Below are 57,671 nucleotides of genomic sequence, written 5' to 3' on the forward strand. Positions count from 1 at the left end.
ACTATGTAGGCAGTCAATTTATCAAAGACGATGACAGCCTTGATATGCACCAAGTGCTGCGCAAGTTTCAGTCTTTTATGAAAGAGCAGTACAGCAAGCGCGATAAAGATTTCAAAGAGCGGGAATGGCGGCTGATATTTCTTTCCTACCTCAAACCGATTATCAACGGGCGGGGCTATGAATTTAAAGAAGTAGAAACTTCGGAAGAAAAGCGGATGGATATTGTCGTTACCTACATGCAATGGCGATACATCATTGAATTGAAGCGTTGGAGCGGGGAAAAATCGCATGAAAGGGGCTTAGACCAGTTGGCGAACTATTTGGAGATTCACGGGGTAAATGAAGGCTGGCTGTTGATATTTGACGACCGCAACAATCCGACATGGCGCGAAGAGCTGATTCATCACAAAGGCAAAGAGATTTTTGCGGTGTGGATATAGTGTGATACAAAAACACAAGTGATTTGCGAAAAATGCTTTGTATAAATTAATGAAACACAGGTATTTAAACCTGTCAGGTTTGTGTATATCCATGTAGCTGATAAACTTACCGCTCAAAAAAGCCGATTGTACCGCCTACCCAAGTCATGCCTTTGTTGAAATCCACGCCCATCATTTTGCCTTTGCTGAGGCGTACCAAATTGGTCAGCAATTCCATTTGACCGTTTACATTGACAAACAGTAAACGCAATTCGGCTTTGGCGGGGTAGTCTAAGGTTTCTATCACCGGCTCGTATGTTACCTTGCGCATCAGCACGTAGTTGCTGCGCTCACTGTCAGGAATGGCATCCACATCGGCACGGGTTACGTCAAATTTTACGCCCGCTCCTGCAAAAGAAAACAGCGGTTTGAGTACGTAATTTTCTAAATCCTCAGGAATGGCAGTCAGTTTATGCAGGAAATAGGTTTTCGGTACGTAGGGGCTGTCTAAAAACGGTAGCGTAAACTTGCTCATCTTGAAAAACCAGTTCGGATGCCCTGCCCATTGTACGTCCAACGCATCGGTAAAACTGAAATGCAGCGGCAAATCGGTGCGCTGGCTCAACTCATCAAAAATTACGCGATTGTAGATGCGGTCAATCCAAATTTTTTTACCGTCTTGTTCGTAGTACAATTTTTTGCCGTCCTTGCGCACTGCCGTAATACACACGGGTTTTACGCCCAGAAACCGCTCCGTACAGGCAAAATCAATGCGGGTTTTCTGCTTTTCGGGCATAATTTCCAACAGGATGGTGTTTTCGGGTGCGGCATCTGCTACAATGGCTTTGCGCAACTTTCCCAAATACAGACCTTCATTTTGCTGCAATTCGGCAGGGAAAAAATGCGTCAGATTATCGGGCAGCCCGTAATGTTTTTTGAACATGCCCGCAATAAAATGCTGAAAGGCAAACAGCGAAGGAAAACCTTGTAATTCAATGAGTTGTGGTATCAATTCGCCGTTTTCGTCTTTGCCAATCGCAAAATCAATGGCGGCAAAAACGGGCATATCGGTATCGTTGGGTACGACCAAGTGCGGCGGAATGGCACGGTGCATTTCGCGGCGGTAATGCTCGCTGTTCACCTGCTGCCAAATGGCGTATCCGGCCTCTTCCAACCTTGCTTTGAGCGCAGGCGGAATAAAAATGGGCGTTTCACAGATTTTAAAAGCTACCTCAAAGCCAAACTGCGCGTTGATATCGGCAAGCATGGCATTGTAGCGGGCTTCGGTAAAGTTTTGGTTGAATGTTTGGCGATATTTGGAAAACATGATGGGGTCAGGTTACTCGTTATTTATTTCGTTGATGATTTGCTCAATATCTTTTGCAAACGCAGGTGACGGTTGCCAAAAATGTCTTTTCGTCTGCGATGAAGGATTGAAAGGTATAGCCGTTGATGAATCTTTGTGCCCCTGCGATTGCGTCTCGGATATGCAGCAGCCTTATGTAATCGTCGGGCTTTTCTTTTTTCATAAATCAATATTTTATCCCGATTGACAAATTCCCTGACATATGGCGAAAGTGCGTTTACGCTCACAAAATCTACTTTTTTGCCCGTCATTTTTTCAAGCTCGTCCCACATACTGAAAAACTCCAGTCCGGTGCGTATTTGTGAATAATCTAATCTGACCAATAAGTCAATATCAGAGTTTTCATCTGCCTCGCCGCGGGCATATGAACCAAACAGATAAACCTCTTTTACAGGCTTATCCTTAAAGTAGCTCCTAAAAGCGGGTATAAAGAATGGCTCATTGGCGAATGTCACGAACCAAATTTAAGAATTGCACATAAAAAACCCGACAGGTTTCAGAATCCTGTCGGGTTTTATTTTATCACGTTGATTAACTACGCCGCCTGTTTGGTCAGCACGCCGCTCAGCACTTCGGTGAGCTTATTGCACAGGGCGTTGAGTTCCTCCTCTGTCCAAGTGATGCGCACCACCATAGAAATCAGGCGCTGCATAATCGCGTCGGTTGCAGGGAACTGCACCGTAGCATAGTCTTGCGGGCATTCCATGGTTTGTGCAGGGATGGTGAACAGGGTCTTCATACCGCGCAGGTGCTCCCAGTTGCGGATATAGTGGAAATGGTTGTCGTACCAATATTGAATACCTCCGATACCGTTTTCGGCAAAAGCCTTCACCACGCGGCGGGCAGTTTCCTCATCGGGCAGGAAAAACGAGAGGAACGTTGCCGAATCTCCCTCAGGGTCAGGCAGATAGCGGAAGGTAATTTCAGGGAATTGCGCCAGCGTTTCTTTCAGGCGCTTTTTGTGCTTGCGCTGTTGAGCAAGGATGTAATCAATTTTGCGAAGTTGTGCGAGTGCAACCGCTGCGTGCAGTTCGCTGGTGCGGAAGTTGGTACCCAGCACAGGGTGGCCTTCCATGCCGCGGTTATTGCCGATGTGGTCGTGGCCGTGGTCGCTGAACATGTCGGCATTCAGGTACATCTGCTTGTCGTTCGTAACTATTGCGCCGCCTTCGCCTGCGGTGATGATTTTAAAGAAGTCAAAGGAATATGCGCCCACTTTACCGAAAGTACCCAGCATTTTTCCTTTGAAAGAAGCTCCTAATGCCTGTGCCGTATCTTCAATCAGGATGAGGTTGTGCTCGTTGCAAATCTGAACGATTTCGTCAATTTGTGCCATTGCACCGCACATGTGCACCAATACAACGGCTTTGGTTTTAGGCGTAATGGCCGCACGGATAGCCGCAGGGCTAAGGCACAGCGTTTCGTCAATATCTACAAACTTGGGTATTGCACCGCCCAGCAATACGCCCTCAATGGTTGCAATGTAGGTAAAGGGCGGCACCAGCACTTCATCGCCCATGCCAAGGCCGCAGGCAGCCATACAAAGCGCTACGGCGGTTGTACCGCTGGAACACATCAGTGCGTGCTCTGCGCCCGTAAATTTTGCCAGTTCCTGTTCAAAAGTTTTGGCTTTCCAGTGGCCTTTGCGTTGTTCGTCGTGGTTATAGCGGAACAGAATACCTGTCTCCAATACGTCGTTAATCTCTTTGCGCTCTTCTGCGCCAATCAGTTCTGAGCCCGGCATGGTTTCAATGGGATTAAATACACAATTTTTGCCTGCAAAATTACAGTTTTGCGTGCAGAACTACGCTATTTTCTGCCCGTTTGCGGCGGGTGCATCGGGGCGTAACAGAATCACATCGCCGCTGCCGTCCACCACACCCAGCACAAGGCATTCCGACATAAAATCCGCTACCTGTTTGGGCGGAAAATTCACCACGGCAACTACCTGCCTGCCTATGAGTTCCTCTTTCGTGTAGCGTTTGGTAATTTGTGCCGAACTTTTGCGAATACCCAATTCGCCAAAGTCTATTTGCAGCTTGTAGGCAGGTTTTCGCGCCTTCGGAAAATCATCAGCCGCTATGATGGTGCCTACGCGCAGGTCAATTTTTTCAAAGTCTTCCCAAGTAATCATCGGATATTTTTTTGATTGCAGATGAACCGCAAACCATTTTTAGCCTAATTTCGGCTCGTTTTTTCAAAGGTAATGGAAGTTAAAATCATCAATCGTTCAGGGCATCCGCTGCCGCACTACCAAACCGAACTTTCGGCGGGAATGGATATTTGCGCACATTTGGAGCAGCCCGTTGTGCTGGCTCCGTTGCAACGCGCACTGATTCCCACAGGTTTATTCATGGAACTGCCCGCAGGCTTTGAGGCACAAATCCGCCCGCGCAGCGGTTTGGCATTGAAACACGGCATCAGTATTGTCAATTCGCCCGGCACTATTGACGCCGACTATCGCGGCGAAATCAAGGTCTTGCTCATCAATTTGGGGCAGGAAGATTTTGTAGTTGAAAACGGTGCGCGCATCGCCCAAATGGTCATTTCACGCCATGAACGCATCATTTGGCAGCCCGTTGAAAGCCTTTCAGATACCGAACGCGGCGCGGGTGGCTACGGAAGCACAGGGGTTTGATAAAAGGTATTGAAACATCGGCCGGATGTTTAGCATCAAACCGATGTTTCCGATACGCTCATTTTGTCATCTAACCATTTGACTATCAGCGCCAATACCTGTTCTTTTTCTGTTTCGTTGTGCAGTTCGTGGCGCATGTTTTCCCAATAATGAGCCGTTAGCAGCTCAGGTTGCATGCGCTGCGCAAACTCGCGAGTTGCATCGGCACTGGTAATTTTATCGTCTAATCCATGCATCAGCAGCACAGGCAGCGTTATTTTATCGGCCTGACGGATAGCCAGCAGCCCCGCCTTGCTGACAACGGTAAACATACCTGCCGATATTTTACGCAGAATCATCGGGTCAGCCCCGTAAGCCTGTTGCACGGTGGTGTCCTTGCTCAGGTGCTCCAATTTCAGGTTGGCAGGGTTCATCAGTTGCGGGAAAATGAGGTAGGCAACTTTGGCAAGTATTTTCAGCGGCAGAGGCGGCTCTTGCGTCAGTCGCAGCCACGGGCTTGTTATCACTGCCCCTTTGAGGTAGTTGGGTTGGTGGCGAATCAGGTAGTTAGCTGCCAGATTGCCACCCATGCTGTGGCCATACAGAAACAGCGGCAAGCCTTCAAATTTTTCGGCAGCCAGCGCCATCATTTCGCGGATATTTTCCAACAAGTCTTCATAAGTTGGCGTATGTCCGCGCCGCCCGCCCGATTGACCATGTCCGCGGAGGTCAAAGCCCATCAGGCCGTACCCCTGTGCATTGAGATATGCGGCTACGTGTACGTAGCGCCCTATGTGCTCGGCAAAGCCATGCACCAAGCAAACGAGGGCTTTGGGCTGCTCAGGCAACCAGCAGCGCCCTTTCAGCATGACTTGGTCTTGCGTTTGCCATTCAAAAGAAAAATCGTGTGCCGTCATACAGCAAACCGTTAAGCCTCGCCCATAGTGCCCCCGAAGTTCATCGGGAAGCGAATAGGCTCTTCTGCCAATTTAATTTTGCCGAAAGTTTCTTCGTATTTGTCAATATTGTCTTTCAATGCCATTAATAATCTTTTGGCATGTTCGGGAGTGGTAATTACGCGCGAGCGCACTTTGGCTTTAGGCATCGCGGGCAACATGCTGATAAAATCAATGACAAATTCGGTGTGAGAATGTGCAATCATTGCTAAGTTGGTGTACACGCCGTCAGCAATTTCTTCGGGCAACTCTATGTTCAGCGGCTGGTCGCCTTCCAGTTCTTCGTGTTGCATGGTTACATGAATATTAACTTACGTTTTGCAAAATAATCGTTTTTTACATTGTTTGAAAAAATGATGCACAAATGCACAAAAAACCCGAGAAGCCTTTGAAGGCCTCGCGGGTTTTTTGCTGAATTTATAATGATGTGTATTTGTTTATCCCAAATAAGTTTTCAGTGCTTTGCTGCGTGAGGTATGGCGTAAGCGACGGATGGCCTTTTCTTTAATTTGGCGGACGCGCTCACGAGTAAGGTCAAATTTTTCACCAATTTCTTCTAATGTCAGAGCACTTTCACCGTTCAAGCCGAAGTAAAGCGTAACCACGTCTGCTTCGCGTGGCGTAAGTGTGGAAAGTGCACGTTGTACTTCGCGGCGCAATGAGTCATCCATCAGCGTAACATCGGGGCGATGCGCATCACCGCCTTCAATTACGTCAAGCAAGGTGTTTTCTTCGTCTTGCTTAAAGGGTGCATCTACCGACACGTGTCTGCCTGAAATTTTGATGGTTTCATTCACTTCGCCAAGAGGCATATCCATTACCTCTGCCAATTCTTCGGGAGAGGGTTCGCGTTCGTATTTCTGCTCTAACTCGGAAAATGTTTTGGCAATTTTGTTAAGTGAGCCTACGCGGTTCAAAGGCAGGCGAACAATGCGCGACTGCTCGGCCAGTGCTTGCAGAATAGACTGACGAATCCACCAAACGGCATAGGAGATAAACTTGAATCCGCGAGTTTCATCAAAGCGCTGAGCGGCCTTAATTAAGCCCAGATTGCCCTCATTAATCAGGTCGCCTAATGACAAGCCTTGATTTTGGTACTGTTTGGCGACCGAAACAACGAATCGCAAATTGGCCTTAGTGAGTCTTTCAAGAGCTTGTGCATCGTTGTCTTTGATGCGTTTGGCAAGTTCTACTTCCTCGTCGGGGTTCAGCAAATCTACTTTGCCGATTTCTTGCAGATACTTGTCCAAAGACTGACTTTCGCGATTAGTAATCTGCTTGCTAATCTTTAGCTGCCTCATGGTTGATGTTTAAGTTGTGTAAAGTAAATCTGTTAGTAGAGTTTTATCGGATAGCATCAAAATTGTAAATTATGCAAACAAAGTGCAAAACTTACCCCATTCTTACGCTTTGTACGATATTCCCGAAATTAAAGTTTCGGTTTCACTTTTCAAATAGTTGTAAGTAAAAAATTTGTGGGTAGGTAATAAGCACAAAAAAGCCTTGCCGTTTTACTAATGCGGCAAGGCTTTTATTAAGAACCGTTCAAAATTATTGCTTATCGCGAGCGCTTGTTGTCGGGTTTGCGGTTTTTATCGCCGCCTCTGCGCTCGCCGCTGCCGTTGGCATATCCTTCGGGTTTGGGCAGCAATACTTTACGCGACAGGCGATATTTGCCCGTTTTCTTGTCAATTTCGGTAAGCTGAACCTGTATTTCTTCACCGATTTCCAGCACGCCGTCCATTGATTCCAAACGTTCCCACTTAATTTCGGAAATATGCAGCAGGCCGTCTTTGCCTTTCATGAACTCAACGAAAGCACCGAAAGGCTGGATGGAGCGTACTATGCCTGTGTAAACTTCTCCGACTTCGGGCGTTGCCACTATTGCTTTTACTTCGCGCAGCGCGATGTCAAGCGAATCTTTATTGGCCGAGAAGATGGTTACAACGCCTTCATTGCCAACTTCTTCTATGTTGATGGTCGCACCGGAAGTACGTTGCATTTCCTGAATAATTTTGCCGCCCGGGCCGATAACCGCGCCAATCATATCTCCCGGAATGCGAAGCGTTACACAACGCGGTGCATGTGGTTTGAGGTCTTCGCGTGGTTGGCTGATGGCTTTTGCCATTTCTCCCAGAATGTGCAAGCGGCCTTTGCGTGCTTGTTCAAGCGCTTCGGCGAGGACTTCATACGACAGCCCGTCCACTTTGATATCCATCTGGCAAGCCGTGATGCCCTTAGCCGTGCCGGTTACTTTGAAGTCCATATCGCCCAAATGGTCTTCGTCGCCGAGGATATCGGAAAGGATGGCATATTTTCCGGTTTTACTGTCCGAAATCATACCCATGGCAATGCCTGAAACAGGCGCTTTGATTTTGATACCGGCATCCATAAGTGCAAGCGAACCTGCGCATACGGTTGCCATAGATGAAGAGCCGTTTGATTCCAGAATATCGGAAACTACGCGGATGGTATATGGGTTTTCTTCTTCGGGAGGCATTACTTTTTTAATGGCACGACTGGCCAAATTGCCGTGGCCTACCTCGCGACGGCCGGGTGCGCGGTTGGGCTTCACCTCACCCGTAGAGAAGGCCGGAAAGTTGTAGTGCAACATGAATTTGCTCATACCGCCAATCATAGCCCCGTCAATAATTTGTTCGTCCAACTTTGTACCCAGCGTAACAGTGGTCAGCGATTGGGTTTCGCCGCGGGTAAACAGCGCCGAGCCGTGCGGCGAAGGCAGAAAGTCCACTTCGCAGGCAATCGGGCGAATTTCGTCTAACTTACGGCCATCAAGGCGTATGTTGTACTCTAATACCAAATTGCGGGCAGCCAGCCATTTAATGTTGTCCAGATAGCGCGCAGCCATCTTCTTATCAATGGTTGTGTCTTCGGGAAGGCTGTTCAAATATTCTTCTTTGATTGCCTTGAAAGCAGCGCTGCGCTCCTGTTTAGGGGCAGGGGTACGGGCTACGTTCAGGTAGGCATCGTAGTAGCGTTCAAACAGTTCTTTTTCCAGTTCAGGGTCGTGTTTTACGTGGCTGTAGGCGCGTTTTTCGGTTTTGCCGACCATTTCGGTCAGTTCGCGCTGTGCCTGCACCTGAATCTTGATGGCTTCATGTGCGGTTTTTAAAGCCTGCAACAGGTCTTCTTCCGAACATTCATTGGCTTCGCCTTCTACCATCACAATATTGTCGTAAGAAGCCGCCACAATCAGGTCTAAGTCGGCATCTTTCAACAAATCGGCTTTGGGATTAATCAAAAATTGCCCTTGGTGTTTGATAACGCGCACTTCGGAAATAGGCCCGTTGAAAGGGATATCCGAGACGGCAAGGGCAGCCGACGCTGCCAGTGCGGCGTAGCTGTCGGGCATTACTTCGGGGTCGCCCGAAATTAAAATCACGTTAATTTGCGTATCGGCGAGGTAGTCTTCCGGAAACAGCGGGCGGATGGCTCTGTCCACCAATCGGCTGATGAGCACTTCATAGTCGGACAGCTTGCTTTCACGGCGCTGAAAACTGCCGGGAATTTTGCCCATAGCTGCAAATTTTTCCTGATAATCAACCGAAAGCGGGAAAAAGTCTTGGTCTTCTTTGGCTTCCGGTACGGAAACAACGGTTGCCAGCAACATCATATTGCCCGTGCGTACTACTACTGCGCCATCTGCCTGACGCGCAAGTTTACCTGTTTCAATAGTGATTTGTCTGCCGTCGGGCATGACAATCGTTTTTGTAACTGCGTTGAATTGCATTGTTTAATTTAAGTGAATTTTTTACACAAGATACAGTCTGCTTGCTGATGTTCCGCGGGGAATCTTTGGTCGGTGGGAACAGAAGAAGGTCTTGGCTGATTGATAAAGACCGTACTGTGCTTAACCGCTTCGTTACCTTATCGGATTGGCCGCTTTGAAATCCGGGGCAACATCATCTACAGAAGGTTTGCAGCTATGTTAAGTAATCAAGCAAAACAGACCGATATTTCGGGGCTCGGATTCGGCGTTTCGGATTTAAAAAATCAGCGAAAAACCGTGTTGTCCGCAAAATCCCGTGGGCTTGTCTAAGATGCTTGCATTTGCTTAATCGTTTTTGCCGAAAACCTCGGAAACAAAATTAACTAAAAAAAGGGAACTTGTAAACAAGCTCCCTTTAATCTGTTATTTTCTGATATTCAGCTCGGCAATAATTGCACGATAACGCATGATATCGGTGCGCTGAAGGTAGTTCAGCAGGCTGCGACGCTTACCTACCAGCTTGAGCAGACCTAAACGGCTGCCGTTGTCTTTTTTGTGAACTTTCAGGTGCTCGGTCAGGTGGTTGATGCGGTGCGTGAACAACGCAATTTGAGACTCTGGAGAACCTGTGTCTTTTGCAGATTTTGCAAAACCGTGCTTTGCAAAAATCTCTTCTTTGGTTTCTTTATCTAAATACATGACTTTGAAGAGTTTACGATTTAAAACCGGCCTTTACCTTGCGTTGAAAGCCTGTAATAAATCAAAGGTTTAAAAACAGGCTGCAAATATAGGCGAAAAAATCGGAAAAACTATTGTCCTTGTTTGGTGCGAGGTATAAAAATATAACGCATTCGTTTGTTGCGCAAGGGGCGATAGCCTTCTTCTATGTCAAAGAGTACGGGGTCGTGGTGGCGCGGCATGGTGAGCAGAGGGGCGGCCATATTGCGGTAGTGCCAAGCAAGAAACGCCCCGACGAGTGCTCCCAGCAGGTGCGATTCCCAAGAAACATTCAATTGCCCCACTTGCGGGAATACGCCTTGCAACATCCCGCCGTACAGGGCACCTACGCCCAAAGCAATCATCAGCGAGGCGCGGTTGCGGCGAAATACGCCCGAAAAAAACAGGAATGAGGCCAGCGCATAAACCTGTCCGCTTACGCCGATATGATAGGAGGGTCGTGCCAGCAGCCAAACGCCAATGCCGGTGCCGAAATAGGCCACCGTTAGCACAGAGCGGCTCTCGCGCGGATAGAACAGGAATGTAGCCGTGCAAAGAATCAGCAAAGGAAACAGATTGGAAACGAGATGCAGCCAATCGCCATGCACCAGCGGGGCAGTCAAGATGCCGACGGCACCCAACAACGAACGCGGGAAAATGCCCAAACGCGCCCAGTTGTACCCTGAAAGCCATTGCAGCAGCCCGAATAGTACAAAAGGAGCAGTCAGCAGCAGGCTCAGCAGGAAACTTCGGGAAAGGCGCATCAGTTTTGTTTTTTGAAGAACGAGTCTACAAATTCATCGCGGTTGAAAATTTGCAGGTCTTCAATTTTTTCGCCTACGCCAATGTATTTCACCGGAATTTTAAATTGGTCGGAGATACCGATAACAACACCGCCTTTGGCAGAGCCGTCTAATTTGGTGATAGCCAGTGAGTTTACCTCGGTGGCTTTGGTGAACTCAACGGCTTGCAGAAATGCATTTTGTCCGGTGCTGCCGTCCAGTACAAGCATGACTTCATGGGGCGCATCGGGAATGAACTTCTGTTGTACGCGCTTGATTTTTGCCAACTCGTTCATCAAATTGACTTTGGTGTGCAAGCGGCCTGCCGTGTCTATGATGATAATGTCTGCGCCCATTTCCGTGCCTTTTTTAACGGCATCAAAGGCTACGGCAGAAGGGTCTGTATTCATGCCGTGGTCTATAACGGGCACGCCTACGCGCTCGCCCCAAAGTTTGATTTGGTCTACCGCTGCGGCGCGGAACGTATCGGCTGCACCGATAACCACGCTGTAACCTTGTTTTTTGAATTGGGCAGCCAGTTTGCCAATAGTGGTGGTTTTGCCTACACCGTTTACGCCAACCACCATAAGTACGTAGGGGCGTTTGTTTTCGGGGATGCGAAAACCGTCGAGTGTGTCTTGTGGGTTTTTGGCCAGCAAGGCTTTTATTTCATCGCGGATGATGCTGTCCAACTCGGAGGTGCTGACATATTTGTCGCGCTTTACGCGCTCTTCTATGCTGCGAATAACTTTGATGGTAGTTGCTGCACCTACATCTGAGGCAATCAGAATGTTCTCCAATTCGTCAAGCACTTCTTCGTCTACCTGCGATTTGCCGGCAACGGCTTTGGTCAGCATGGAAAAGAAGCCTTTGCTGCTTTTTTCAAGTCCTTTATCGAGCGATTCTTTTTGCTCCTTAGAAAAAAATCCGAATAAACCCATTGTAATGCGGTTGCGTTGAAATTAGCCCTTAAAATTGCGAAGTTTAATGATAAAAACCCTAAGGATTGGGAAAATCCTTAGGGTTTAAGGCAGCAACAGTTCTGTCGGCAACTGACTGACTGAATGCCGGAATTACTTTGCGTTGAGGAATTCTTTTACCTGGTCTTCAGGCATAATCTCCTCTTTAAAAATATACGCACCTGTCTTAGGCGACTTAACGGCCTTTACAACGCGGGTATATTTAACGCCGCCTTCTTTTTTCAGGGTAGCAACTACTTTCTTAGCCATGACAATTACTTAATTTCTCTGTGAAGGGTGTAGCGTTTCAGAATTGGGTTGTATTTTTTCAATTCCAAGCGCTCAGGAGTATTTTTACGGTTTTTGGTCGTAATGTAACGCGACATGCCGCCCATACCTGAATTTTTATGCTCGGTGCATTCCAGAATTACCTGGATGCGATTGCCTTTCTTTGCCATTGTATATGTTCCGGTTTGATTATTTCAACTTCACTTTAGATGACAGCGTGCCTTTGGCAGCAGCTTCTTTCAGGACATTGCCCAGACCATTTTTAGTAATGGTACGCATAGCGGAAGTAGATACTTTCAAAGTTACCCAGCGGTCTTCTTCAGGCAGGTAGAATTTCTTTTTCTGCAAGTTGGGAGCGAAAGTACGCTTCGTTTTATTGTTAGCGTGCGATACGTTATTTCCAATACGAACACGCTTGCCGGTGATATCGCAAATTTTAGACATGGTGATACCTTTTTTGAACAGGACTGCAAAATTAGTGTAAGGGCAATAAAAAACCAACAGACTATCAAATATTTAATTTGACTTTCCCATAACTGTCTCGCTAATGCCCATGCTGCTGAACCCGCCGTCATGGAAAAGGTTTTGCATGGTTACTTTGCGTGTCAGGTCTGAAAACAGGGTGATGACGTAATCGGCGCAATCGTCGGCAGTGGCATTGCCCAGCGGCGACATATCATCGGCATATTTAAGGAATGCGTCAAAGCCGCCTACGCCTGTGCCTGCGGTGGTTGGTGTCGGTGATTGGGAAATGGTATTGACGCGGATTTTTTGCGATTTGCCAAGGCGGTAGCCGTAGCTGCGGGCGATAGATTCCAGCAAGGCTTTGGCCTGTGCCATATCGCCGTAGTCGGGGAATACGCGCTGTGCAGCGATGTAGGTAAGCCCTACGATGGAGGCATAATCGTTAAAGGCTGCCAGTTTTTCACCGGTTTGCATCATTTTGTGGAAAGAAATGGCAGAAATATCCAATGTTTTCATGAACCACTCGTAGTTCAAATCGCCGTATTCTTTCTTTTTGCGCACGTTGGGGCTCATGCCTATGGAGTGCAACACGAAGTCTATTTTACCGCCCAAATGCTCCATTGATTGGCGGTACAGGTTTTCCAAATCTTCTACCGAAGTAGCATCTGCCGGAATGACGATGGTTTGGCACTCTTCTGCCAATTTATTGATTTCACCCATGCGCAGGGCAATCGGCGCGTTGGTCAGTGTGAAAGAAGCGCCTTCCTGTTTGGCACGCAGCGCCACACGCCATGCGATTGAGTTGCTGTCAAGTGCGCCCGTAATAATGCCTCTTTTGCCTTTTAACAGATTATACATTGCTAAATCGTTGAATTAAAGTGGAAAAAATCGGGTGCAAATTAACAAACCTGCGTAACTACGCAAAAAAGCGGGGGGAGTTGGCGCAATTTATCGGTTGCCGCGGAAGGAAAAAGTGATATGCGGATTGCGGTCAATCCATTGGCTGATACTGTCTGCCCAGATGGCGGCGGATTTTTCGGTGGGGTGTGCACCGTCTTTGCGGCGCTCGAAGGTCAATTGGCGTGAATCGAAGAATCGTTCGCGGCCTACATATTTGATTATCAGATTGTTAATTCCGGTGTCTTCTTTCCAGTTGGGCGGCCCTATCCAAATAAATTCTGCATCGCTCATTTGCCTGACTATCTCGCGGATGTGGTCTTCTTTGGCTGCAATTTTATGGTCGTTAATCTGATTGGCACCAAGCGAAAAAATTACTAATGTAGGCCGATAACTTTTAATCATGTTTTCCAGCTTATCGGTTTTTGCCCAACTGTCGGTAGTAGAGCCGTACCAAGGCTGATAACGGATGTCAAAGTTGCCCTGTTTGCGGAGTTTGCGCCAAGCAAGAAACAGCCCGTCGCCCATGGAGTCGCCTGTTAATAGGATGCGGTGGCGGCTGCCGTCATTTTTTTCATGGAAAACCAATTCTTTTCCTTTTTTTACTTTGCCTTTGGCTACGATGCGCTGATTGCGACGGAGAGAGTCGCTGATATGCGCGATGCTGTCCTGAACGGCGGCCTCGCGGCGTGCTTGTTGCAGTTCGGCATTGATTTGGAACTGTGCTGCCCAGCGGAGCAATAATGCAACGGCAATCAGGGCAAAGATGCCCAAGCTGATATTGCGTTGTAATCGTTCCATAGTGTTATATCAGGCAGCTTTTTTGTTGATAGTTTTTCTGTTACAATTTGCTTAAACACGCAAACACAGGGCAAAAGTTCCGGTTAGGGCGTTGTTCGGCAAATAAAATAACGCTTCAATAGCGGCAATTTTCGTGTTAATAAACAATTATTGCGGTAATAAACCCCGATTTTTGCAGATATTCCTAAAAAAGTACAACATCTTCTATGAAACTGCTAAATGAATTGTTAAAAACATATGTTGTTCCGGCGGTCGTTGCTTTGGTGTGCGGGCTGTCGTTGCCGGATGCTTGGGCACAAAAGCCGGGGAGCAACCCCAAGCCTGCTACAAAAAAACCGACTACAACGGTTAAGAAGCCGGCCGCTGCGCAGACCAAACCACCTGCCACGCAGCCCGCAACAGCGGTTGCCAAACGCGAGTTGGGAGCTTTGGAGCCTTATTATCAAACGCAGGTTTATCAGATTATTGAGTTTTTAGAACTGATTTTCAATGAATTAGGGGCAGAAGATACACCTTTGCAGGATAAAGAGGAAATCGTTAAAACCAGTTATCTGAAAGTATTTCGCGACAGCAAAGTTCAGATAGAAGATGACCTTGATACGCGGCGCACAACGCCTACCAACAAAGATGTACAGGCATATTTGAAAGATATTGACTTCTTTTTTAAGCGGGCAGAATTTAAGCTCACACACAAACGCACCGAGCAACTCCTCTCGGAGCAGGGCACACGCGTGGTGAAAGTTACCCTCAATCGCGAGTTGAATGCAGTACTGCTGGACGGAACGCCCATTACGCACAACCAGTTGCGCTATGTGGAAATGAACATTGACACGGTGCGTCGGGAAATGAAAATTGCCAGCATCTATACCAACCGTTTGGACGAAGCGCAGGAATTGCAGCAATGGTGGGCGGGGCTTTCGCCTGAATGGAAAAATTTGGTAGCGCCGCAGTTTGCCAATCAGGCAGAGGTTGGGTTGGAACAACTGCGGGCTGTTACGCAAATAGAGGCATTGGATTTGAGCAATGCGGTACGTTCGGGGCTGATTACTTCATTTGACCCGCTGTCTGAACTGACGGGGCTGCGCTCGCTGAAACTTGCACAAACGGGCATCGCCGATTTGTGGCCGCTGCGCAACCTTGCCCGTTTGGAAAATCTGGATATTTCGGGAACGCCCGTTACTTCTTTAGACCCGCTCAAATACCTTTCGGCGCTGCAACAACTGAACCTCGCGGGAGTGCCTGTTGCCGACCTTTCGCCTATCGGCAATTTATTGCAATTGCAGCAACTCAATATTTCCAATACGCAAGTCAGCAGTTGGGAGGCACTTGCCGACCTGAGCCGTTTGCAAACGCTTCAAGCAACCAATTTGCCTGCCACCAATCTGAACGGCATTGAAAAACTGAAAAGTTTGCAATTTTTGGATGTTTCGGACTTGAAAATCAGCAACATTGCGCCGTTGGCGGCACTGCCTGCATTAGAAAGACTCTATTTAGACAACACGCTTATCAACTCTGTGGGGGCGCTGCGCGGTAAAAGCAGTTTGCAGTTACTTTCCATCAACAATACCCGCGTCAGCAGCCTGACGGAGTTAAGCGGTATGGCTTCTTTGGAGCGCATCTATGCCGACGGGACGCCACTCAGTCGGGAAGAAATTAACCGTTTCATCGCTGCCAACCCCAAATGCTTGGTGATGAACAACAGCGATGCTATGGCGAGTTGGTGGGAAAAATTGCCGCGCCGTTGGCGCAATGTCATTATTACCTATGTGCGCATTTCGGGGTCTAATCCAAGCCGTGAGCAGTTAGCACAAATTGCCCGCCTGACCGAGATAGATATTACGGGGAAGGCCGATATCACTACTTTGGAACCGCTCAAAGCCTTGCGTGAACTGAAAAAGCTCAAATGCAGCAGCACAAGCGTTATCGACCTCTCACCGTTGCAGTTTTTGGACGATTTGGAACACATTGAGTGTCGCAGCACGCGCATCAGCGACCTTGCACCGCTTGGCGGATTGAAACAGTTGAGTTATTTGGATATTTCGGGCACGCAGGTTTCCTCTTTGGCTGCCATTCAGAACCTGCCCGCGCTTACTACGCTGTATGCCGACAATACTTCCGTCAATCAAGAACAATTTGCTGCTTACATCAATGCCAAACCCGACCGCACGGTGGTCTTCATGTCGCGGGCATTGGAAAGTTGGTGGTCATTGCTGGCTCCGGAGTGGAAACAAGTTTTCAGACAAGCAACCGGCATTCGCGAAGAGAATCCGTCGTCGGAAGGGCTGCACCAGATTGCTAAGTTACACATGCTTAACATTCCTTCCGGTACGCGAATAACCACGCTTACACCTGTTGAAATGCTGTTCCGTTTGCATGAATTCAATTTCAGCAATACAATGGTGCAAGACCTTTCGCCACTTGCTAAGGTACAGTCGCTGCGCATTTTGCGCCTGCCAAGCAACCCCATTCGCAGCTTGGCAGCCATTCATGGCCTGAGCAATCTGGAAGTACTGGACATCCAAAGCACGCCTATTGAGAAAATAGAAGAAGTGCTGCCGTTTGTCAATCTGAAAGAGTTGAATATTTCCGGTACGCCCATTAAACGGCTGAAAGGCATTGAAGGGCTTCAGCAGTTGGAAAGATTGAGTTTTTACAGCACAACCATCGGCAGCATCAAGCCGTTGGAGAGTCTGCCCAATCTGAAAAAAGTGCAATGCTACCGCACTAAACTTTCGCCGCGGGAAGTGGCCAATTTCCGCCGCATCAAACCCGATTGTGAGATAGAATATTACTAATTGAATCGTTTTCGCAATGGAAAGGAGGCTTGCTGTGCGGCCTCCTTTTTTTTGTTACCTGTTGAAATCTTCCTACTGAAAATAACAATTACTGCCGCTGTACTTACACGCTCCGATAATTTAAATTCTTGCCTGTATACAACTTTTGCCTGCTTCTTCGTTTATAGAAATGTACCCCATGTTCCAACAACTCCTTTTAACTTACTGCTTTTACCCGAAGCATACGCGAGAAACAGTATGATTACTTTGATGCGATATTGTTTAATAATTTGGCTAATAACTTTTACATGGGCTGCCGTTGCTGACAATCGCATAGAACAACTGATGCAAATTGTCAGTCAGGACAGAAAAGATGCACGCCAAGTAGATGCAATGAACGAACTGGCTGAGAATGTGGCATCTACCGAGGTGGAAAAAGCATTGGACTATGCACGTAAAGCGGAAAAACTTGCCCGGCAAATCGGCTATGTGCAGGGGCAGGCCAAAGCGCTCGAGGTTTTGGGCACTATACATGCTTTTCAGCAACAGAAACACGACGATGCGGCCGAGTATTTCACGGATGCCTATAAGATATACTACAAGGCTTATCAGGAAGGAAAATTGAATAAGTCGGTTTTGTATGACTTTATAACCAAAAAGATAATACCGGCTTTTCAACTCATCACAGGCAAAGAAGAAGACCTCCCACGCCGTGCCAAAAGAGCTGTAAAGATATACAAAACCTTACAGGGTGAGTTTACGCCTGTTCTTGCAGAAATAGCAGCCCTACGCGAACAGGAAATACGTAAGCGCGATTCTAAGCTCGATTCTGCCAAAAATGCGCTGGACAGCAAGAAAAACGAGCTTCTTTCCAAAGAAGAAGAACTCAAACGCAAGGAAGCCGAAATACAAAACAAAAATCAGCAACTGAACAGCAATAAGCAGCGGCAATTTCAGTTGGCACGCCTGAACGTGAAGTTGGGAGATAGCCTGCGTCGTTCGTCGGACAGCCTCAAAACTACAATGGACAGCCTTGCACAGATGGCTGCGCACCTGAAAGTAACCACTGAAACGCTCATGCTGCACGAGATACGCCTGCAACAGGCCGCCGTAAAAGCGCTCGAGGAAGAAAACCGCAACCTGTTGCTGCAAGAGGAAAAGAAAAAGCAGCAACGCATTATTTACCTCTCGCTGGCAGCCTTGGGGGCAGCAGCCATTATCGGATTCCTGATTTTTCAGAACTACCGCTCGCAAAAGAAACTGAATGCCGAGCTAACCATTCAACGCAACGAGCTGGCACAAAAAAATATTGAGATTGAAATGCAGAAGGAGGAAATTCTGACGCAGAATCAAAATATTATGCAGCAGAATGCGCAGATAGAAGCCCAGCGCGATAAAATACACGCCAAGAATCAGCAAATCATTGCGGGGCTGAACTATGCCAGCCGCATTCAGTCGTTCATGCTGCCATCCATTGAGCACATTCAACAATCCATCCCTGAGTTTTTTGCCTTCTATAAGCCGCGGGACGTAGTCAGCGGAGACTTCTACTGGTTTGGTAAGGTTGGCGAAGGTGCTGCTACGCAACTGATTGTGGCAGCTGCCGATTGTACGGGTCATGGTGTGCCGGGCGGTTTTATGAGCATGATTGGCAACAAACTGCTCGATGAAATTGTCTATATCCGAAATATCCATTCGCCGGAGCAAATACTCAACGAATTGCACAAAGGCATCATCAAATCGCTCCGGCAAAATGAAACTCGCAACAACGACGGCATGGATATAGCCATTTGTGTGGTGCATCCGGCAAAACAGAAAGTAACGCTTGCCAGTGCTAAAAATCCGGTCATTTACATCCAAAATGAATCGCTTTGCGAAATTAAAGGCGATAAATTACCGATTGGCGGCGTGGTAACAGAGCAACGGGACTATACGCTGCATGAAATTGACATCAGCCAGCCGACGATGATTTACATGTTCTCCGATGGTTTGCAAGACCAGTTTGGCGGGCCGGAAGGCAAGAAATTCATGCTTCGCAACCTCCGCAATAAGTTGGCTGCCATTTGCGATAAACGCATAGAAGAACAACAGGAGGCCATCGTTCAAACCATGAAAAAGTGGATGGAAGGGTATGGCACTGTTCATAAGCAATTGGACGATATGATGTTGTTAGGTTTTAGGGTAGGGGGCGCGCCAACGGCTACTGCTTGATATCACGGTGTTTGTTATTGATTGCTTGTCATGCTGCGGAATTACTTATCGTGGCATGACTTGTTTTATGTGCAATCGGTAGTCTGCTGTTTGTCGGAAAACCGTTTTTTCAAGAAAAACTTGAATTTGTATAATAAAATATTGTTTAGGTGCAATATTGTTTTGCTTATTGCGTTAATTTCGCAGGACAGATAAGTGCAAAAAAATATTTATAAAATGCAAAATCTAAAACTTCTCTTCGGGTGTATGCTGGCTCTGCTGTTGTCTTGGCAGGCCTACGCACAGGAAACCGCGCTGTTTTCACTCTACCAGCAAAATCGGTATTTCTACAATCCGTCTTTTGCCGGTACCGATGGCAATGTACTGCACGTTTTGTACCGCAACCAATGGTCGGGTATTCAGGGCGCACCTGAGAACATGATGTTTACCTATCAGAATGCCATTAACAAAAACATGGGCATTGGCGGCAGGCTCTACCGCGACAATGCGGGCGTTTTAAGCCGCACCGGCGCACAGATGAGCTATGCCTACGGGGTAGATTTCAGTCGTTTCAGCAGGCTGACATTCGGCATGTCGCTGGGGGCAATGCTCAACAACGTCCGCTGGGATAACCTCGAGGGGAATGATGCCATAGACCCTGCACTTTATCGCATTACCAACACAGCCGTGCTCGACGGTGCTTTCGGTTTCAACTTTGCTTGGCGCAACCTGAATGTCGGTTTTGCTTTCCCTCAATTGTTTAACCGCAGTTTCAGGCAAGGCATAGGCAGCGATGTTATCCGCTATGCCAACCATTCGGTAGCAACGGTTTCTTACCGAATTTTTGTGGGAGAAGGCAAATTTGCCATTACACCGTTGGTTTTATATCGCATCGGCGACAATTATCTGAAAAATGCCGGACAATTTGACCTTAACTTGAAAGCAGAGTGGAACAATCAGTTGTGGGTCGGTGTGTTGCATCGCACCAACTACGGCAATGCACTGAGTGCCGGCCTGAACATAGCCGGTTTTTCGTTTGGTTATGCCTACGAATTTTCCAACCAATTGGCAGGGGCAGCTACCAACGGCTCTCATGAGCTGATTGTGGGCTATCGCTTTGGTTCTAATGATATCCATCGCACAAGTGCATGGAATCGGATAGCACCTGCCAATACGCGCGTGTTTGAAGTAGCAAAACGCCCGGAAAATACGGAAGAAAGCATGGAGCCATCGCTGGCAGTGGCAGAAAACCCCGAACCGACCGAACAGGAAATCAAAGCCGACAAGGCAATTCCCGAAGGCTGGCAAAAGCATCAGAAGTTTATTTTGCGCGGTTTGAAGTTTAAAAAAGGGTCGGATATTATTCAGCCGGTGTCTTTCAAAGAGTTGGATAATCTGGCGGATGTGTTGCTGCAATATGTGAGCATTAAAATAGAAGTCAGCGGTCATACGGACAACACAGGCGATGCAAAAGCCAATCTGCAACTTTCGCAGGCGCGTGCCAATGCCGTGAAAGCCTATTTGGAGAAACGGGGAGTGGCTGCTGAAAGAATACGCGCCGTAGGCTACGGCGACCAACGCCCAATTGCCAGCAATGACCAAGAACTTGAAGGACGCGAACTTAATCGTCGGGTAGAAGTGGAAGTAACGGATAACTAAACGCTATACAAAAAAGCCGCTGTAATTATTGGCAGCGGCTTTTTTATATAAAAATTGAACAGATGCGGTGTGTTACATAAGCACACGGCTTTTGCCGTAAAACTCAAAAATCTGCATACCCCTGTCCCTTTTGCCCGAAATCGGTGGCATACAACTTTCCACCAATAACTTGGCCTCCCATGCAAAGTTATTTGCTTAGTATATGCGGCAACCTTGCGCGGTATGCTGATTTACATGCGGCAAAGTTTGTTTACCAATTTCTCGTCAAACAAAATGTATTTGGTAGGGGAGAACAACTTACGTCCGCCGGAAGGTATGCGGGCAGCCAACGAGCGAATTTTGATGGGCTTCTCTTTTTTGGCATCGCTGGTTGCTACGCGCAGAATTTTTAGGAAAACCACGATATGCACGCACTCGTCTTTGCCTAACATTCTGATTTGGCGTTGGATGCTGTTTACCAACTGGTTGAATAGTTCCAAGTCGCCCATGAGGCAGTACTGCAAAGCCAGCAGAGATTTTATCTCGATGGTTGCGTGCTGATACTTTTTCAAACTGACAGAATTGAGCAGCGTATTCAGCCAGCGGGCGGCTTCTTCGTACTTATCGGCATAGTAGCATGAAATGGCGCGATAAGTCATGTAGTTGATGTATTGCGGCAGGTTGTCTTCATCCAGTTCAAAGTCGTCAAAAAGGGCTTCGTTTTCTTCGTGCAGTTGCCCTTCTATGCCCAAGCGGATGCTGCGCTCCAATTTGGTCATTAAGAACTGCGAAGGGAAAGTGTAGAGGGTATAGTTGGCCAACAACAGGCTGGCAGACTCATTCACATCTTCAAAATAGCGCTCGGCCTTTTTAAATACCTTGTAGTGATTGTAATATTCTAATCGCAGGTATTCGAAAACCAGTTTCAGGTGATAGTAAATCGGGTCTAAGTTGTATTGAGCAAACTTTTTATTAACGTTGTCAATAATATCCTCAATCGGCTCGTGGTCGTCGGTGGGTTTGTCTTCTTCCACAAACAGTCGGTGGAAAATATTCATGCAGCTCTGATAAACAAACAGGCGATGCGACTCATACATATTGGCAAAGTTGCTCATTTCTTCGTTGAGCAGCACTAACTGCATTTTGTCTATTTCATCTCCTGTCAGCGTGTAAATGCCGAATTTTTTAAAATAATCGGCCAGCATATCTTCCGCTTTATCGACAGCAAGCATGTAGGCTACGTGGCGGTTGTATGCCTGAGAATACATGAAGTGGTCGGGAGAGTTGATATGGAGCTTTTTCAGGTGTTTGTAAACGACCATAAGTTCATTGGAGAGGTCATAGTCCAACAGTTCGCGCTCCAAGCGTTTCAGTGTGGCAATGGCAATGGCTCGTTTCCTTGTAAAGATGGTTTCATTGATGTTGGCTACGCGTTTCAGCAAATCGGTGCGGGGGCTTTCCATTTGCTGGAGCAAATACTCCTCAATTTTCTGGTTCAGGCGCGAGCGAAGGGTGTAATACGCATTCGTATTTACATCGAGCTCTTCCATGATTTTATTGTCGGACTGCTGCTTTTCGCGCATGGAACGCAACAGTGTTGCCGACTTTTCTGCATTGCTTTCCAACAGAGAGTTGTAAATAATTTCGTAGTCTCTGTTAGATAATTGCTTAATAATATTTTTGAGTTTTGCCATTACACTCTGAGGTTAAAAAGTACTTGCCGCAAAGGTAAGCACTCCCGCATGGTTTTAAGCAAAATCATCGGCACTTTTTTTGAGTGTTTTTGGCAAAATAGGATAAAACCAATAAATAAAACCTGTTTTGGCTGATATGATTTTGTAAAACTGCCGAATCTCTATTTTTATTACATTACATCTGTGCAAAAGTCCATTGATAAAAAACGAGAAAAATGGCACATAAAAAGGTAAAAGTTACTTTAAAAACATACATCAAACTTACTGGCGAGTGGCGGCGGCAATAATCAGCGACAACTCTTTGTGCTTCATATGGAACTTGCGACCAATGTACTCGTTGGTTAATTCTCCTGAATAACTGTAAACACCTTTGGCAAAGCCGTGGTCTATGTAAATCATCTCTTCCACGCCGCCCAATTCACCCATGCGGCGAAGCAATGGTGTAAAAATATTGCTGATAGCTTTGGTAGCCGTGCGCGCCACGCGGGAGGCAATATTGGGCACGCAATAGTGAATAACGCCGTAGCGGCGGTAGGTGGGGGCATCGTGAAATGTGAGTCGCGAGGTCTCGAAGCAACCGCCATTGTCTATGCTTACGTCTATGATAACCGAATCGGGGCGCATCTGGCTGACCATTTCTTCGGTTACAACGCAGATTGACCGCCCGTCCTGATGGCGCAGCGCACCTATGGCCACGTTAGTGGTTTTCAGGGCACGTGCCAATGTGGTGGCTTCAATGGTGGAGGTATAAATTTGCTGGTCGCCAAGAGAGTGCTTCAGGCGGCGCAGTTTGTAGAGATTATCGTCAAAAACTTTTACCGAAGCGCCCAAGCCCAATGCTGCACGGGCTGCATATTCGGCAACCGTGCCCGCACCCAAAATCAGTACTTTGGTTGGCGGAACGCCCGTGATACCGCCCAATATGATGCCCTTTCCGCCGCTGGTGTTGCTTAACAACTCTGCTGCAACCAACATAACGGTGCTGCCTGCTATTTCGCTCATGGCTCGTACTAACGGCAGCCCGCCTACCTCATCCTCTATCATTTCATAGGCAAGCGCCGTTATTTTTTTCCGATTGATGGCTTGGAGGTATTCCTGCGTAACTTTTGCAAGAGGCAGCGATGAAATCAGCGTGGCACGGGGCGACATCATCTCAATTTCTGCCAATGTGGGCATGTCTATTTTCAGCACAATATCTGCCTTAAATACTTCTTCGGGCGAGTAGACAATCTGTGCGCCTGCTTCGCTGTAGTCGTTGTCGGTATAGCGTGATGGCAAGCCCGCCCCGGATTCTACGTATATTTCGTGGCCATTGGCAACCAGCACCCGCACCGACTCGGGGCGCAGCACAATTCTGTTTTCCTGATAGGCTATTTCTTTGGGCAGGCCAATTACCAGACGTTTATTACTTTCCTGCACTTTTACAAGCATCTCCTGCGGATGGAACAGGGGGTGCTCCTGTGCAAGCCGCTTCATTTCGGATTTCAGATGGTCAGTCATATCGGCAAAGTTCTATTGTGCGCGAAAAATCGGTTTTAGTACTGATACTAATAAGCAAATGTTTAGGCGGAATCAGCGAAGGAATTCGGCTGCCCCATTCTATCAAACAGGGGCTTCCTGAATAAAAATACTCCTCCGCACCAATATCTATAGCTTCTGTTTCGCTTTTGATGCGATAAAAATCAAAATGAAATATGGTGCCTGCTTCGGGCGACAGGTATTCATTGATTAATGAAAAAGTCGGGCTGGAAACGTTTTCACGCACGCCCCATGCCTTGCAAATGGCTTGAATCAGTGTTGTTTTTCCCGCACCCAGATTGCCCTCAAATAACCAAATAGTATGGTTGCCTGCAAATCGGATAATCTGATGAGCAATGTTTTCCAATTCGCCTATGTTGCGGCAAATCAGTTGCAGGGTTTGTGAACAAGGTTTAGATGCTGCAAAATCCATTTCCAACAAAGTTAAGGAAGGAAAGAAAAATAATCACTATTGTGAACAACGGAGTTTCAACAATGGTTATTTGGTTATTTTTGGACGGACGACACGCTATCAGCCATGCAAAAAGCCTCTCTGGAATTTCTATCGGCGCTGAAGGCCAATAATACCCGCGAATGGTTTGCGGAAAACAAACCGCGTTATGAGCAGGCGGCTGCCGATTTTCTTGCGCTTGCTGACGGGGTGCTTCAGCAATTGGCACAATCTGAGCCCGCTTTTGCCAATCAGAAAGCCAAAGACTGTGTGTTTCGGATTTACCGCGATACCCGCTTTTCAAACGATAAAACGCCTTACAAAATACATCTGGGCGCTTATTTCTGCAAGGGTGGTAAGCAATCGCCATTGGCGGGTTATTATTTGCACATTCAGCCGGGCGAAAGTTTCATAGCCGGCGGTTGCTGGATGCCGCCCGCACCTTTGCTGCAAGCCATTCGGCAGGAGATTGACTACAACGCTGCCGAGTTTCGTGCCATTGTGGAAGCACCTGCCTTTGTCAATCGCTTTGGCAAACTTTCGGGCGACAGTTTGAAAACCGCTCCGAAAGGCTATCCGAAAGACCATCCCGAAATTGAGTATTTGCAGAAGAAGAGTTTTGTTGCCATGCAGCCAATAACCGACCAACAGGTACTTGCCGATGATTTTGAGGTGCAAATACTTGCAGCTTTTGCTGCCATGCAGCCACTGGTTGATTTTTTAAACCGCGCGGCAGAGGAAGCATTGCATCAGTAATGGATGGGTAGTTGAAGGCACGCTAAGTACTTTATCACATTAGAATGCACCTTTACAGGATTCGGATTTCGGAATGCCGATTTCGGATTTGAAGCCGAATGAAGCATTTTTCCGTAAAATCTGCTAACGTCCATGTGCCGATTTATGCGCTAAATTTGCTTACCTGCTTATCGCACAATTTGCGGTGTACCCGTATATCCACCGCTCGTAGCTACTCCTGCATCCGAAATTGAACCACCAGCGCAGACAGCACCGTAACCGCCCCGATGAGCAAAATAGCTGCCTCGATGCCAAAAAAATCTGCTGTGATGCCTGAAATAACTGCGCCAAACGCATAGCCCAAGTCGCGCCAGAGGCGGAAAGTGCCGATGCTCTCGGCGCGTTGCTGCGGATGGGTTGCCTGCGCAATAGCGGCCAAAAAAGTAGGATACACCAATGCCGTTCCCGCTCCCAGAAAAGAGGCAAGTGCTATCAGCCAATAGAACGGCTGACTGTAAGGCAAGAAAAGAATGGCCAGCCCCTGCAAAAGCATTCCCCAAAACAGCATAGCCTTTTTGGAGTACACATCCGACATTTTGCCCGTAAAAAGCTGCCCAAGCCCCCATACGGTCGGATAGACTGCCGTAACAACGCCAATGGATTGGTCGGGGTAATGCCATTGCAACAACAATGCAGGCAGCAGCCCCCATATCATACCGTCGTTAAGGTTATTGACCAATCCCGCCTGTGTAATTGCGCTCAGGTTGCGATTGCGCCAAGTCGTTTCCCAGAAAACATGTGAAAGATTGGCGGCGGTACTTTGTGTGGCCTCATGGCGGACAAAGGCGCGGGTGTCTTTCACCCACAGCAGTGTAAAAAGCAGCCCCGTTACCGAAATGCCGATGCCGATGTAGAACGGATAAGGTGTAATGCCGTAATTATCAGCCACATAACCGGTCAGATAGGCCACAATTCCTACGGCGAGATAGCCTGCAAATTCGTTCAGCCCCATGGCCAGCCCGCGGTCTTTTTCGCCTACGAGGTCTATTTTCATTACAACGGTGCTGCTCCATGCCAAGCCCTGACTCATGCCGAGCAACACATTGGCAACAACTACCCAAACCCACATTTGCGCCGACATCAGCAAAAAAGGCACAGGCAGTGCCAGCACCCATCCTGCCAGCAGCAGGTTGCGCCGCCCGAATCGGTTGGCCAAACGCCCCGTGAAGTAGTTAGTAACAGCCTTGCTGATGCCAAAGGCAGTAATAAATGACAGCATAGCCGTTTGCGATGCCACATGAAACTGCGAGGCGGCAAACTGCGGAAAAATGGTGCGCTCCATGCCTACCATGCCTCCCACAAAAGCATTTACAAGTACCAGCAGGGCAAACTGTGTGCGGTTTTCTTTCAGGCCGAGACGAACAGAGGGCGTGGTTTGCATAAAAACATGACGACTTTTACAATGCGTAAAATATTGATTACCAAACGATAAAGCATACCGATTGAAACCGCAAAGATGGCTGTTAATCGCCAAAAGCCTTGTAACCGAAGTAACAAATCGGATAAAGCCGCAAATGTTGCAAGCTCCGTAAAATTTGTACCTTGCGCTCATGTGTGGAATTACGGGAATTTACGCCTACAACGAAGTGGGGCGCTTCAGCATGATTAACCTGTTGGCTGCCAACAATGCACTGGCACATCGCGGCCCCGATGCGGGCTTGCTTTTTGACCATAACCGATGCGGGCTGGGGCACAGGCGGTTGGCGGTGATAGACCTTAGCAGTGATGCCAACCAACCTATGACCGACCCAACGGGGCGCTATACCATCGTTTTCAACGGCGAAATTTACAACTTTCGCGCGCTGCGGGCAGCCTTAGAAGGGCGCAGCGCTAAGTTCCGTACTCAATCCGATACGGAAGTGCTCTTGCAATGGCTCATTGCACACGGCACCGAGGGGCTGCAACACCTGCACGGTTTTTTCGCCTTTGCTCTATACGATGCCGCAGAGGAAAGCCTCTTGCTTGCCCGCGACCGCATGGGCATTAAGCCGCTGGTTTGGTATGAAGACGAAGACAAGTTTTTGTTTGCTTCGGAAATCAACGGGTTGCTGGCTTTCCGCATTCCCCGAAGGTTAGACCGCGCTTCCATTGCGCAATATTTTCAACTGCACTACATCCCCGCGCCTTATACCGCCCTGCAAAACGTGTATAAACTGCCGCCCGGCTGCTACATGCGCCTGAAAGGACGCAACCGCGAAACAAAGCAGTGGTACGCGCTGCCCGAACGGCAAGGCACTTTCACGGGCTCTTACGAGGCTGCCTGTAAGGAACTTTTCCGCCTCATGAAACAGTCCGTTGCCGAACGCATGGTGGCAGATGTGCCGCTGGGCACTTTCCTAAGCGGCGGCATCGATTCATCGGTTGTTACGGGCTTGGCAAAACAACTCAAAGCCGATTTGCAAACCTTTTCCATCGGCTATGCCGACGAGCCTTTTTTTGATGAAACGCATTACGCCGAAATGGTCGCAAGGCACTTCGGCACGCATCACCATACGTTTAAGCTGCGCAACGACGATTTATTTGCCGCCGTTGAAAATATTTTGCCGCTCATGGGCGAACCTTTCGCCGATTCATCGGCAATTCCCTACTACATTTTGAGCCAAAAGACCCGCAAACAGGTAACGGTTGCCCTTTCGGGCGACGGGGCGGATGAACTGTTTGCAGGTTATCAGAAATACCGCGCCGAGTGGATGATTCGCAACAACGCTTGGCAGCCGCAACTGGCAAAACTTTTATCGCCGCTGCTGCAACACCTGCCCCAATCGCGAAACAGCACTTGGGCAAACCGCTTCCGTCGGATGCAGCGCTTAGCCGAAGCTGCCCGCATGAACCCGCAGGAGCGTTATTGGTTCTTAACCGCTTTCATGCCCGAAAAAACGGTTTTAGGCATGCTACAAACGATTGACAGCGAAGAAGTTATATCGGAAGTCATGCGCCGAAAGGCAGCCTTGACGCAAACCGTCACGGGCAGCGACCTGAACGAAATCCTGCTTGCCGATACGCGCTTGGTGCTGCCCAACGACATGCTGCACAAAGCCGACAGCATGAGCATGGCGCACGCATTGGAAGTCCGCGTGCCGTTTTTAGACCATCGGGTAGTAGAGTTTGCGCTTAGTCTGCCTGCCGAGTACAAAATCAACGCACGGCTCAACAAACGCATTGTGCAAGATGCTTTCCGCTCGTTTTTGCCTGCCGCGCTCTACAACCGCCCTAAGAAAGGCTTTGAAGTGCCGCTGCTGACGGCTTTCCGCACCGAGTGGCGCAACTTGTTGGAAAACAAGTTGTTGTCAGACGATTTCATCCGAGAACAGGGCGTTTTCAAACCCGACTACATCCGCAACCTGAAAAAATCGCTGTTTGAGAGCAATTCCGTTGAGCAAAACCATGTTTGGGCAATCATGGTATTTCAAAGTTGGTGGCAGCGCTTAGGAATGAACCTTGCCGCAGAGACAGAGGAGGAATAGATAAGCAATTCAAATCGCGTTTTTTAGAACAGCCGGCAGTTGAACCAAAAACCCGACAGGTGTTCAAGACCGGTCGGGTTTAAACAATTGGCATTGAATGATTTGTGCCAAAAAGTGGTCGCCAATCATTCGCATCTTTCCTTTATCCTCTTTCGGCAGGTTTAGTGCGTAATTACGGGAGGCAACTCTGCCGCTTGCTTAACAAAACTTTCCACCATTGACAAGGCAGGCACTTGGCGAACTAATTTTTTCTCTTCGTTTACTTCAAGCATTTTAGCGTGCAGGTTTTCAGGTTTGCGATGCTTCAACTCTTTCACGCTGTCAATACCGGCGGCGTGCAGCAGTTCGGCGTATTGCGAACTTACCCCTTTGATACGGAATAAGTCTGCCATATTTGTCCAAGTCAGGATTTTTCCCTCATCAATACCGGTGTCGGCAGCTACTTTTTCTCTGCCTTTTTTGGTGGCGCAGGCTTCCAGCAGTTGCTCTACGGTTTTGATACCTGCATTGCCGAGTTTTTCTGCAAATACAGGGCCTATGCCTTCAATTTCATCAATTTTGTAAGCCATTGGTGTGAAAGGTTTAGTGTGAATAAATGCAATTCCAAGATAATAGCTTTCCGATATACAAAGCAAATTCCGTGGGTTGATTCAAACCCGCCTTGTATGGCATCCGAATATTTTTTTATACTTTGCGACACCGCTGAGCAATCAACCTGTAAGTAACGCACCGGCTGACTTTTATCTTCTTTGTTCTTTTGTGAAAATGAAAAAAACTACCCTTTTGTGGCTGTTCCTGTGGGTGTTTGCGGCAACAGCATGGGCACAAAATGCAGATTCGCTGTTCATTCGCGAAAACTATCAGAAATACGAGTACTACATTCCCATGCGCGACGGCACAAAACTGTTTACCCATGTGTATGTGCCAAAAGACGCTTCCGAGCAGAACAAATACCCGATGCTGATGCAGCGCACCTGTTACAGCGTTGCACCTTACGGCTTAGACCAATACCCGACGCGCCTTGGCCCTTCGCCAACCCTGATGCGCGACAAGTACATCTTTGTTTATCAAGACGTGCGCGGACGCTACATGTCCGAAGGGCAATGGACAAATATGACCCCGCACATTCCTAACAAAAAAGGCAAAAACGATGTAGACGAGGCCTCCGATACTTTTGATACGATTGAGTGGTTGCTGAAAAACATCAAACACAACAACGGGCGTATCGGTCAGTGGGGGATTTCTTACCCGGGCTTTTATACGGTTGCAGGCGCACTCAGCAATCACCCTGCACTGAAAGCAGTTTCACCGCAAGCACCCGTCGGCGACTTCTTCTTTGACGATTTTCACCACAATGGCGCATTTACGCTGGGTTATTTCTTTACATATCCTGTTTTTGGCGTGCAGAAAACCAAGAATACGCCCGAAAGCTGGTTCCGCGAAGACGGTATCAAAACACCCTCCCGCGATGTGTACCAATACCTGCTGGACTTAGGGCCTCTCAAAAACGCCAACGAACTCTACAAAGACAATTTTTTCTGGAAAGAAACGGTTGAGCACCCGAATTATGACGAGTTTTGGCAAAAGCGCGGCATCATTCAGCACCTCAAAGGCGTTAAGCCTGCCATGATGACCGTTGGCGGTTGGTTTGATGCCGAAGACCTCTACGGCCCGCTCAATGTGTACAAAGCCAATGAAAAAGGCAGCCCGGGCGCTTACAATACGTTAGTGATGTCGCCTTTTGGGCACGGCCGCTGGTCAAGAGATGCCAAAGGGCCTACGCTGCACAGCAATGTATATTTTGGCGACAATATCGCACAATTTTATCAACAGGAAATTGAGGCAAAGTTCTTCCGTCATTTCCTCAAAGAATCAGGCGATGGTAAAACAGGGCTACCCGAAGCCTATATGTTTGATACGGGCAGCAAAAAATGGATGCAGTTTGATGCATGGCCGGCCAAAAATGCGCAGAACCTGACATTTTACCTGCATGAAAACGGTAAGCTGAACAGCCAAATGCCTCAGGCTGCTAACAGCTTTACCGAGTATGTGAGCGACCCTGCCAAGCCCGTACCGCATACGGAAAATCTGCGCAGCATGGGCGGATTTACGCCTTTTGACTACATGAGCGAAGACCAGCGCTTTGCCGGACGTCGCCCCGACGTGCTGGTATTTCAAACCGATGAGCTGACCGAAGACATCACACTCGGCGGCGAAATTATGGCGAAGTTGAAAGTAAGCACCACAGGTTCGGATGCCGATTTCTTTGTCAAACTGATTGATGTATATCCGGGCAACGAACCCGACCACCCCTACATGCCCGACCGCAAAATGATTCTGGGCGGCTATCAGCAAATGGTGCGCAGCGAAATTATGCGGGCGCGTTTCCGCAACAGCTTTGAAAAGCCTGAACCCATGCAGCCCAATCAGATAACGGAAGTGAATTTCCGCTTGCAGGACGTGCTGCATACCTTCAAAAAAGGGCATCGCATCATGATTCAGATTCAGAGCACGGCCTTCCCGCTGTTTGACCGCAACCCGCAGAAGTTTGTGGAGAATATCTACAAGGCAAATCCCGAAGACTTCATCAAGGCCACTCATCGCGTCTATCACCAACAAAGCGCTGCTTCGGCTATTGAGGTGCAAGTGATTAAGTAGACAAGTAATTACGGCGAGTTTTTTTGCACACGGATTTCAGGCGAATACGCGGTTTTATGCAGATTCCGAGCCGAATCCGTGTGTTTATGTTATGCGTTTAGATTTGCTTAATAAACGCGAATTTTGCGCCAGAATCTTGGAAAAGTTTAATCCTGTTTTATGTGATATCTGTATGGGGACAAGGCATGCCCTGTTCCTACAAATTTACCCGCATCGGAAAAATACAATTTGCGGAATCATATTTTTGTGCAAGTGGTGTCGTTTTGATTTTTTTCACGCAAAACGCACTGATTTTCAATTGAATAGCAAATAATTCGCGTTAATAAGGGATTTTCTGTGTAGACTTTTCCCACAAGTCAAACGAAATGCGGGCTTCATCGGGCAGCAGTTGCAACATGCGGATACTGCGTTGTTCCATGGGTTTTTCCAATTCTTCATAAATGAACTGGTCGCTGAAACCGATGCGGTGTGCGTCGTGGCGGTCGTTGGCGTAGTAAACGGTGGGAATCCGCGCCCAGTAAATCGCGCCAAGGCACATGGGGCAGGGTTCGCAACTGGTGAACAGTACGCAGTCTTCCAAACTGAAACTGCCGATGCGCTCACAGGCCAGACGAATGGCAGACACTTCGGCATGGGCGGTCGGGTCGTTGAGTTGCGTTACGCGGTTGCCCGATTCGCCGATGATTTCCCCGTTGCGAACCACTACCGCCCCAAAAGGACCGCCAAGCCCTTTGGCTACGTTTTCGCTTGCCAATTCAATGGCGCGGCGCATGAATTTTTCTATATCCATGGAGAGTGAATTGGTGAATTTATAGCTGTTAGTTATCAAAATTAATGACTGTCTGGAATAATATACCCTAATTTTATCTCATCTAAGGATTATACTCATAGAAACCTGTAGCTTTATGTAGCTCAAAATAGTATAAAATCCTTAAAATCAAGTATTTAACTTTTGTTAGCATTTTTTAACATATCTATTTTTAGGTTATTTAAGTCATTTTTTTTTTTTTGAGCTCAAGAAAATTTATCAACAATATGAGAAAAACAATTTTTGCCTTTTTATCAGCAGCTTCGCTAATGATGGCAACATGGTCTAATCAGTCTTATGCAAGACAAACAAACCCGGGAGACGGCACTGTATTACCTGAAATCGTTGTATCTTGTGAATACAAAGGTTCACACACGTTTCAGATTAATTTTGACAATATGTCATACTCCGTTTGCTTTCAACTTTGGAAGTGTTCTTACGGATGGGACTTTAATTTCTGTTAATCTGTTATGTTGATGTTGTAGAGAACATCCTTAATATATAGTGTTCTCTACAATTTACGTGCGTTTATTTTGAAAATAATTTACAATTAGAGCTAAAATGATAGCTATTGAAAAATTATCCCTTAGCAAAGGTAAAACTGTCATTCTAAAAAATATTGACTTATCTATTACACAAGGCGATGTTGTGCTATTAGCCGGACGAAACGGTGCAGGCAAAACCACACTGCTCAAATGTCTCTTGGGTATAGAAAAAAACTATACAGGTCGGATTGTTTTTCATACAGACAGTGGACGTTCTATCGGGTACGTGCCTGACTATCCGGCGCTATATGACCATCTGAGTGCCTACGATAATTTAAATATCACCCGCCTGTACCATGGAAAACCATTAGCTGCTGTCAGCGAGCAATTGGCAAAAGCAGGATTAGCACAAGATGCACATACGAAAGTAAAGTATTTTTCCGCAGGGATGAAGAAAAAACTATCTATTGCTGCTGCGTTGATTTGCCGTCCTCAACTGCTCATATTAGACGAACCCACCAATGCGCTTGATCCTGAAGCGGTAATTGAACTGCGGGAGCATATCGCAAAGCTAAGCCGCGAAGAGAAAGTTACCTTCCTGATTGCCACACATTTGCTGGAAGAAATCAACAAAATTGCTACTCAATTAGTACTGCTTAAGAAAGGTGTTGTCGTTTTTAATGAACCCCGCAGTACCTACGGGCAATACAAAGTAATCAAAGGCACTGTTGCTGAGCATTTGAAAGACGGATTGAAAGATTTGCTTGCCTCACATCAGTTAAAAGCAAAATCAGACGACCATCTGACAGAAATTCTGTTGCCGCCAACACTCACAGACGAAGGACAACTCGGCAGCCTGCTTACCGATATAACCATACGCGATGCCTCCATAGAAGATTTATTCACTTTTAACCATGTGGGATAGATGATAGCGGCGCATTTGAAGAATTTTATCTACATAGAATGCCTAAAATTTTTTAGAACAAAAAACTTTGTAATTGCTGTTTTGCTGTTAGCAGTTTGTGCTTGCGTTATACTGATAGACTTTCATTTGAGAATCCATGAAAAATTTGCAAGGTATGTCTCGTTTAATAAGGATGCGGTCTTTGTTACTTACTATCTGAAAAATCTGTCGCCCAAATTAGGAATCGTCAGCTACCTGCTCCCGACGATATTTACCCTTTTGATTTGGGAAGTAGAACACAAAGTACTGCCTGCACAGATTTTTTTCCGCTCCCTGCGCAATGCTGTCTTGCTGGTACTTGCCAAATTCAGCATAGTCATGAGCATGAGTGTGTTGTGGCTGGCGGCAGCCGGCATGGCTTACGGATGGCTGATACACAAAGCGTTTCCGGTTGATTATCCGCTAATAGAAAGCTATCGGTTAATGCTCCGATTTGGCATTCAGCAACTTTATTACAGTGGAATGATTGCCCTGCTGTTTTTTGCCGTTTTGTCCCTGTTCAGAACAAATATGATAACAGGTTTGCTGATTATTGCTGCTTTTTATTTGATTGGTAGCTGGCTGGCTGTTTATCCGTTGGGGCAGTTGCTGCAAATGGATCTGAACCTTGCCCATTCTTACAGTTTATCCCCAGTGATAGATCTCACACTCGCAGGGCTGTTTTTCTTCATTACTGTTTACAAAGTCCGAAATTAATGACCAACTTCATACACGCAGAACTGATTAAACTCTTCAAAAACAGGTTGATTGTCTCCCTGATTGCCATGCAAATTGTGCTGACTTTTTTTGCCACATGGCTTTTCAGTTACCTGAATCGTTCTGCAATAAGTTTTAGTCCTAAGACAGATTCACTTGCTTTTGTAGATACCTTGCTCTGGATAGCATGGTTTTATATTTTCTTATTCTTTTCGCTTACTATTTTTATTGTTTGGCAGCAGGCTGAACACCGCAATCGCAGTCTGATTCGCTATTACCTACTTCCTTATACTGCTGAGAGAGCGCTGTTAGGGCGTTTTTGGGTATTGTATGGTTGCCTGGCACTTGTATGGCTATTGCTTTGCAGTATGAATTACTGGTGGGTAGAGCATCTGTTGTTTCAATGGGATACCCGCTACGATCTGTGGCTGCTGTCTTCGGAAAGAGTTGTATTCTTTTGGCGTGCCTTTTTGTGTATCCTTGTTTTACCTCTGCCGCTATATCTGTTATTCTACCAAATCAGCTTGCACTACGGCAGTTTGGCGGGTAATGCAATTATCGCACTTGCCCTGCTGATATTGAATGGCTTAGGGTCTTTTGACTGGTTCTTTTTATCTAATACGCTCAAAGCAGTGGGCATATCTTTGGATACATTGACCAGCACGGGTGAAAACTATGTCTACGACCTGAACGACCTGCTTGATATATTTTACCAAAATGCCATACTGGCTGTTTTGCTATTGTCTTTGGGTTGGTTAGGCTTACGTTATTTTCCTGCATATGATACTCAGTCTTAGAAAACGCTTTTTGATAAGTGAGGGAATCCGAATTGGTTTCATGGCAGGCAGTTGTGTAGCGGTTGCAGACCTGCTGATTTATGGTTTTAGTATGTACGATGCCTATGATCTTCCGCTGTACTTTGGACTGATATTGATTCCCTATGTGCTGGTAGGGGTTTTGCTAATGGCTCTGATATCCCCCTTAGTTCGTACTCGTTTTTTACGTACTTTTGTTATCAGTTTTTCTGCCTACATAGTCGCATTTTTCATTATTGCATCCAATCTATTGTTGCTACATCATGTAATTGATACCGATTACAAAAACAGAATAGCGGCCGAAATTGCCAGACAATCGGTAGAAAAAGGGATTAAAATCAGGAAAAATGTTGTTGGTGAGCATCCGCCCTTGCACAATGAACAGAGCTTACAATCTTTGCGAACAGAAATTGTTAATCGCTATGAGTTAGTTACATTGATAGGTATCAATGTGGTGAATCTGATACCCATGCTGTTTTTTAGCCTGGCAGTGAGTTTGACAATTCGTCTGATGACGCGGTTGTAATCGCAGTCTAAAAAGTATTCCTGAGCAGTCTACGTCCTAACCTTCAACCCGTCGTAGGCCAGTCGTACATTGGGCGGAAGTTCTTTGCTCACTTCGGCGTGCAGCCCGAGGTGGTGGCTGATGTGGGTCAGATAGGCCATGCGTGGCTGAATGCGCTCCACTACTGCCAACGCCTCTTCCAGATTGAAGTGCGAAATATGTGTTTCCTTGCGCAAGGCATTGATAATCAGTATTTCAGAGCCTTCTATTTTCGCCATTTCTTCGGGGGCAATGTAGTTGGCATCGGTGATATAGGTCAGATTACCGAAGCGAAAGCCCAGCACAGGCAGTTTGTAGTGCATTACCTCAACAGGTACAATGGTCGTTTGCCCGTCGTCCATCACAAACGGATTTTTTGTAATCTCCCGCAGGGCAACGTTGGGCGTACCCGGGTATTTAATCGGTGAGAAAACGTAGGCAAATTCCTGTTTCAATTGTTGTATAACTCTATCGGTAGCATACACGGGCATATCGCGATTGTCTTTAAAGTTGAATGAACGGATGTCGTCCATGCCTGCCGTGTGGTCTTTGTGCGCATGAGTGAACAGAATGGCATCTACATGCGTAATATTTTCGCGCAGCATCTGCTGGCGAAAATCAGGCCCTGTGTCTATGACCAGACTGTAGCCGTTGAATTTTACATGCACCGATGTGCGCAGGCGCTTATCGCGGAAGTCAAGCGAACAACATACCTCACAAGCGCAGGCAATAACGGGAACGCCTTGTGAAGTACCTGTTCCTAAAAACGTCAGTTCTGTCATTGTACCTTTACGGCGCTTATGCCGAAATATTTTGCAAAATCTTTGTTAGAAACTTTATGCTCCGGATTTTCAGTTAATTCTTCAAACATAAGCAATTCCATGTGAGTATCAATCGGCGGAAGCAGCAAAGTGTCCTGCGGATGTGCTTTTTTGTGTGCTGCAATGCGCTTGTATCGCTCTTGGTGGTCTTTGTCGTAGCGCACCGCATCGCCGTTGAGCAAAGTCAGCCATGCCACACCAATTTTTGTGTTCGGAGAGTAGAGTTTTACCATACTTGTTGCCAGTAATACTACCACCGCATACGCAGGAATTTTGCCCCATCGTAGTTGCCATTTCTGTTGAAGATAACCCACCCAGCAGGCAACATTGGCAAACCAAAAAAACAGAAACCAAAAAAAAGCGATGTTTTCAATGCGGACAAAAATGTATATAAAACCCGTTACCCAATAGTAGGGGAACACTGCTGCGAAAATAACAGCAACTATGAGTGCTGCCATCGGTAGAGGTGGCAAGCGGAGGAAATGTGTGGCAGGTAAACGGTACATCAGGCGGGACAAAAGCGGTACGCACAACAGTGTAAAAATCCAGAGGGTGCTATTTGCTGCCCATGAAGCAAAGATGGGCAATTGCATCAGTAAACCTGTTACTACACGCTGCCATTGGAAAGATTCGGAGTGAATATTTATCCTTGCCTGTGTACCGCCCAGCAGCCCGTAGAGCAGCAAGCCCATTCCCAAACAGGCGGCAATAGTTAGCCATTGTAAGGTTCTTTGTTGCCGCTGTGCCTGAATATCGGTTAAAAACCATGCAGTCAGCCCCATGATGCCAAAAAAAGCAAGCACACTAATGGCGACTGCCTCACTGATGCCGGGTAGTAACAGCGCAAGAATGGCGGCGATGATAGTTTCTTTTTGTGTGAGGATTTCGCCCCGCAACAGCGGCGCGGCAACCCCCAGCAGCACCCAAACGGCAATAAACGCCGTGGCATAAACCACCGCCGAGGAATACCAGTACCACAACTCAACCGCCGAGCGCACATAGGCAAAAAAAATGGCACAATAGCCCAAACTAATCGCTATTAACCACCTGAAAGTCAGTTGCTTCAACCATAAGCGATGCATAAAATAACAACAGGCGGCAATAAAGCCCCCCATAAAAACCATCGGTACAAAGCGGAAGGCATCAAAGTTGTCAAAAGCCAGCGGATTCAGCCCTTGTAACAAAGTAGAAACGTAGCGACCGTTCCAGTGCTGCAAAAAATAGCTGTAAAATCCCCAATAGCCATGTTCTTTTATCAGCAGCGCTACCGAGTAATCGTCCCAGGGGGCGGGATGATTGAACAGCGATACGATAAAAAATGGCAACAAGCCAGCAGCAAAAACAAGTATCAAGGCAAGCGGCAATAATTGCTTTGTGATGATAGTTTCACGCTGTTTTTTCATGAATTCGCCGGATAAATTGCACCCCTTGTGGGAAAAATTGTATTTTTGAACAGACTCTCCCCGAAGGTATGAAGACCTGTAAAGTTATCTTATTTTCGCTGTTGATGAGTGCTGCTGCCTTGCCAACTTTAGCGCAGGGCATTTCCGCACCTAAATACAGCAATGATTTTTTAAGTATTGGCGTGGGTGCGCGCGCCTTGGCAATGGGTGGTGCGCAGGCAGCAGTGGCGAACGATGTTACAGCTGCCTTTTGGAATCCTGCCGGCCTGTTGCATATCAAAAAGCCCTTTCAGGCATCGTTGATGCACTCTGAATATTTTGGCGGCGTAGCCAATTACGACTATGCAGGCATCGCCGCCAAGTTAGACGAAAGCGGCGCCATTGGTTTTTCCCTCATTCGCATGGGGATTGATAACATCCCCGACACACGCCTGCTCATTGCACCCGACGGCTCCGTGAACTATAACAACGTAGGCTCATTTGCCGATGCTTCGTATGCATTCCTGCTGTCCTATGCGCGGGAAAGTTCGCTGCTCAAAGGATTGAAGGGGGGAGCTAATCTCAAAATTATCCACCGCACGGCCGGTGCTTTTGCCAATGCGTGGGGCTTTGGGCTGGACGTGGGCGCGCAACTGCAACGGGGCAAATGGTGGTTTGGCGTTGCGGGCAGAGATATTACAAGCACTTTCAACGTATGGAACTACAACTCGGAAAGCGTATTTGAAATTTTTTCGCAAACGGGCAACCAAATCCCGACCAATGCCATAGAATTGACCCTGCCGCGCATTGTGGCAGATGCCGCCCGCGAAATTCCGTTGGGTGAAGATATGGGCGCAGTGCTTACGGCAGGCTTCACCTTTACTACCGATGGCAAGCGGAACACTTTGCTTCGCACCGATGTGATTTCTGCTGATATACAGGCAGGAATGGAATGGCACTACAAGCAAACGTTTTTCCTGCGCGGCGGCGTTAGCAATTTTCAGCGCCTGCAAAACTTTGATAAAAGCTACTATACGCAGATGCAGCCGAGCTTCGGGCTGGGTTTTCGCATCCTGAATTTTCAGATAGACTATGCGCTGGCAAATGCCCTGCGTTCCGATGCAGTACTTTACTCACACGTATTCAGCCTGCGCGGCGACTTTGAAAAAGCAAAAACGGATAAACAAAAGACCAAAAAAACCAAGCGATGAAACGGCTTATTATGTGCTGCCTGTTATTGCTGACAGCATGGGCAGCCCACTCACAACGATTTGGCAATGAGTGGATTGACTATCAGCAAACCTATTACAAAATCCCTGTTCGTGCAGAGGGGATTTATCGCATCCTGCCTGCCGACTTGCAAGCGGCGGGTTTATCAACTGCCACCATTGACCCCCGCAACATCCGCATGTTTTTCCGCGGAAGGGAAATTGCCATCAATGTGGTTGGTGAAAGCGACGGACGATTTGATGCGGCAGACTACATAGAGTTTTTTGGTCGGCCGGCAGGGTTAGACCTGATTTTGCCCATGTACGAAACCCCCGACCATGTAACCAACCTGTATGCGAACTTTTACGAAGGTACAGCCTACTATTTCCTGACTGTCGGCAATACTCGCGGCAAACGCATGGCCGTAGTGGCAGAGCGCAACAATAGCATCCCCGCCGAGACCTACCACATGCAGGAGATTATAGATTCCCGCAACGGTAACTTTGTGAACGGCGTGCTTTTCCCTACTACCATTATCAACAACAACGATGTCGGCGGACTTTTCTCGCATTTCAACGAAGGAAAAGGTTTGGTCGTGCTTAGTTTTCGCCCCTCCACTACTATTACCAATCGTACCTATGCCTTGCAGGACGTGGTGCAGCCACGCGGCGATTTGATAGTAAAACCCCGAGCCGTCATACGCGTGGCCGGGCGCAACAATACCCTCCACGATGTGGATATGTTTTTAGGCACGACTGCTGCCAATCAAACTCGTGTGGCCAATGCCCGTTTCCAGAATTATTCGGTAGTGGACTTGGTGGCCAATCTGGACTCAACTTTCCGCTTCCCTTCGCCTTCGGGCAATTTGCTGATGGGCTACCGTGTCAATCGGGTAGAGCGCGCCGATGAGGAAGTGGCTATCGGGCATTTTTACCTGACCTATCCGCAGGGCTTCAATTTGCAGGGCAGTACTTTCCGCAAGTTCAACCTGAACCCTAACACCAACGGTACTTCACGCATCGTGCTGACCAACGTACCTGCCAATACTCGCCTGTTAGACATTACCGACGAAGGCAACGTCAGCATCATGAACGGGGAAAGTGCAGGCGGCGGGCTTTCAGTAGTTGTGCCTAATACGCTGCGCGGTCGTGTGCTGTATGCAGATGCTCGCATTACGCGCCCTACGGGTATCACACGCATGAATTTCCGCCGTTTGCCGGTAGAAACCTCCGATTACCTGATTGTTTCCCATCCGATTGTGCGCCGTCCTTCGGGCAATATCCCCGACCCGGCACAGGCATATGCCAACTACCGCGCATCGGCCAAAGGGGGCAACTATCGCCCTTTGTTGGTCAATGTGGACGAACTTTTTGACCAGTTTACCGAAGGTGAACCCAACCCGTTGGCCATTCGCCGCTTTGCTGATTATGCATTGGCAAATGGCAACCCCAAGTTTTTGTTCCTGTTGGGCAAAGGCTTACAGATTTCAGCTTTTCACTACATGAACCCGGGTTCCATAGCTGCATGGACACAGATTCCGCCCTATGGCAGCCCCGGTTCGGACAATGAAATTACGGCAGGGCTGGCAGGTTTTCCCAAGCACGTACCTGCAATTCCTACCGGCCGACTGCCGGCATTTGACCCTTCGCATGTGGTGAATTACCTCAATAAGGTGATTGAGTATGAGGAATTTGCATTTGACGATTTATGGAAAAAGAACGTGCTGCACCTCAGCGGCGGTTTTACGGCCTCGGAAAATGCCCTGTTCCGCGCTTATGTGGACGGCTTTGCGGAAGTAGCGCAAGGCGACTTTCTGGGGGCTAAGGTAGAAACCACTTCCAAGAAAACCACCGACTTTGTAGAGTTTATCAACATCCGCGACCAAGTAAACCGCGGGCTGGGGCTGATTACCTTCTATGGCCACGCCGCACTGGATTTTACCGATATTGATATCGGGCGGGTTTCCAACACTACGCTGGGCTATAACAACCGCCGCCGCTATCCGATGGTAATTGTGAACGGCTGCGGCTCGGGTGATGTTTTTCAATACAACATTTCATTGGCCGAAGACTGGCTGAATACTGCCCAACGCGGTGCGGTGATTTGGCTGGCACATGGACACTTAGGCTTTGCCGGGCCACTGCGTTCCTACACGCAAATTTTCTACGAAAACGTATTGGGCAAGCGCGAAAATATCAATCTGCCCATCGGCAAAGCCATGCAGAACTTCCTGACAGACTACCTGCAACGCTCACCGACCGATTTCAGCATTGCCAATGCACAGCAGTTTATTCTGGCGGGAGACCCTGCCCTGCATCTGTTCAGAGCACCGCAACCCGACTATGCCATCAGCAACGACAAAGTATTTATCAACGGATTCAACAATGCGCGGGTGATTACGGCACAGGCAGACTCTTTCCGCATAGGTATGGTGGTTTCCAATTTCGGCATTACCGACCGCAACGAGCTGACCGTATCCATCCGCCGAACTTACTCCGATGGCTCGGTAGATATCCTGCCTGTGCGTGCCTTCAATCCGGTGCGCTATCAGGATACACTGTACTTCACCGTAGTCAATCCACGCAATTCGCAAAATCGCATTTTCGGCATGAATCGCTTTGAAATTACGGTAGATGCAGAAAACCGCGTGGCCGAACTGCGGGAAGACAATAATACCGCCATTTTCAATTTCTTCTTCCTGCGCGGTACGATGATTCCGCTTGCACCCAAGGAGTTCAGCATTGTCAGCCGACAGCCTGTGCCGTTTATTGCACAGAACTCCGACCCGTTCTCGGCAGAGCGCCGCTATCGTTTCCAGTTAGACACTTCTTACCTGTTCAACAGCAGCATCAGGCGCGATACCACCGTTTTCGGTTACATTACGGCACAATGGACAACGGGGCTGCCCAACGTACCCGACAGTACGGTTTTCTACTGGCGCGTGCGCTATGCCGACCCGCGTGCCGATGAGGACACCACATGGGCGGAGTCCTCTTTTGTGTTCATTCGCAACAGCCCCGACGGTTGGTCGCAAAGCCGCCATCCGCAGTTCCGCAAAAATGAACAGCGTGCCATGCAGTTAGATTTGCAACGCCGCAAATGGAACTTTCAAGACCAAACACTCACCTTTACGGGAACGGCTTTTGGTAATGCCAATGCCAATGCGCTCAACTTTGCGCTCAATGTAAACGGACAACCCCTGATTACCAACAGTTGCGCCCTGAATCAGCCCAGCCGTTTCTGCGTGCCGGGCGTGAGCATAGACCGTCTGCTCATTACTGCCATTGACGGACAAACGGGACAGTTCTACCGACCAGATGCCGGCATGGATGCCTGCGGCTCGTCTTTGTTGGTGGCAGCCATTGACCAGTGCGAACTGGTTCGTGGCGATATATTGCAACAAACCTTTAATCGAGTCAAAGACGGCGACTATGTGATTGTGATGAACTCCCGCACCGTAGGTTTCAGCGGTTGGGGACAAGGCAACCTGAACGCCATGGGCAGCATCGGTGTAAATGTGGCAACTTTCCGCACCCGCTACCCAAGCGGTGCACCCATGATTATCATCGGCAGAAAAGGAAGCCCGCAAGGCACGGCAATAGAGGCTTTTTCGGGTAACAACACCGGACAGGCTACCATTAACCATACCTTGCGCTTTACGCCCAACAACGGCACGATAACCTCCACACTGATAGGCCCTGCGGCAGAGTGGGGCAGCCTGTTCCGCCTGATTAACAATGCTGAAAATCCACAGCGCGAAAGCTGGCGATTGGATGTGTTCGGTATTGATTTTCAAGGAAATGAGCGTCAGGTGTTCAGCGATGTACGCCCCGATAACTTCTCCCTCCGCGACCTGAATCCGGCACAAATACCTTACCTGAGGCTGCGCCTGCAAGTAGTGGACAGTTTGAACCGCACACCCTATCAGTTGCAGCGCTGGCAGGTTATTTACAAAGAAGTCCCCGAAGGCATTTTGCTCTACGATACGCTTACTTATCGGGAAAATACCACGCTCAACATCATAGAGGGCGATACGGCAAAAATCGGATTCTATTTCCTCAACATATCGGGCAACGATTTTGCGGACAGCCTGACGGTAGAATATCGCATTGAAAATACGCAGACAGGAGTTGCCTCCACGCGTCGTATGCGCATTGTTGCGCCCAAGCGCAATGAACAAACCTACTTCCGCGTGCCGATTAATTCGCTGGAATTTTTGGGTGAAAACCGCATGACCGTAACCGTCAATCCGCGCATACAGCCCGAGCAGGTCTATGAAAACAACGTGTTGCAGGTGCGCTTCCGAACCAAACCCGACGATATCAACCCCGTGCTGGATGTGGCCATAGACGGGCGGCAGATTATGGACGGGGAAATTGTTTCGCCCGAGCCGTTTATTATCATCACGTTGAAAGATGAAAACAAACGACTCATCAAACGCGACACCAGCGGATGGGATATCCGCATAGGGTTAAATACACCCAACGCCGAGATGCGCCGGATTAACTTTAACGACCCCAACCTGAATTGGCGGGTGGATGCTTCGGGCAGATTCATTATTGAATATCGTTCTAACAAACTGCCCAACGGCAGCTATCTGCTCACCGTACAGGCACGGGATGTTACGGGCAATCCTTCGGGCAGAGAACCTTACCGCATCACTTTCCGCGTCATCAACGAAACAACGGTAACAAATTTCTATCCTTATCCGAATCCGTTTTCTACCAATGTGCGCTTCGTATTCACCCTCACGGGCGAAATTCCCGAAGATATCCGCATTCAGATTATGACCGTTTCGGGCAAGGTAGTCAAAACTATTTTCAAGGATGACTTAGGGCCGCTGCAAATCGGCAATAATATCAGCCAGTATGCATGGGACGGTACCGACGAGTTCGGCGACCAGTTGGCACGTGGTGTGTACCTGTACAAGGTAGATGTGCGCAAAGCAGGCGGAGAGGATTTTGACCGCCGCCCGACTGCTGCCGACGACATGTTTAGGCAGGGCTACGGGAAATTGTACCTGATGAAGTAGGTTTTTTGAAATAACATTTGGCCATAAAAGAAAGCCGTGCTAAATTTGCAGCCTTAAAAAGCGAATAGTCATGAAAAGAACTTACCAGCCTTCCAATCGTAAAAGGCGCAATAAGCACGGCTTCCGCGAGCGCATGTCCACTCACAATGGCCGCCGTGTATTGGCAGCCCGCCGTGCAAAAGGTCGTAAAAAACTGACTGTTTCTGATGAGCCTCGTCATAAAGGTTAATCCGAAACCCCAAAAAATGAGCGTGTAAGGTTTTGAAAACCAATGGTTTACCAAAGCGCGAACGGCTTAAAAGCAAAAAAATGATACAGGAGCTTTTTGCGAAAGGCTCCTCTCTTTTTTTGTATCCGTTCAAAATTGCCTACCTCATGCCGTCATCTGCCGCTGATGTCGGCAAACTTCCACAGATATTGGTTTCCGTATCGCGCAGAAATTTCCGCCGCGCCCACGACCGCAACCTGATTAAACGCCGCTGTCGCGAAATCTATCGGGTTTACAAATCTGAATTACTTGCTCGGAAACGCCAACTTCCTGCTTATTTGGGCATTATCTACGTGGGAAAGAAGCACGAAACTTTCGCTTTCATGCAACAGCAACTGCGTGAAGTACTTGACCGTTTGCCCGCAGCTACCCCTGCATCCGAAATTGAACCACCGACACAGACAGCACCTTAACCGCTTTCCCCCTATACCGTGCTTACCATTTGGCAGCGGGCAGCGGCAGCCTGAATGTCTCCGACAGAAAACCTGCGATTTTGCCTGCTTTGTGCCGTTTTAAACGGACGGGGAGTTCCAAGTCTAAACCCAGCAGAAAATGACGGCGCGATTGGTAGCCTGCACGGCGGTTTTGGTCGGGGTTGCCATAGACCATCCCTGTGGCACCGTATCCGACCGCAACCCTTATCCACCGATAATCGGCAGGCAGAAAAGGCAGCGGCAAGGAAAGCCAATAGCTCTGCCCGTTGTAGTCTTTGATGAGTTGCTCGGCAAAGTTGCGGCCGAGCTTTTCGGTACGCAGGGCAGCATAGGGGCCGGGCGCAAACCAGAATTTGGGGTGGATGAACTGCTTGCCTGCCACCTGTTCTTGTGAGGCGAACAGTGCCGCACCCGCTGCATTTGCCATTAGGTCGTAGGCACTTGCCCCGTGCGTGGTTGCCAAGCTGTCCAACAGTTCAATTGGTGAAAGGGCGGCAAAACCAAGAAGGGCGGCATAGCGATGGGCTTTTTCGGGAGCTACTCCCGCCCAAAGCAAGAGACGGTGGGCTATTCGGCTCATCTGGTAGGCAGCAAATGCGTGCCCTGCTTTGTCCATTTGTTGCCAGTCGCGGCTGTCATCAAACCAGTGGGGGCGGCTGCGCGGTGCGGCGGCATACCAAAGCCTATCTAACAGGTAATAAATAAGGGCTGCAAGTGCCAAAGCACCACAGCCCAAAAATGCTCTGCGGGAGAACGTGTTATTCCTCATCGTCTTCATCGGCTCCGAGGCTGAACATGCCGCTCAGGATATCTTTGAACTGGATGCCGCGTTCCAAGTTTTTGCGACTTACGACCGAATACTCTGCCAGCCCGTGCAGTGCAAATTCCATCATGAAATATTGCTCGTTACTGCTCAGGTTGGGCAGTTTGGCCTTGACCAAATCGCGGAGGCCGGGCACTCTGTCCAGCATGGCGCGGTAGTCGTGGTCGGAGGCATCGTTGAGCAAGTCTAAATGTTCGCCATTGCCGAACCAGTCTTGTATGGCCTTGTATGCACCGTTGGTCTTTTTCTTTTCCTTTTCGGGGTCGGGGAAAAACTGTTTAAAGAAAGTGCGTATCGTTTTGCCGACCAATGCTTGCGCCACAGATGCCGCGCCTTCCTGCTCACCTTCATATACTAATTCAACCTTGCCCGAAATGGACGGGATAATTGCCCAAAAATCGCTGACACGCACATGGGTTGCGGTTTCGCCGTTGAGCAGTGTGCGCCGCTCGGCTGCGCTGACGAGGTTTTCATAGGCAGAAATGGTCAAACGTGCCGAAACACCGCTTTTAGCGTCCACATATTCGCTGTTGCGGGCTTCCATGGCTACCTGCTCAATCATGTCTTTTGCGAGGTCAAATACCTCTACTTTTTCCTGCTCAGGCTTAATGTAGGCTTCTTGTTGAGTGATTTTTCGCCCTGTGGCAATATCTTTCGGATAGTGTGTAATAATTTGACTGTCAATGCGGTCTTTCAATGGTGTTACAATGCTGCCGCGATTGGTGTAGTCTTCGGGGTTAGCCGTAAATACAAACTGAATATCTAACGGCAGGCGCAGTTTGAAGCCCCGAATCTGAATATCGCCTTCCTGCAAGATATTGAAGAGCGCAACCTGAATACGTGCCTGTAAATCAGGAAGTTCGTTGATAACAAAAATGCCGCGATGCGAACGTGGAATGAGCCCGAAATGAATCACGCGCTCGTCGGAATAGGGCAGTTTCAAGGTAGCCGCCTTAATGGGGTCGGTATCGCCGATGAGGTCAGCTACCGACACATCGGGGGTTGCCAGTTTTTCGGTGTAGCGCTCCGAGCGATGCAGCCATTCAATCTGCGTATGGTCGCCGTGGGTAGCTACTTCGTCCTTGCCGAAGCGCGAAAGCGGCTGCAGTGGGTCATCGTTCAGTTCGCTGCCTTTAATAACAGGGATGTACTCATCCAGCAGATTGACCATCAGTCGGGCAATGCGGGTTTTTGCCTGCCCGCGCAGGCCCAACAGGTTAATATTGTGCATAGAAAGGATGGCACGTTCCACTTCGGGCAGCACGGTAAACTCATAGCCGTGGATGCCGGCGAACACAGGCTCGCCTTTGCGCAGGCGCTGAATCAGGTTGTCGCGCAGTTCCTGCTTTACCGAACGGCTGGTATAGCCTGCCGCTTTTAGTTCGCCTAAGGTCTTGATTTTCAGTAGTTGGTCGGGAGACAGCTGGGAATAGTTCATGCAGTTAGGTCAGAAATATGCTATTTGGAAGTATTAACTTTTTTTAGCCCTATAAAGTTAGCCAATGGCCGCTAAAATTCGTAAATTTAAAGGTAGTACTTTACCAATAAACTCTTACCACTATGGCGCGCCTTTATTGTCATACCGGTCTTATCTTACTCTTGTTATTGGTAATTGCATTGCCTTTTTCGGCAGCGGCACAACAAAAGAAAAAGCGCAAAAAGCAAAGCAGGGTTGCGGCCAATTTCACTACCTCGCGCTACTCGCACACATCTGCGGGGGCGGTTTCTCTTGAAGACGACCCGATAAAAAAATCGGGACGCATCATGAAACCCGGTGCTACGCGGCGTGCCGGAGGTGCATCAATGCCCTGCCCCGACCTCAAACCCGATGTGCGGATTAGCAGCAGCAAAAACACTGCATTCATCACTTATCAGGGAGCCCCCAACCTGACCTACGAACCGCCGTCGCAGGAAACAGTGCCGGAGTTAGTCATGCCGCCCAAAAAGGATACTACACCCACAACCGTAAGCACAGGAAAACCGCCTAAGCCAATGCTGCGCCCGTTGTATTTCGTATTTGATGAGGATGAACTCACCAAAGAAGACATGGAAACCATCCGCAACGCGGCTGCTTATGTACAATATGGCTACAAAATCGTTATTGAAGGCCATACAGACAGTTTCGGTAGCGATTTTTACAACGAACGTTTGTCAAGAAAGCGCGCCGAGCGTATCAAAGACATCATGCTGAAAACCACAGGTATCAGCGAGGAAATGGTGAGCGTACAGGCATGGGGTGAAAGCCGACCTGCCGTACCCAATAACTCACCCGACAGCCGCCAATTGAACCGTCGGGTGGAAATTAAGGTGGTGGATTAATAAACGGTCGGGCAGGTTAGTTTTCCCAGAAATAACCTTCATAGTCCACCAATCCGTGTTCGGCGCGCAGGGAAGCATGGAGCGCAGATTCCTCGTTCCGCGATGATATATCGGCGATGGTTTCATCATCGCCGTTGGTGTATTTGTAGAGGTGTCCGCGAAACAGGCGCAGTTCAAAGGCTTCTGCCATATTGCGGTGTTCCCGCGGATTTTGGTTGTTGAACCAAATGGCACTCGGGTTATCTCTGAACACATTTTCAACGATTTCTTTGAAAGAAAAAGTTGCAATAGGTTTATCTACTCCGATGGTGGTTCTTTCGGCAGGCAAAATCATAGTAATAGATTGGATATCGCGATACATGCGTGAACGGGTTTTGTCAAAAATGATGTCTTCTTTGAGTTCCAGCAAGTATAAATCTTTACCCGGCAGGTAGTAGGCAGGGGCAGCGGGCGTAGCAACTTCCGTGTCTTCGCCCCACGGGTCGTCTTGGCCAAACAGGAGTTCTTCTTCGGTAGGTGCCGACGTGCTGATGGTCAGCCGATTGTTGAACTCTTCAAGGCTGAGGCGTTCGTTGAGACGGTCGTCGGTAAACGGACGCAACATGCCCGATTACACGGCATCAATTAGCAGACGCGTAATTTCAAAACCGCGCGCATTGAGCGGCTGATTTTGCTTTTCGCGCAGGTCTATGATGTACCACAAGGTTTTTCTGAAAAACTGATTGTCGTTTTTAATCGGGCGAATAGAGTTTGTATTGTAGCCGAATTCCATTCGTTCCTGTGCCGAAGCCGAAAAGTTCGGCAAATACACAAAAGCAATAACTGCGATGATGCAAAATAACTTTTTCATGGGTTCTTTCCGATTTTAAGTAATGAAAGGATGGCATCCGTTGCGCACCGAATTCCATTGTTTAATACCTAAGGTTTCTTTTATGTTCCTGTTTTTTTCTAAAAAAATTTGGTGTCAGCAGCCGATGGTTCAGAACATTCGGGAAGTTTTGTAGTTACAACAATAGTTGTTACAACTTATATTGTTTCATTCATGCGAACCATCAAGAAAATACATCAGGCGGCCTATCACCCGATTGCCGATTTAATAACCTACTCACCACTGCCGGGCCGCGAACTGCAACACATAGACCCTTTTTTGTTCCTCAACCATCACGGTTATCAGGTGTATCCACCCAACAACCACGGGCTGCCGTTTGGCCCACATCCGCACCGCGGCATGGAAACGGTAACTTTTATTGTATCGGGCGATATTATGCACCGCGATTCACAGGGTTTCCAAAGTGTCATTAAAGCAGGCGGCATACAGTGGATGACGGCAGGCAGCGGGCTGATTCATGCCGAAACCTCATCGGAAGAGTTTTTACGCACAGGCGGCGAGTTGGAGATTCTGCAATTGTGGCTCAATTTGCCTGCAAGACTGAAAATGACTAAGCCGAACTACATCGGCTTGCAAAAAGAAGATATACCTACCGTGGAGGTGAACGAAAATGTACTCATCAACCTGATTGCAGGCAACCACGAAGGGCATCAGGGAGCCGTTCGGCCGCTGACCGATGTTTTCCTGAGCACAGTAGCAATGCAACCCGGCGCAGTGTGGGATACGACAGTAGCAGCCGAGCGCAGTATCTTCCTTTATACCATTCACGGCAATATTGAGGTGAACAGTCAAGCCGTGCGCCATCGGGAACTGGTAGAGTTTGCCCACAAAGGCAGCGAACTGCACATCACTACCGATACGGAAACACTGTTGATTTTTGGCCATGCAATGCCTTTCCACGAGCCGATTGTAGCGCAGGGGCCGTTTGTAATGAACTCCGTAGCAGAAATCCGTCAGGCATATATGGACTACCAAATGGGTAAGTTTGGTGTTTGGCGGGGATAGTAAGCGCTGTTGTCAATGCCAATCAGGCAACTATGTCTGGTTGGCTAACCTTTCATTGTAGAAATTTTATCCAATGAAACCGTCCCGAAGCGGCGGTACACTTGGTAGGCAATAGCAAGCGCCAGCGCAGACTCAGCGGCCGCGATGGCAATAATAAAAAGTGTAAAAATTTGTCCCTCAACAGCCTGCGGTTCATTCTGCCAAGCGGCAACAAGATTGATATTGGCAGCGTTCAGCATCAGTTCCAGCCCCATCAGCACACCGATAATATTGCGTTTGGTAATCGCAACAGCCATCCCGATACAGAAAATCAAGGCTGAAAGAATCCAGTAATGGAGCGGTGTAAGGGTTTGCCACATAATGTTTCAATACAAGTAAGTTAGCAATTTAAAATGACCTTTCAAATTTACCGCAAAGCCCGCTGAGTATTACGCGAAGAGCCGCTGAGTGTTTTTATGATGAATTTTTTCTTTGTGTACACTGCGGTTAAACCTTTGTGCACTCCGCGGTAAAAAAGAACGCGTTAATTTGCTCACTTGCTTAGGCAAGCAAAAATACGCTGACATTTAGGAATTCGGATTTAAAAAAATCAGCGAAAACCGTGTCGTCTGTAACAATCTGTGTATCGTTGTCAAATTAGCCAACTTTCTACTAAAATTTCGTCAAATATTTAACCAATAGGTCAGCTTAGCAACCAATGCCCGATTTTTTACGAGCAGTGTATCGGCAAAGTAGTTATCGGTATATACCAGAAAGAAGTCGGAAACGGGTTTAAACCGCCATTGCAGGCGCGTGTTGATGTTGATGTTGTTAATCTGGCTGTTGTACTGAAAAAACGCGGTCAGGAAGAGCGCGCGACTGAATGTTACGTCAAATCGGGGGCCGAGCAGCCACAAGTCGGCACTGTTGTATGGCGCAGGAAAGCGCAGCCTGTTATAGGTAAAATCCAGCGACAGCAGTGCATATGGCTGAATGCGATAGTTCAAATCGCCTGAAAATCCCATGCGGTTGCCATTGAAAAACTGCCCCATATAGGTTTGCAGGTTGTAGTAAAAGTTGTTGCGTGTATCGCCCGAATAGTTGGCGCTCAGGCTGTAATAGGTGTAAGCCGTGCCCGTTGGCAGTCGCTCGCCGCCTGTATTGGTGGGGTCAAAAGGGCGGAAAAGCAGGGTATAATCGCGTGAAAGTGCCACATCAAATTCGGCTGTACTGCGAAAGCGCACCGTATTACCCAACGAAATATTATGGTCAGTCAGGCCATTTTCCGCATTCCAGGTAACATCTGTAACGGCAAAAAAGCCGTAGCGGTTAATGGTTTTGGAATTGGGGAAAAAGTTGCGCACAATGCGCGGTGCAATGCGTCGGAAATTATTGCGCGGCACAAAGCCCACAGGGGCGGTGTAGTTTTTCCCAACTACCTGATGCGTCCACTCCACCGTGAGTGTGGGCTTGCTGTAAACTAAGTTAGCACCATGTACGAAGGCTTCGGGAAGGCTTTCTTCCGCTATGCTTTTATGGAAGAAAAACTTACCTGTCCATTCGTTGCTTTTGGAAGCGAGGTTGTAGTCAATTCCTGCCAGCCGATGGAAACGCATGGGGCGCTTCGTCGGGTCGGGTTCGGTGATGGGCGCAAAGGTTTCTTTATTGACAAAGATGCCGCCGATATTGGAGCGGCTGAATACCTTGCGTTGCAACGCAGCCACCGAATAGTTATAGCCCGGCAGACCGATGGCATCATCGGGAGCGGCCTGCATGGTCATTAGGCCGGTGCGCCAGTTGCTGTTCAGCTTGCCGCTCAGGCGCGCACCGAAGTGGATGGTGTTCTGGATGTTTTGCCCGGTGCGCTGGTCTATGGCAACCCCAATCCGCCGCGAAAAGAAAGGCCGCAAGCGATTCATGCCAAAATCGGCAAATAAATCTGCGTTTTCCAGAAAAAATTGCCGTCTTTCGGGGAAGAAAATTTCAAAGCGGTCTAAATTAGTAACTTGCCTGTCCACCTCTACCTGTGAAAAATCAGGGTTGACGGTCAGGTCTAAGTTAAGCGCAGGTGTAACCGCCACTTTGGCATCCATGCCGACGCTGCGCTGATAATGGGTATCGGTTCCGGCAAGATGTTGCTTGGAAATGCCGCCCGCCGCATAGGGAATAACCACCAGATTGGAGCCGGGCTTTTTCAGTGGCTTGTCCCAGAGCAGTTCGGCAGTGTAGGCCAGCGAATACAACTGAAAATTGCGCGGAATCGGCACCCATGTAGAGCGTTCATTATATTTGCTGTCTATGCGATAAAAATTGACAAACCATTTGTCCGCATTCTCTTTGAATCGCAGGGTTTTAAAGGGAATGGCAATCTCCACGGTCCAGCCTCCCGGATGTATTTTTGTTTCGGCATACCATTTATTGTCCCACGAAAGGGCAAAATCGGCCGAACTGCTGCCCCCATTAGCAATCAGACCTTCGCGCTGCACCCCAAACGGGCTGATACCAAAGAAAAAGCCGTTGGTACGGTCGCAAAACGGGTCAATAACAACCGTAAAACCGTCGTAGGCAGGCCCGCGAAAGTCGCGCCGCAGCGAGGAAATTAAGTAATTGCCTTTCAAATCGTTGTAGCAGGTTGCCCCTACATAGACAAACTGCTCGTCGTAGGTCATCCGCACTTCGGTTTTGGCATCCGAATACGAACTGTCAAAAGGAAAATACTGAAAAAAGTTGCCGACTTTTTCAGCTACGTCCCATTCGGGTTCGTCTAGCACACCGTCGAGGGTAATTTTGGTATTTGCCTTTTGAATACGGATAGACATCGCCTCTTTGTGGGCAGCCGAGGACTGCGCCTGCGCACCGTTGAAACTACACAAAAGAATGCCCGCGAAAAGGGCAACAGTAAAAATACAGCGCAATAAGGTACAGCGTTAAAGTAAAACGGAATTAAAAATCGGGCTGATATGTCGGGCTTTCCCTATAATGCAAAAGTACGGTGTATTGTTTTTATGCGTTATTTTGAGCCGTTTATTTTTTTGATGAATCTTTATGGAAATCAATCAGATACCCGATAACATTTTGGCGCAGGTCAGGAAACTGGAAGAAAAGTATGAGGTCATGGGACAAGATTTGTCATCCTATCTGGACGGCCTGCTCTATGCCAATTATCTCACCTACTGGGACTACATCCATCTGGATACCTTGCTCAGCCTGCAAAATCCGAAAACGGACTTCCCCGATGAAATGATATTTATTTCCTACCATCAGATTACGGAGCTGTATTTTAAACTTTGCCTGCACGAAATGCGCCAACTGGCCACTGCATCATCGCCCGATGCTGCTATGTTTGTTGATAAAGTTAGGCGAATTTCGCGATATTTTAAACAATTAGTCAGTTCTTTTACCGTAATGGTAGAAGGAATGGAGCAGGCGCAGTTTCTCAAATTCCGCATGTCGTTGCTGCCTTCCAGTGGCTTTCAGTCTGCACAATACCGCATGATAGAAATTTGTGCAACCGATTTTAAAAATCTGGTAGCAAAAGATTTTCGCCCGCAAATAGACACGCATACAACCATTGAGGAAATGTATGAAAACGTGTATTGGAAAAAGGGCGCAACAGAGCTGGCCACCGGCAAACAAACCCTGACACTCAAGCAATTTGAGGCTAAATATTCCGAGCAACTCATCGGGCTGGCACATCGTTACCGCGACTGCAACCTCTGGCGGCTCTACCGTACCCATTTTGCCGACCATGAAGCGGCTAAAGAAGCCCTCCGCGAATTAGACGCATTGGTGAATATTGACTGGCCGCTGGCACACCTGAGTTCTGCCATGCGCTACCTGAAACGCGAACCTGCCGACATTGCAGCCACAGGTGGCACAAATTGGCAAGAATATTTACCACCCCGCTTTCAGAAAAGAATTTTCTATCCTGAATTGTGGACAACAGAAGAAAAAAATGAATGGGGCAAAAGCTGGGTGATACAAAAGTTGAAGGGATAATATTATTTGGCTATATGGACACCTCTCTGTGCTGATTTACTGCACAGAGAGGTGTTTTTTTATGGTGAAAACAAAGAAATAAAAATGCGTTGCAGGGATATCTGCATATACTGTCAATTTTAAGTGAAATTAACAGTGTAAAAATTTGCAAGTGGCAGTCGGCAGGGCTTGTTTTACCTCGGTAAATCGTCTTTTATCGGTGAAGCTGTTGCATATGTGATTTCATTAGTAACAGCCGCCTCTCAAAAGGCTGATAAACCATAAACCTAAAATCTATTACAACTTATGAAACCCATCCGATTATCAATTGCGCTTTTAACTGCATGGATGCTTGCAATGGCACTGGGCAGTTGCAACAAATCAAACCCTGATCCGGTGCCTCCTGCCTGTCCACCCGACCCGAAACCCGTAGTTAAAACCGAAGGCCCTGTGCGATTTGAGTTTGGCGTAACCGACCTTGACGGAAATCCTAAAAACTGCTTCCGAAAAGGTGAACCTTTCCGCGTGTATCTCTATATCATTAATCAGGGAGAAACGCGGTTATGGTGGAATAATGCTGCACCTGAGTCTTATCTGACTCCTGAATTATTTATTGTAGATCAAGACGCCCCCCCCATTATCAAATGGAGTAATAGCGCCCAATGCAGAGGTCCATATGGACATGTAATAGCTGCTTTTGATTCATTGATTTTTGATACGCCGCGCTCCTTTGAGCTTCCATATTTACAATCTTTAGCACCTGTTCCATATTTGGAATATCTCAAAAGGCGAAGATGTAGAGTCCCTGAGTGGAGAGTAATTGAAGGAAACTTAGAGAAGTTACCTGTGGGGCGCTATCGCATCAGACTGCGCATAGCATTATTACTGGGCGAACCTAAGCCTGGTTACTCACCTATACCCTCAGGTGATGAAAAACTACTGCCCCTCCAATCCTATGCCTTTGAAGGTGAGTTGCCGCTGGTGGTGCAATGAGTTATATTTATTTTTCTCATGGAGCATTTGCGTATGCTCCATGAGTTATTGATTCACACAAACAAATAATCACAATGAACAAAAAACAATTCTTTCTCTTGATTTTATTCTTTCTGACATTCAATGTAAATGCCCAGTACCATATACATTATTTCGGTAAGCCCATGCGAAAGGCTCCTGACAAGACCGATGTACCAACTTTTAACATGGCGTTTTTTGATGCAAAAAATATACTTGCTTCGGAAGAAGCAAATAATCGGCAAAAGTCAAAGCCAACTTATCAATTTGGTAAGACCTTTGACGTATCAATAGACTTGCTCAAACAGCCGCAATGGAAACAAGAAGCTAAGGGAAGGGTTTTCCGCTATAGAATCAAAGCTGAGGGAGCAAAGTCAATTAGCTTTGCTTATAAGAAATTTTTCCTGGCTGAAAATGCATGGCTGAAAATATACACACCTGACAGCAGTATGGTGATGGGTCCGATTGCGGGTGGAATATTTAAGACACCTGATTCATTTGCTACCGATCTATTAATCGGAGATGAAAGTATTATTGAACTTTTTGAACCGGAGGGAGCCATTGGAACATCTGTCGTTCAGATAGAAAAAGTTACTTTAGGCTACCGCGATTATTTTGCTGCTGAACAGGAAGCAGCTATTAGCAATGGCCGAACAGAAACAGCATTAGCCTGTCAGCGCAATGTCATTTGCGAAAGCAACTATACGAATGAATCTAATGCGGTAGCGTTATGCTTTTTTGGCGAAGATGGCTACACAGGACAACTGATTAATAACTCAGGAGTAATCTCTAACGCTAATTCACAAAGACCGTATTTCATAACTGCATTTCATAGTATTGAGCTCGCACCTGCTTTGATTGCATCTTCTACTGTTTTCAGATTTAAGTACCGAAGTTCGCAATGCAATAATAATATAATACCGCCCCAAAGTTCATGGTTTGTGTGGTCTATGGGAGCAGATGTAAGGGCAATTCATGAAGCTACCGATGTCGCACTTTTGGAACTCAGAACAGGTTCTTTAGGCGTATTTGGGTTCAATCAGATGCTTGCCAATAATGGAATCTGGTACTTGGGATGGTCGCGTTACAACTGTGGTCTGAATACATCTGCCGCGCCGGTAGCATGTCTTCATCACCCAAGAGGGGATTTGATGAAAATTTCGCTTTCCAGACTGCCTGTTACTACAAATCTTCCACCTACTTTTCAAATAGACCCTCCCTATAATCCTGTCAATTTTAATTTCGTAACCTTTAATAGTGGTAGCCCACAAACTATTGGTGCAGGCACTCAGCCTGGCTCTTCTGGTTCAGGCTTATTAGACCAAAATAAAAGACTTATAGGTGTATTAACAGGAGGAGCACCTGTGAACCCTTCTTGTAATAACCCAGACTACTCTTATTATGGTCGTTTTGATTTAGCCTGGGAAGGTGGTGGTACGCCAAATACACGCCTTAAGGACTGGTTAGATCCGGGTAATTTGAATGTTATGACTCTTAACTCATCACCTGCTAACTCTACTACAACTGCCGGAAGTCCAAACTTTCCTGTAACTAATTTGATAAGTGTTTCAGGAGCAGGTATGTCTGTATGTCAAAGCGGCTTAGGTTTAGGAGTTATATATGTATGATGGAGCATCCACTACTAGCATACCTAATTTAGCCAGAATTGAACAGGCTCAGTGGTCGTCAACATCGAGTAATGTACAGGTTGTTGCAAACCCATCTAATGGTCTTACTGCAACAGTATTTGCAAATACTTTTACAGGACAATGGGTTACCCTCATGGTAAGAGTTAGAAATTGTGCAGGATGGAGTGGCTGGCAATCGTTTCAGGTATTTGTCTGCAATGGCTTTAGTGGTTGGCGGTTTAGCTATGGCCCTAATCCGGGGGACGATATACTAACTATTAAAGCTGTACCCGATGAAACAAGAACAAATACGGCAGATTTGAACGGAAAACAACAAGTTCCACCAGCCTTTACTGCTATACTTTTTAACAATAGAGCAGAGGAAGTACTAAGAGGAGAATCGGACAACAATGGTCAACTAACTCTATCTGTCAGTAAATTACCAAGAGGGGTTTATTTCTTGCACATATTAGGGACTTCAGGAGAGCTATTAGAGAAGAAACAAATCCAGATAGGTGCTCCTTTGAGTTATTAATTTTTAAAAATCTTTGAAAAGATACGGTTTGTTCATACAACAAACCGTATCTTCCATTCAACTACCAAATAATTACGAACCAAATGCTTTCCAAGATAGATACCGCTCTGCTGGCTTATCTTCATGAACTCATTATCAAAGGACGCGCCGGCATGCCATCGGAAATAGCAAAACGCCTGGGCATAGGCGAGCGAACACTGTACCGCTACCTGAAACGACTCAAAGACATGGGGGCGCCGCTGTCCTTCTGTCGCCGTCGCAGGCGCTATGTTTACACAAGCGAATGGCAATTACCTGCCCCATAAAGGAGATACATATCCCGAAAGGCTTTTGTATCTTTCAGGCGAAATACTGTTGTTTATGAATCAGATTCTGGGAATTATCCCTGCCCGCTATGCTTCTACACGCTTTCCGGGCAAAGTGCTGGCCGATATTGCCGGAAAAACCATGTTGCGCCGCGTATATGAACAGGTTAGCGGTTGTAGCTCGCTGGCCAAAGTGGTGGTTGCTACCGACCATGAATTAGTGGCAGAAGAAGTGCAACGCTTTGGCGGCGAAGTAGTTTTTACGCACGAAGACCATCCCAGTGGCACCGATCGCTGTTTTGAGGCGCTGCAAAAAACGGCAGGACATTTTTCACATGTCATCAATATTCAGGGCGACGAACCTTTCATCAAGCCCTCGCAAATAGACTTAGTGGCTGAGGCACTGCAACGCGAAGGTGCAGATATTGCCACGCTGATTATCAAAGTAGATACAACCGAACAACTCACCGACCCGGGCGAGGCCAAAGTAGTACTCAAAGCTAATGGTGAGGCTATTTATTTCAGCCGTCAGGCCATTCCGCACCTGCGCGGCATTCCGTTG

The 57,671-nt window shown here is 47.7% G+C and carries 52 protein-coding genes and 1 pseudogene (1 of these 53 running past the window's edge); 24 read left to right on the top strand and 29 right to left on the bottom strand.

All coding sequences use genetic code 11. The features are described from left to right. On the top strand, positions 1-440 hold a 440-nt coding region (locus NDK19_RS12080; RefSeq protein WP_250632149.1), incomplete at its 5' end, for a restriction endonuclease. A gap of 106 nt (positions 441-546) precedes the next feature. Here NDK19_RS12080 and NDK19_RS12085 read toward each other — a convergent pair. From NDK19_RS12085 to NDK19_RS12100, 4 genes are all read right to left on the bottom strand, one after another. Further along, positions 547-1,746 (bottom strand): hypothetical protein, encoded by a 1,200-nt coding sequence (locus NDK19_RS12085; RefSeq protein ID WP_250632150.1) that lies wholly within the window; start codon positions 1,744-1,746, stop codon positions 547-549. A gap of 23 nt (positions 1,747-1,769) precedes the next feature. Further along, the gene (gene mntA / locus NDK19_RS12090; protein ID WP_250632151.1) at positions 1,770-2,240 is read right to left on the bottom strand and encodes a type VII toxin-antitoxin system MntA family adenylyltransferase antitoxin; all 471 of its coding nucleotides are present in this window, start codon (positions 2,238-2,240) and stop codon (positions 1,770-1,772) included. A gap of 80 nt (positions 2,241-2,320) precedes the next feature. After that, the gene (locus tag NDK19_RS12095) at positions 2,321-3,529 is read right to left on the bottom strand and encodes a DegT/DnrJ/EryC1/StrS family aminotransferase (protein ID WP_250632152.1); all 1,209 of its coding nucleotides are present in this window, start codon (positions 3,527-3,529) and stop codon (positions 2,321-2,323) included. A gap of 60 nt (positions 3,530-3,589) precedes the next feature. Then, positions 3,590-3,919, bottom strand: coding sequence for a tRNA-binding protein (locus tag NDK19_RS12100; protein ID WP_250632153.1), 330 nt, complete (start codon positions 3,917-3,919; stop codon positions 3,590-3,592). A 72-nt stretch (positions 3,920-3,991) separates the two neighbouring features. Between NDK19_RS12100 and dut the strand changes: the two genes are divergently transcribed. Beyond that, positions 3,992-4,423 carry a dUTP diphosphatase gene (gene dut / locus NDK19_RS12105; protein WP_250632154.1) on the top strand — a complete coding sequence of 144 codons (432 nt, stop codon included), beginning with the start codon at positions 3,992-3,994 and terminating at the stop codon, positions 4,421-4,423. 35 nt (positions 4,424-4,458) lie between these two features. Here dut and NDK19_RS12110 read toward each other — a convergent pair whose 3' ends face one another. The 12 genes from NDK19_RS12110 to NDK19_RS12165 form a co-directional block, all read right to left on the bottom strand. Then, on the bottom strand, positions 4,459-5,319 hold the full coding sequence (locus tag NDK19_RS12110) for an alpha/beta hydrolase (RefSeq protein WP_250632155.1): 861 nt from the start codon (positions 5,317-5,319) through the stop codon (positions 4,459-4,461). 11 nt (positions 5,320-5,330) lie between these two features. Next, positions 5,331-5,651: a DUF3467 domain-containing protein gene (locus NDK19_RS12115; protein ID WP_250632156.1), complete on the bottom strand. Its 321-nt coding sequence runs from the start codon at positions 5,649-5,651 to the stop codon at positions 5,331-5,333. Between the two features lie 144 nt (positions 5,652-5,795). After that, the gene (locus NDK19_RS12120; RefSeq protein ID WP_250632157.1) at positions 5,796-6,659 is read right to left on the bottom strand and encodes a sigma-70 family RNA polymerase sigma factor; all 864 of its coding nucleotides are present in this window, start codon (positions 6,657-6,659) and stop codon (positions 5,796-5,798) included. 257 nt (positions 6,660-6,916) lie between these two features. Next, entirely contained in the window at positions 6,917-9,109 is a 2,193-nt protein-coding gene (pnp, locus tag NDK19_RS12125) for a polyribonucleotide nucleotidyltransferase (RefSeq protein WP_250632158.1), read from the bottom strand. A 402-nt stretch (positions 9,110-9,511) separates the two neighbouring features. Beyond that, entirely contained in the window at positions 9,512-9,787 is a 276-nt protein-coding gene (rpsO, locus tag NDK19_RS12130; RefSeq protein WP_250632159.1) for a 30S ribosomal protein S15, read from the bottom strand. 110 nt (positions 9,788-9,897) lie between these two features. Beyond that, positions 9,898-10,569, bottom strand: a complete 672-nt coding sequence (locus tag NDK19_RS12135; RefSeq protein WP_250632160.1) for a rhomboid family intramembrane serine protease — start codon at positions 10,567-10,569, stop codon at positions 9,898-9,900. Beyond that, positions 10,569-11,528: a signal recognition particle-docking protein FtsY gene (ftsY, locus tag NDK19_RS12140; RefSeq protein WP_250632161.1), complete on the bottom strand. Its 960-nt coding sequence runs from the start codon at positions 11,526-11,528 to the stop codon at positions 10,569-10,571. The genes NDK19_RS12135 and ftsY overlap by 1 nt, the downstream gene beginning before the upstream one ends. Positions 11,529-11,660: 132 nt before the next feature. After that, positions 11,661-11,816, bottom strand: coding sequence for a DUF4295 domain-containing protein (locus tag NDK19_RS12145; RefSeq protein WP_250632162.1), 156 nt, complete (start codon positions 11,814-11,816; stop codon positions 11,661-11,663). Between the two features lie 5 nt (positions 11,817-11,821). Further along, positions 11,822-12,004: a 50S ribosomal protein L33 gene (gene rpmG / locus NDK19_RS12150; protein WP_250632163.1), complete on the bottom strand. Its 183-nt coding sequence runs from the start codon at positions 12,002-12,004 to the stop codon at positions 11,822-11,824. 19 nt (positions 12,005-12,023) lie between these two features. Next, positions 12,024-12,278, bottom strand: coding sequence for a 50S ribosomal protein L28 (gene rpmB / locus NDK19_RS12155; RefSeq protein ID WP_250632164.1), 255 nt, complete (start codon positions 12,276-12,278; stop codon positions 12,024-12,026). Positions 12,279-12,350: 72 nt separating this feature from the next. Then, complete coding sequence (locus NDK19_RS12160) at positions 12,351-13,157, bottom strand: enoyl-ACP reductase FabI (RefSeq protein WP_250632165.1); 807 nt, start codon at positions 13,155-13,157, stop codon at positions 12,351-12,353. A 90-nt stretch (positions 13,158-13,247) separates the two neighbouring features. After that, the gene (locus tag NDK19_RS12165) at positions 13,248-13,997 is read right to left on the bottom strand and encodes an SGNH/GDSL hydrolase family protein (protein ID WP_250632166.1); all 750 of its coding nucleotides are present in this window, start codon (positions 13,995-13,997) and stop codon (positions 13,248-13,250) included. Positions 13,998-14,203: 206 nt separating this feature from the next. Here NDK19_RS12165 and NDK19_RS12170 point away from each other — a divergent pair, with 206 nt between their 5' ends. The 3 genes from NDK19_RS12170 to NDK19_RS12180 all read left to right on the top strand — a co-directional run bounded on the left by NDK19_RS12170 (position 14,204) and on the right by NDK19_RS12180 (position 20,620). Then, on the top strand, positions 14,204-16,792 hold the full coding sequence (locus tag NDK19_RS12170) for a leucine-rich repeat domain-containing protein (RefSeq protein ID WP_250632167.1): 2,589 nt from the start codon (positions 14,204-14,206) through the stop codon (positions 16,790-16,792). Positions 16,793-17,041: 249 nt separating this feature from the next. Beyond that, positions 17,042-18,982, top strand: a complete 1,941-nt coding sequence (locus NDK19_RS12175) for a SpoIIE family protein phosphatase (protein ID WP_250632168.1) — start codon at positions 17,042-17,044, stop codon at positions 18,980-18,982. Positions 18,983-19,198: 216 nt separating this feature from the next. Next, positions 19,199-20,620, top strand: a complete 1,422-nt coding sequence (locus NDK19_RS12180) for a PorP/SprF family type IX secretion system membrane protein (RefSeq protein WP_262910322.1) — start codon at positions 19,199-19,201, stop codon at positions 20,618-20,620. Positions 20,621-20,850: 230 nt separating this feature from the next. Here NDK19_RS12180 and NDK19_RS12185 read toward each other — a convergent pair whose 3' ends face one another. From NDK19_RS12185 to tsaE, 3 genes are all read right to left on the bottom strand, one after another. Continuing rightward, positions 20,851-22,293, bottom strand: a complete 1,443-nt coding sequence (locus NDK19_RS12185) for a hypothetical protein (protein ID WP_250632170.1) — start codon at positions 22,291-22,293, stop codon at positions 20,851-20,853. 261 nt (positions 22,294-22,554) lie between these two features. Next, positions 22,555-23,793: an alanine dehydrogenase gene (locus tag NDK19_RS12190; RefSeq protein WP_250632171.1), complete on the bottom strand. Its 1,239-nt coding sequence runs from the start codon at positions 23,791-23,793 to the stop codon at positions 22,555-22,557. Beyond that, on the bottom strand, positions 23,786-24,244 hold the full coding sequence (gene tsaE / locus NDK19_RS12195) for a tRNA (adenosine(37)-N6)-threonylcarbamoyltransferase complex ATPase subunit type 1 TsaE (protein WP_250632172.1): 459 nt from the start codon (positions 24,242-24,244) through the stop codon (positions 23,786-23,788). The genes NDK19_RS12190 and tsaE overlap by 8 nt, the downstream gene beginning before the upstream one ends. A 105-nt stretch (positions 24,245-24,349) precedes the next feature. Here tsaE and NDK19_RS12200 point away from each other — a divergent pair, with 105 nt between their 5' ends. After that, positions 24,350-25,018 (top strand): DUF2461 domain-containing protein, encoded by a 669-nt coding sequence (locus NDK19_RS12200; protein WP_250632173.1) that lies wholly within the window; start codon positions 24,350-24,352, stop codon positions 25,016-25,018. A 211-nt stretch (positions 25,019-25,229) separates the two neighbouring features. On the opposite strand, the gene NDK19_RS12205 is transcribed toward NDK19_RS12200, so the two are convergent. Further along, the gene (locus NDK19_RS12205; protein WP_250632174.1) at positions 25,230-26,438 is read right to left on the bottom strand and encodes an MFS transporter; all 1,209 of its coding nucleotides are present in this window, start codon (positions 26,436-26,438) and stop codon (positions 25,230-25,232) included. Between the two features lie 169 nt (positions 26,439-26,607). Between NDK19_RS12205 and asnB the strand changes: the two genes are divergently transcribed. After that, positions 26,608-28,521, top strand: coding sequence for an asparagine synthase (glutamine-hydrolyzing) (gene asnB / locus NDK19_RS12210; protein ID WP_250632175.1), 1,914 nt, complete (start codon positions 26,608-26,610; stop codon positions 28,519-28,521). A 161-nt stretch (positions 28,522-28,682) separates the two neighbouring features. Here asnB and NDK19_RS12215 read toward each other — a convergent pair whose 3' ends face one another. Next, positions 28,683-29,090, bottom strand: coding sequence for a DUF4332 domain-containing protein (locus tag NDK19_RS12215; protein ID WP_250632176.1), 408 nt, complete (start codon positions 29,088-29,090; stop codon positions 28,683-28,685). Positions 29,091-29,286: 196 nt separating this feature from the next. Between NDK19_RS12215 and NDK19_RS12220 the strand changes: the two genes are divergently transcribed. Beyond that, positions 29,287-31,179, top strand: a complete 1,893-nt coding sequence (locus NDK19_RS12220) for a CocE/NonD family hydrolase (protein WP_250632177.1) — start codon at positions 29,287-29,289, stop codon at positions 31,177-31,179. A 319-nt stretch (positions 31,180-31,498) separates the two neighbouring features. On the opposite strand, the gene NDK19_RS12225 is transcribed toward NDK19_RS12220, so the two are convergent. Continuing rightward, on the bottom strand, positions 31,499-31,969 hold the full coding sequence (locus NDK19_RS12225; RefSeq protein WP_250632178.1) for a nucleoside deaminase: 471 nt from the start codon (positions 31,967-31,969) through the stop codon (positions 31,499-31,501). A 579-nt stretch (positions 31,970-32,548) separates the two neighbouring features. Here NDK19_RS12225 and NDK19_RS12230 point away from each other — a divergent pair. The 4 genes from NDK19_RS12230 (at position 32,549) to NDK19_RS12245 (ending at position 35,473) form a co-directional block, all read left to right on the top strand. After that, complete coding sequence (locus NDK19_RS12230) at positions 32,549-33,397, top strand: ABC transporter ATP-binding protein (RefSeq protein ID WP_250632179.1); 849 nt, start codon at positions 32,549-32,551, stop codon at positions 33,395-33,397. Positions 33,398-33,523: 126 nt separating this feature from the next. Then, entirely contained in the window at positions 33,524-34,132 is a 609-nt protein-coding gene (locus NDK19_RS12235) for a hypothetical protein (RefSeq protein ID WP_250632180.1), read from the top strand. Beyond that, entirely contained in the window at positions 34,132-34,929 is a 798-nt protein-coding gene (locus NDK19_RS12240) for a hypothetical protein (protein ID WP_250632181.1), read from the top strand. Before NDK19_RS12235 ends, NDK19_RS12240 begins: the two co-directional genes overlap by 1 nt. After that, positions 34,913-35,473 (top strand): hypothetical protein, encoded by a 561-nt coding sequence (locus tag NDK19_RS12245; RefSeq protein WP_250632182.1) that lies wholly within the window; start codon positions 34,913-34,915, stop codon positions 35,471-35,473. The genes NDK19_RS12240 and NDK19_RS12245 overlap by 17 nt, the downstream gene beginning before the upstream one ends. A 29-nt stretch (positions 35,474-35,502) precedes the next feature. On the opposite strand, the gene NDK19_RS12250 is transcribed toward NDK19_RS12245, so the two are convergent. Both NDK19_RS12250 and NDK19_RS12255 read right to left on the bottom strand, forming a co-directional pair. After that, positions 35,503-36,273 carry an MBL fold metallo-hydrolase gene (locus tag NDK19_RS12250; protein WP_250632183.1) on the bottom strand — a complete coding sequence of 257 codons (771 nt, stop codon included), beginning with the start codon at positions 36,271-36,273 and terminating at the stop codon, positions 35,503-35,505. Then, a complete protein-coding gene (locus NDK19_RS12255) occupies positions 36,270-37,715 on the bottom strand; it encodes a hypothetical protein (protein ID WP_250632184.1) in 1,446 nt (481 codons plus the stop codon). Before NDK19_RS12255 ends, NDK19_RS12250 begins: the two co-directional genes overlap by 4 nt. 68 nt (positions 37,716-37,783) lie before the next feature. Between NDK19_RS12255 and NDK19_RS12260 the strand changes: the two genes are divergently transcribed. The 4 genes from NDK19_RS12260 (at position 37,784) to rnpA (ending at position 44,616) form a co-directional block, all read left to right on the top strand. Next, on the top strand, positions 37,784-38,905 hold the full coding sequence (locus NDK19_RS12260; RefSeq protein WP_250632185.1) for a putative type IX sorting system protein PorV2: 1,122 nt from the start codon (positions 37,784-37,786) through the stop codon (positions 38,903-38,905). Further along, positions 38,902-43,935, top strand: a complete 5,034-nt coding sequence (gene porU2 / locus NDK19_RS12265) for a putative type IX secretion system sortase PorU2 (protein ID WP_250632186.1) — start codon at positions 38,902-38,904, stop codon at positions 43,933-43,935. Before NDK19_RS12260 ends, porU2 begins: the two co-directional genes overlap by 4 nt. Before the next feature lie 70 nt (positions 43,936-44,005). Continuing rightward, positions 44,006-44,164: a 50S ribosomal protein L34 gene (gene rpmH, locus NDK19_RS12270; protein ID WP_250632187.1), complete on the top strand. Its 159-nt coding sequence runs from the start codon at positions 44,006-44,008 to the stop codon at positions 44,162-44,164. Between the two features lie 32 nt (positions 44,165-44,196). Continuing rightward, a complete protein-coding gene (gene rnpA / locus NDK19_RS12275; RefSeq protein ID WP_262910323.1) occupies positions 44,197-44,616 on the top strand; it encodes a ribonuclease P protein component in 420 nt (139 codons plus the stop codon). 22 nt (positions 44,617-44,638) lie between these two features. Here the strand turns inward: rnpA and NDK19_RS12280 are convergent, their stop codons facing one another. Further along, positions 44,639-45,415 (bottom strand): DUF2279 domain-containing protein, encoded by a 777-nt coding sequence (locus NDK19_RS12280; protein ID WP_250632189.1) that lies wholly within the window; start codon positions 45,413-45,415, stop codon positions 44,639-44,641. Next, positions 45,396-46,898 (bottom strand): sigma 54-interacting transcriptional regulator, encoded by a 1,503-nt coding sequence (locus NDK19_RS12285; protein WP_250632190.1) that lies wholly within the window; start codon positions 46,896-46,898, stop codon positions 45,396-45,398. The genes NDK19_RS12280 and NDK19_RS12285 overlap by 20 nt, the downstream gene beginning before the upstream one ends. A 122-nt stretch (positions 46,899-47,020) precedes the next feature. On the opposite strand from NDK19_RS12285, the gene NDK19_RS12290 reads away from it, so the two are divergent. Further along, positions 47,021-47,779 (top strand): OmpA family protein, encoded by a 759-nt coding sequence (locus tag NDK19_RS12290; protein WP_250632191.1) that lies wholly within the window; start codon positions 47,021-47,023, stop codon positions 47,777-47,779. A 16-nt stretch (positions 47,780-47,795) separates the two neighbouring features. Here the strand turns inward: NDK19_RS12290 and porN are convergent. Next, a pseudogene (gene porN / locus NDK19_RS12295) lies at positions 47,796-48,629 on the bottom strand (type IX secretion system ring protein PorN/GldN). A gap of 192 nt (positions 48,630-48,821) precedes the next feature. Between porN and NDK19_RS12300 the strand changes: the two are divergent. Further along, positions 48,822-49,673: a pirin family protein gene (locus NDK19_RS12300; RefSeq protein WP_250632192.1), complete on the top strand. Its 852-nt coding sequence runs from the start codon at positions 48,822-48,824 to the stop codon at positions 49,671-49,673. Between the two features lie 44 nt (positions 49,674-49,717). Here the strand turns inward: NDK19_RS12300 and nuoK are convergent, their stop codons facing one another. Next, on the bottom strand, positions 49,718-50,032 hold the full coding sequence (nuoK, locus tag NDK19_RS12305) for an NADH-quinone oxidoreductase subunit NuoK (protein WP_250632193.1): 315 nt from the start codon (positions 50,030-50,032) through the stop codon (positions 49,718-49,720). 303 nt (positions 50,033-50,335) lie between these two features. Then, positions 50,336-52,567, bottom strand: a complete 2,232-nt coding sequence (locus NDK19_RS12310) for a carbohydrate binding family 9 domain-containing protein (protein ID WP_250632194.1) — start codon at positions 52,565-52,567, stop codon at positions 50,336-50,338. Positions 52,568-52,697: 130 nt separating this feature from the next. Here NDK19_RS12310 and NDK19_RS12315 point away from each other — a divergent pair, with 130 nt between their 5' ends. The 6 genes from NDK19_RS12315 to kdsB all read left to right on the top strand — a co-directional run. Beyond that, positions 52,698-53,651, top strand: a complete 954-nt coding sequence (locus tag NDK19_RS12315; RefSeq protein ID WP_250632195.1) for a tryptophan 2,3-dioxygenase family protein — start codon at positions 52,698-52,700, stop codon at positions 53,649-53,651. Between the two features lie 285 nt (positions 53,652-53,936). Next, entirely contained in the window at positions 53,937-54,623 is a 687-nt protein-coding gene (locus NDK19_RS12320) for a hypothetical protein (RefSeq protein WP_250632196.1), read from the top strand. Between the two features lie 74 nt (positions 54,624-54,697). Next, positions 54,698-56,269, top strand: a complete 1,572-nt coding sequence (locus tag NDK19_RS12325; RefSeq protein WP_250632197.1) for a serine protease — start codon at positions 54,698-54,700, stop codon at positions 56,267-56,269. Next, positions 56,262-56,804, top strand: a complete 543-nt coding sequence (locus NDK19_RS12330) for a T9SS type A sorting domain-containing protein (protein WP_250632198.1) — start codon at positions 56,262-56,264, stop codon at positions 56,802-56,804. Before NDK19_RS12325 ends, NDK19_RS12330 begins: the two co-directional genes overlap by 8 nt. Positions 56,805-56,887: 83 nt before the next feature. After that, a complete protein-coding gene (locus NDK19_RS12335; protein WP_250632199.1) occupies positions 56,888-57,109 on the top strand; it encodes a helix-turn-helix domain-containing protein in 222 nt (73 codons plus the stop codon). 55 nt (positions 57,110-57,164) lie between these two features. Then, positions 57,165-57,671 carry the 5' portion of a 3-deoxy-manno-octulosonate cytidylyltransferase gene (gene kdsB, locus NDK19_RS12340; RefSeq protein ID WP_250632200.1) on the top strand. 249 nt of this gene lie beyond the right edge of the window, so only the first 507 of its 756 coding nucleotides appear in the window; its start codon is at positions 57,165-57,167; its stop codon lies off the right edge, out of view.

Origin of the sequence: Rhodoflexus caldus, from assembly GCF_021206925.1 — a bacterium.
Lineage (GTDB): Bacteria > Bacteroidota > Bacteroidia > Cytophagales > Thermoflexibacteraceae > Rhodoflexus > Rhodoflexus caldus.

Bases quoted from the DNA above. Each gene is read 5' to 3' on its own strand.
- NDK19_RS12110 (WP_250632155.1), bottom strand. From the start codon at position 5,319: ATGACGGCACACGATTTTTCTTTTGAATGGCAAACGCAAGACCAAGTC.
- NDK19_RS12085 (WP_250632150.1), bottom strand. From the start codon at position 1,746: ATGTTTTCCAAATATCGCCAAACATTCAACCAAAACTTTACCGAAGCC.
- NDK19_RS12115 (WP_250632156.1), bottom strand. From the start codon at position 5,651: ATGCAACACGAAGAACTGGAAGGCGACCAGCCGCTGAACATAGAGTTG.
- NDK19_RS12230 (WP_250632179.1), top strand. From the start codon at position 32,549: ATGATAGCTATTGAAAAATTATCCCTTAGCAAAGGTAAAACTGTCATT.
- NDK19_RS12200 (WP_250632173.1), top strand. From the start codon at position 24,350: ATGCAAAAAGCCTCTCTGGAATTTCTATCGGCGCTGAAGGCCAATAAT.
- NDK19_RS12320 (WP_250632196.1), top strand. From the start codon at position 53,937: ATGAAACCCATCCGATTATCAATTGCGCTTTTAACTGCATGGATGCTT.
- NDK19_RS12325 (WP_250632197.1), top strand. From the start codon at position 54,698: ATGAACAAAAAACAATTCTTTCTCTTGATTTTATTCTTTCTGACATTC.
- NDK19_RS12095 (WP_250632152.1), bottom strand. From the start codon at position 3,529: ATGCCGGGCTCAGAACTGATTGGCGCAGAAGAGCGCAAAGAGATTAAC.
- NDK19_RS12120 (WP_250632157.1), bottom strand. From the start codon at position 6,659: ATGAGGCAGCTAAAGATTAGCAAGCAGATTACTAATCGCGAAAGTCAG.
- NDK19_RS12315 (WP_250632195.1), top strand. From the start codon at position 52,698: ATGGAAATCAATCAGATACCCGATAACATTTTGGCGCAGGTCAGGAAA.
- rpmG (WP_250632163.1), bottom strand. From the start codon at position 12,004: ATGGCAAAGAAAGGCAATCGCATCCAGGTAATTCTGGAATGCACCGAG.
- nuoK (WP_250632193.1), bottom strand. From the start codon at position 50,032: ATGTGGCAAACCCTTACACCGCTCCATTACTGGATTCTTTCAGCCTTG.
- rpmH (WP_250632187.1), top strand. From the start codon at position 44,006: ATGAAAAGAACTTACCAGCCTTCCAATCGTAAAAGGCGCAATAAGCAC.
- NDK19_RS12205 (WP_250632174.1), bottom strand. From the start codon at position 26,438: ATGCAAACCACGCCCTCTGTTCGTCTCGGCCTGAAAGAAAACCGCACA.
- pnp (WP_250632158.1), bottom strand. From the start codon at position 9,109: ATGCAATTCAACGCAGTTACAAAAACGATTGTCATGCCCGACGGCAGA.
- NDK19_RS12165 (WP_250632166.1), bottom strand. From the start codon at position 13,997: ATGGAACGATTACAACGCAATATCAGCTTGGGCATCTTTGCCCTGATT.
- NDK19_RS12240 (WP_250632181.1), top strand. From the start codon at position 34,132: ATGACCAACTTCATACACGCAGAACTGATTAAACTCTTCAAAAACAGG.
- NDK19_RS12160 (WP_250632165.1), bottom strand. From the start codon at position 13,157: ATGTATAATCTGTTAAAAGGCAAAAGAGGCATTATTACGGGCGCACTT.
- NDK19_RS12280 (WP_250632189.1), bottom strand. From the start codon at position 45,415: ATGAAGACGATGAGGAATAACACGTTCTCCCGCAGAGCATTTTTGGGC.
- NDK19_RS12185 (WP_250632170.1), bottom strand. From the start codon at position 22,293: ATGGCAAAACTCAAAAATATTATTAAGCAATTATCTAACAGAGACTAC.
- NDK19_RS12255 (WP_250632184.1), bottom strand. From the start codon at position 37,715: ATGAAAAAACAGCGTGAAACTATCATCACAAAGCAATTATTGCCGCTT.
- porU2 (WP_250632186.1), top strand. From the start codon at position 38,902: ATGAAACGGCTTATTATGTGCTGCCTGTTATTGCTGACAGCATGGGCA.
- ftsY (WP_250632161.1), bottom strand. From the start codon at position 11,528: ATGGGTTTATTCGGATTTTTTTCTAAGGAGCAAAAAGAATCGCTCGAT.
- NDK19_RS12190 (WP_250632171.1), bottom strand. From the start codon at position 23,793: ATGACTGACCATCTGAAATCCGAAATGAAGCGGCTTGCACAGGAGCAC.
- NDK19_RS12245 (WP_250632182.1), top strand. From the start codon at position 34,913: ATGATACTCAGTCTTAGAAAACGCTTTTTGATAAGTGAGGGAATCCGA.
- NDK19_RS12100 (WP_250632153.1), bottom strand. From the start codon at position 3,919: ATGATTACTTGGGAAGACTTTGAAAAAATTGACCTGCGCGTAGGCACC.
- NDK19_RS12285 (WP_250632190.1), bottom strand. From the start codon at position 46,898: ATGAACTATTCCCAGCTGTCTCCCGACCAACTACTGAAAATCAAGACC.
- dut (WP_250632154.1), top strand. From the start codon at position 3,992: ATGGAAGTTAAAATCATCAATCGTTCAGGGCATCCGCTGCCGCACTAC.
- NDK19_RS12300 (WP_250632192.1), top strand. From the start codon at position 48,822: ATGCGAACCATCAAGAAAATACATCAGGCGGCCTATCACCCGATTGCC.
- NDK19_RS12290 (WP_250632191.1), top strand. From the start codon at position 47,021: ATGGCGCGCCTTTATTGTCATACCGGTCTTATCTTACTCTTGTTATTG.
- rpsO (WP_250632159.1), bottom strand. From the start codon at position 9,787: ATGTATTTAGATAAAGAAACCAAAGAAGAGATTTTTGCAAAGCACGGT.
- rpmB (WP_250632164.1), bottom strand. From the start codon at position 12,278: ATGTCTAAAATTTGCGATATCACCGGCAAGCGTGTTCGTATTGGAAAT.
- NDK19_RS12225 (WP_250632178.1), bottom strand. From the start codon at position 31,969: ATGGATATAGAAAAATTCATGCGCCGCGCCATTGAATTGGCAAGCGAA.
- NDK19_RS12135 (WP_250632160.1), bottom strand. From the start codon at position 10,569: ATGCGCCTTTCCCGAAGTTTCCTGCTGAGCCTGCTGCTGACTGCTCCT.
- NDK19_RS12330 (WP_250632198.1), top strand. From the start codon at position 56,262: ATGTATGATGGAGCATCCACTACTAGCATACCTAATTTAGCCAGAATT.
- tsaE (WP_250632172.1), bottom strand. From the start codon at position 24,244: ATGGATTTTGCAGCATCTAAACCTTGTTCACAAACCCTGCAACTGATT.
- NDK19_RS12170 (WP_250632167.1), top strand. From the start codon at position 14,204: ATGAAACTGCTAAATGAATTGTTAAAAACATATGTTGTTCCGGCGGTC.
- NDK19_RS12250 (WP_250632183.1), bottom strand. From the start codon at position 36,273: ATGACAGAACTGACGTTTTTAGGAACAGGTACTTCACAAGGCGTTCCC.
- NDK19_RS12215 (WP_250632176.1), bottom strand. From the start codon at position 29,090: ATGGCTTACAAAATTGATGAAATTGAAGGCATAGGCCCTGTATTTGCA.
- NDK19_RS12220 (WP_250632177.1), top strand. From the start codon at position 29,287: ATGAAAAAAACTACCCTTTTGTGGCTGTTCCTGTGGGTGTTTGCGGCA.
- NDK19_RS12145 (WP_250632162.1), bottom strand. From the start codon at position 11,816: ATGGCTAAGAAAGTAGTTGCTACCCTGAAAAAAGAAGGCGGCGTTAAA.
- asnB (WP_250632175.1), top strand. From the start codon at position 26,608: ATGTGTGGAATTACGGGAATTTACGCCTACAACGAAGTGGGGCGCTTC.
- NDK19_RS12180 (WP_262910322.1), top strand. From the start codon at position 19,199: ATGCAAAATCTAAAACTTCTCTTCGGGTGTATGCTGGCTCTGCTGTTG.
- NDK19_RS12175 (WP_250632168.1), top strand. From the start codon at position 17,042: ATGCGATATTGTTTAATAATTTGGCTAATAACTTTTACATGGGCTGCC.
- NDK19_RS12260 (WP_250632185.1), top strand. From the start codon at position 37,784: ATGAAGACCTGTAAAGTTATCTTATTTTCGCTGTTGATGAGTGCTGCT.
- NDK19_RS12335 (WP_250632199.1), top strand. From the start codon at position 56,888: ATGCTTTCCAAGATAGATACCGCTCTGCTGGCTTATCTTCATGAACTC.